This window comes from Variovorax sp. GW821-FHT09B05 (assembly GCF_059418265.1).
Map to the genome: position 1 here is coordinate 493,296 of NZ_JBWKPN010000002.1, position 54,721 is coordinate 548,016.

Below are 54,721 nucleotides of genomic sequence, written 5' to 3' on the forward strand. Positions count from 1 at the left end.
GCGGCCACGGTTTCGGCGGTGAGCAGGCGCGAGGCCGAGTTGCCGCTGAGGATGCTGGAGTCGACGTGAAGCAGCTTCATGATGTTGATCGCTTTCTTTCTTTCGATGTCGGCGCTCAAAGGTGGCCGGCGTGGTCAGAATTCTATTTTTGGTGCGAGTGAGTGATAAGTAGGTAAAAATAAGCCACATCGTTTCAAAAACAGGACAGTAGAGCCATGCAGGACCTCAACGACATGGTGTTCTTCGCCGAAGTGGCCGAGCGCGGCGGCTTCGCGGCCGCAAGCCGGGCGCTGGGCATTCCGAAGTCGCGACTGTCGCGGCGCGTGGCCGAGCTCGAGGAGCAGCTCGGCGTGCAGCTGATGCAGCGCAGCACGCGGCGGCTGTCGCTCACGCCGGCCGGCGAGATCTACCTGCGCCACGCGGCCTCGGTGCGCGACGCGGCGCGCGCCGCCTCCGAGGCCGTGGCGCAGGTGCAGACCGAGCCCAGCGGCCTGGTGCGGCTCAGCTGCCCGGTCACGATCTCGCACAGCGGACTGGCGCAGGTGCTGCCGAGCTTCCTCGAGCGCTATCCGGCGGTGCGCATCGACATGCGGGTGATCAACCGGCCGGTCGACCTGATCGAGGAGGGCATCGACATCGCGCTGCGCGTGCGGCCCCAGATCGAGGACAGCGCGACGCTGGTGGCGCGCACCTTCGGCACCAGCCGCGGCGTGCTGGTGGCCACGCCCGAGCTGGTGCGGCGGCTGGGGCCGATCGAGGGGCCGGAGGATCTCGCGAAGCTGCCGACCGCGGCGATGTCGGTCAACGGGGAAGGCCGCAGCGAATGGCGGCTCGAGGGCCCCAAGGGCCGGATCCACGTGCATGCCCATACGCCGCGCTACGTGGCCGACGACCTCGCCACCCTGCAGTACGCGGTGCTCGGCGGCGTGGGCGCGACCCTGCTGCCCGACTACATGTGCCGCGCCGACCTCAACGAGGGCCGGCTGACCCGGGTGCTGTGCGACTGGGGGCCGACGCCGGTGGTCGCGCACATGGTGTTCCCGGCGCGGCGCGCGCTGGTGCCGGCGGTGCGGCGGCTGATCGACTTCCTGGTCGAGCACCTGGAACACGGCGCGCACCGCATGTTCTGACGGCGATTTCGAGGCGCCGGACCGCCTCGATATGCAAAAAACGTCATAACCAAACAATCAGATATTCGTTTGGCATCCTTGGCGGGGTTCGGACAATCCAGGTCTTCCATTCCATCCAAGGAACGACCATGGCAACCCTCCGTCTCGGCGACAGCGCCCCCGATTTCACCCAGGATTCCAGCGAAGGCCCGATCAAATTCCATGAATGGGCCGGCGATTCGTGGGTCGTGTTCTTCTCGCACCCGGCCGACTTCACGCCCGTGTGCACCACCGAACTCGGCAAGACGGCGGCCCTGTCGGGCGAGTTCCAGAAGCGCGGCGTGAAGCCGATCGCGCTGAGCGTGGACCCGGCCGACAAGCACAAGGAATGGATCGGCGACATCAACGACACGCAGAACACCACGGTCAACTTCCCGATCGTGGCCGACGCCGACCGCAAGGTGTCGGACCTCTACGACCTGATCCACCCGAACGCCACGGCCACGGCCACGGTGCGCAGCGTGTTCATCATCGATCCGAAGAAGGCGATCCGCACCATCATCACCTACCCGGCCTCGACCGGCCGCAACTTCGACGAGATCCTGCGCGTCATCGACTCGCTGCAGCTCACCGACAGCCACAAGGTGGCGACGCCCGTGAACTGGAAGGACGGCGACGACGTGGTCATCATCCCGAGCCTGCAGGACCCGGCCGAGATCGCCCAGCGCTTCCCCAAGGGCTACAAGGCGGTGCGTCCCTACCTGCGCCTGACGCCGCAGCCGAACAAGTAAGCCGGCGGCATCGGCCCAGGCCCACCACCTTCGCATGCAGACCCGCATCGTCATCGTTCCCGGCTGGCGCGACTCCGGCCCTGGCCACTGGCAGAGCCTGTGGCAGGAGCGGATTCCGGGCGCCGCGCGCGTGCAGCAGGACGACTGGGCCTCGCCGCGGCGCGAGGCCTGGGTGTCGACGCTGGCGCGGCTGGTGCTCGAATCGCCGCAGCCGGTGGTGATCGCGGCGCACAGCCTGGGCTGCATCGCCACGGCGCACCTGCCGGCGGAGGCCGCGGCCCGGATCCAGGGCGCGTTGCTGGTGGCGCCGGCCGATCCGGAGCGCCGCGCCGTGCTGTCGGACTTCGCGCCCGTGCCCTACGCGGCGCTGCCGTACCGCAGCATCGTGGTGGCCAGCAGCAACGACCCGTACTGCCCGATCCGCCTGGCCGGCGCATACTCGCGCGCCTGGGGCAGCGAGTTCGTTCGCATGCAGAATGCGGGCCACATCAACGTCGACTCGGGGCACGGGGAATGGCCGCTCGGCCTGGCCCTGCTCCAGTCGCTGACCGACGAGCCCGCCCCCTGGGCGGCGGGCCGTGATTTTTCAGAAACCTTGGCAACCACATGACTTCCAGAATCAAGACCTTCGCCGCCGTGCTCGCGCTGGCGTCCTCCGCACTCGTCGGCAGCAGCGCCCTGGCCCAGGGCACCGGCCTGCTGAACGCCTCGTACGACGTGGCGCGCGAGTTCTACAAGGACTACAACGCGGCCTTCACGGCGCACTACAAGAAGGCCACCGGCAAGGACGTCAAGATCGACCAGTCGCACGGCGGCTCCAGCGCCCAGGCGCGCGCGGTGGCCGACGGCCTCGATGCCGACGTGGTGACCATGAACACCTCGACCGACATCGACTTCCTGGCCAACGCCGGCGTGGTCGCCAAGGACTGGACCAAGAAATTCCCCGAGAACGCATCGCCGACCACCTCGACCATGCTGTTCCTGGTGCGCAACGGCAATCCCAAGGGCATCAAGGACTGGGACGACCTGGTCAAGCCCGGCGTGCAGGTCGTGATCGTCAACCCCAAGACCGGCGGCAATGGCCGCTACGCCTACCTGGCGGCCTGGGGCTACGTCAAGAAGAAGGGCGGCACCGACGCCCAGGCGGCCGAGTTCGTCGGCAAGCTGTTCAAGAACACGCCGGTGCTGGCGCGCGGCGGCCGCGATGCCACCACCGCCTTCCTGCAACGCAACATCGGCGACGCGCTGATCACCTTCGAATCCGAAGTGGTCTCGATCGACCGCGAATTCGGCACCGGCAAGGTCGACTCGGTCTACCCGTCGATCAGCATCGTGGCCGAGAACCCGGTGGCCGTGGTCGAGCGCACCGTCGCCAAGAAGGGCACCGGCGAACTCGCCAAGGCCTACCTCGACTGGCTGTACTCCGAAGAAGCGCAGGAAATCGCCGCCAAGCACGCGCTGCGCCCGCGTTCGCAGACCGTGCTCAAGAAGTACGCCGCGACCTTCAAGCCGCTGCAGCTGTTCACGGTGCAGGAACTGTTCGGCAGCCTCGGCGAAGCGCAGAAGGTGCACTTCAACGACGGCGGCCAGTTCGACAAGCTCTACACGCCCGGCGCCCGGTAAATGAGTGGGGCAACCTCCTCGGCGCTGTCCTCACCGGCAGCGCCGTTTTCGCGTGCGGTCGGCGGCGGTGGGGCCAAGCGCGTGCTGCCTGGCTTCTCGATGACGCTGGGCTTCGCGGTCTTCTATCTCTGCCTGATCGTCCTGATTCCGCTGTCGGCGCTGGTCTTCAAGACCTTCACGCTGAACTGGGACCAGTTCTGGGTCGCCGTGACCGCGCCGCGCGTGCTGGCCTCGTACCGCCTGACCTTCGGCGCCTCGCTGCTCGCGGCGCTGGTGAACCTGGTGTTCGGGCTGCTCGTGGCCTGGGTGCTGGTGCGCTACAAGTTCCCGGGCAAGCGCATCGTCGATGCGCTGGTCGACCTGCCGTTCGCGCTGCCCACGGCCGTGGCCGGCATCTCGCTGACCGCGCTGCTGGCCGGCAACGGCTGGGTCGGGCAGTACCTCGAGCCGCACGGCATCAAGCTCGCGTTCACGCCCGCGGGCGTGGTGATCGCGCTGATCTTCATCGGGCTGCCCTTCGTGGTGCGCACGGTGCAGCCGGTGCTCGAAGACGCCGAGAAGGAACTCGAGGAGGCCGCCACCTCGCTGGGCGCGACGCGGCTGCAGACCTTCACCAAGGTGATCTTCCCCTCGATCGCGCCGGCGCTGCTCACGGGCTTCGCCATGGCCTTCGCGCGCGCGATCGGCGAGTACGGCTCGGTGATCTTCATCGCCGGCAACATGCCGATGATCTCGGAGATCACGCCGCTGATCATCATCGGCAAGCTCGAGCAGTACGACTACGCGGGCGCCACGGCGGTCGCGCTGGTGATGCTGGTGATCTCGTTCCTGCTGCTCTTGGTCATCAACGGCCTGCAGGCATGGCAGCGTCGCCGCGCGGGAGCTTGAGATGAGCGCACCGTCCAAAGTCATCCGCCGCACCCAGGCCGGCACCACCGAAGCCGCCTGGGTCCGCTGGCTGCTGATCGGCCTCGCGCTGGTCTTCATGTTCCTGTTCCTCGTGCTGCCGCTGGCGGCCGTGGCCACCGAGGCACTGCGCAAGGGCCTCAACGCCTACCTCGAGGCGCTGAAGGAACCCGATGCCTGGAGCGCGATCCGCCTGACGCTGATCACGGCCGCCATCGCGGTGCCGCTGAACCTGGTGTTCGGCGTGGCCGCGGCCTGGGCCATCGCCAAGTTCGAGTTCCGCGGCAAGGCCTTCCTCACCACGCTGATCGACCTCCCGTTCGCGGTGTCGCCGGTGGTGGCGGGCCTGATCTACGTGCTGGTGTTCGGCGCCCAGGGCTGGTTCGGCCCGTGGCTGGCCGCGCACGACATCAAGATCATCTTCGCCGTGCCAGGCATCGTGCTGGCCACCGTGTTCGTGACCTTCCCGTTCATCGCGCGCGAGCTGATCCCGCTGATGCAGGCGCAGGGCACCGACGAGGAACAGGCCGCGATCGTGCTCGGCGCGAACGGCTGGCAGACCTTCTGGCGCGTGACCCTGCCCAACATCAAGTGGGGCCTGCTGTACGGGGTGATCCTGTGCAATGCGCGCGCCATGGGCGAGTTCGGCGCGGTGTCGGTGGTCTCGGGCCACATCCGCGGCCAGACCAACACCATGCCGCTGCACGTGGAAGTGCTCTACAACGAATACCAGTCGGTGGCCGCCTTCGCGGTGGCCTCGCTGCTGGCGATCCTGGCGCTGGTGACGCTGGTGATCAAGTCGGTGATCGAATGGCGCCACGAGCGCGAGATGAAGGCGATCGCCGAGCTGCCGCCGGAACGGCCGACGGCGGCCTAGGAAGAAAGAATTTCATGAGCATCGAAATCCGCAACATCAGCAAGCAGTTCGGCACCTTCCGGGCCTTGAACGACGTCAACCTGAACGTCGAATCGGGCGAGCTCGTCGCGCTGCTCGGCCCCTCGGGCTGCGGCAAGACCACGTTGCTGCGCATCATCGCCGGGCTGGAAACGGCCGACGCCGGCAGCATCCTGTTCTCGGGCGAGGACACCACCGACGTGCACGTGCGCGAGCGCCAGGTCGGCTTCGTGTTCCAGCACTACGCGCTGTTCCGCCACATGACCGTGTTCGAGAACGTGGCCTTCGGCCTGCGCGTGAAGCCGCGCAAGGAGCGCCCGAGCGAGGCCCAGATCAAGGCCAAGGTGACCGAGCTGCTCAAGCTCGTGCAGCTCGACTGGCTGGCCGACCGCTATCCGCCGCAGCTCTCGGGCGGCCAGCGCCAGCGCATCGCGCTGGCCCGCGCGCTCGCGGTCGAGCCCAAGGTGCTGCTGCTCGACGAGCCCTTCGGCGCGCTCGACGCCAAGGTGCGCAAGGAACTGCGCCGCTGGCTGCGCCGGCTGCACGACGAACTGCATGTCACCTCGATCTTCGTCACCCACGACCAGGAAGAGGCGCTCGAGGTGGCCGACCGCGTGGTGGTCATCAACAAGGGCCACATCGAGCAGGTCGGCTCGCCGCAGGAGGTCTGGGACCAGCCCGCGAGCCCCTTCGTCTACGGCTTCCTCGGCGACGTCAACCTGTTCCACGGCCGCGCCGACAACGGCTCGGTGCAACTGGGCGACGTGCGCCTCGATTCGCCCGAGCACAGCGGCGCGCGCGACGCCAAGGCGCTGGCCTACGTCCGTCCGCATGACCTGGAGGTGACAGCCCACGTGCCGGGCGCGACGAGCGGCATCGTCGCCACGCTGGCGCGCGCGATCGTCGTCGGTCCGATCGCGCGGCTGGAACTTGAACCCGTCGACACGAATCCAGACAATCCGGGCTCCGGAACCATCATCGAGGCGCAACTCCCTGCGCAACAGTTCCGTGACCTGGGCTTGAAGGAGGGCGACACCGTCGTCGCCACGCCACGCAAGGCCAGGGTGTTCGTAGAAGAGGATTGGGTGTCTCCTTGATCGATTGGTACTTCGGCGCGCCGCGCCGCGCTTACGGCCTGATCTGCCTGGCCTGTGTGCTCATGCTGGCCTTCGGGCTCTACCTGCAGCACGTGGTGGGGCTCGAGCCCTGTCCGATGTGCATCGTCCAGCGCTATGCGCTGGTGCTGGTGGCGGTGTTCACGGGGCTGGCCGGGGCTTTCCGCGGCCGCGCGCTGCAGGTCGGCGGCGGCCTGCTGGCCCTGCTGTCGGCCCTCGGCGGCGCCTACACGGCGGCCTCGCAGAGCTGGCTGCAGTGGTATCCGCCCGAGGTGGTGTCGTGCGGCCGCGACCTCTACGGCATGATCGAGACCTTCCCGCTCAAGCGGGCGCTGCCGATGATCTTCCGCGGCGGCGGCGACTGCTCCAAGATCGACTGGACGCTGTTCGGCCTGACGCTGGCGAACTGGTCCTTCATCGCCTTCGCGGTGCTGACAGTCCTGCTGCTGGTGCTGCTGTTCCGCCGGCGTCCGGCGCGCTGAGCGCGGCGTTCGCCGCATCGGCTTTCCAAGGCGGACCGCGGGTCCGCCTTTCGTCTTTGTGGCGCCCGTCACGGTGATGTGGGCGATGAGGGCGATGAGGGCGGAGTAACCCCGCCGCGGAACTCCGTCTTTAGGAACGCTTCAGACAGCGGGACTAGGATGCCCCCATCCCCCTTGCATGGCGACCCGGCCGCAGAGCCCGGCGAATGCATCCCCCGCCCGTTCCACTTCCTTCCCGCTGCATGCCCCAGACTCCCCCCCGGCGTTCGCGCAAGCTCCTCTACGGCATCCTGGCCCTCGTCGTGCTCGGCATCGCGGCCGCGATCGTGCTCACGCCGGCCAAGAAACCCGAATACCTGACGGCGACGGTGCAGCGCGCCGACCTCGAGAACGCGGTGCTGGCCACCGGCGTGCTGCAGGCGCTGCGGCAGGTGGAGGTGGGCGCGCAGGTCACGGGCCAGCTCAAGTCGCTCAAGGTGTCGCTGGGCCAGACCGTGAAGAAGGGCGACTGGCTGGCCGAGATCGATCCCGCGATCTCGCAGAACACGCTGGCGCAGGAACAGGCCCGGCTCGACAACCTGCAGGCCCAGAAGGTGGCGAAGGAAGTGCGCGTCAGGCAGGCCGAGCTGGCCTGGGCGCGCCAGCGCGAGATGCTGGCGCAGGACGCCTCGGCGCGGCAGGACATGGAGAGCGCCGACGCCGAGTTGCGCGCGCTGCGCGCCGACGCGGTGTCGCTCGACGCGCAGATCCGCCAGCAGCGCCTGGCCGTGTCCTCGGCCCAGACCAATCTCTCGTACACCCGGATCATCGCGCCCATCGACGGCGACGTGATCTCGATCAAGACGCTCGAGGGCCAGACCGTGGTCGCGTCGTTCCAGGTGCCCACGCTGATGACCCTGGCCGACCTGTCGACGATGACGATCAAGGCCCAGGTCTCCGAAGCCGACGTGGTGCGCGTGCGCGCCGGCCTGCCGGTCTACTTCACCATCCTCGGCGACCCCGACAAGCGCTACCACGGCACCCTGCGCGCGGTGCAGCCCTCGCCCGAGAAGATCAACAACGCGGTGTTCTTCAACGCGCTGTTCGACGTGCCGAACCCCGACCGCACCTTGCGCGTGGACATGACGGCCCAGGTCGCGATCATGCTCGGCGAGGCGAAGCAGGCGCTGACCGTGCCGCTGACCGCGCTCGGCAACCGCGACAAGGAGGGCCGCTACGAGGTGCGCGTGCTCAAGGCCGACCACACGCCCGAGACGCGCAAGGTGCGCACCGGCATCACCAACAACTTCCAGGCCCAGGTGCTCGAGGGGCTGAAGGAAGGCGACCAGGTCATCACCGGCGACGCCTCGGCCGTGGAGCCGCGCGATGGAGAGGCCAACGGCGGCGAGCGCCGCGGCAAGGGCCCATGACGCAGCCGCCACGGCAGGCCCTGCTGTCGCTGCGCGGCATCGGGCGCAGCTTCCCTTCGGGCGAGACGCGGGTGCAGGTGCTCGAGGACGTGAACCTCGACATCGGCCACGGCGAGATGCTCGCGATCGTCGGCGCCTCGGGCTCGGGCAAGTCGACGCTGATGAACATCCTGGGCTGCCTCGACCGGCCCAGCAGCGGCAGCTACACGGTCTCGGGTCACGACGTGGGCACGCTCGACAGCGACGCGCTGGCCGAGCTGCGGCGCGAGCACTTCGGCTTCATCTTCCAGCGTTACCACCTGATGCAGCACCTGACGGCCACCGGCAACGTCGAGGTGCCGGCGGTGTACGCGGGCACCGACGGCGCGACGCGCGAGGCGCGCGCGCGGCAGTTGCTCGCGCGCCTGGGCCTGGACGACCGCGGCGACCACCGGCCGAGCCAGCTCTCGGGCGGCCAGCAGCAGCGCGTGAGCATCGCGCGCGCGCTGATGAACGGCGGCCAGGTGATCCTGGCCGACGAGCCCACGGGCGCGCTCGACAGCCGCAGCGGCCAGGAAGTGATCGCGATCCTGCGCGAGCTGCATGCGCAGGGCCACACGATCATCATCGTGACCCACGACATGCAGGTGGCGAGCTGCACCGAACGCATCATCGAGATCGCCGACGGCCGCATCGTGGGCGACCGGCCCAACGTGCCGACCGTGCCCGCGCCCGAAGCCACCGGCGCCGGCGAGGCACCGCAGCCGGTGACCCGGCCCGCCACGGGCGGCCGGCTGAGCACCGGCTGGTCGCGCTTCGCCGAGGCCTTCCGCATGGCCTGGCGCTCGATGATGTCGCACCGCATGCGCACCGCGCTCACCATGCTGGGCATCGTGATCGGCATCACCTCGGTGGTCTCGATCGTGGCGATCGGGGAGGGTGCCAAGCGCTTCGTGCTGTCCGACATCCGCGCCATCGGCACCAACACGCTCGACATCTACCCGGGCCGCGACTTCGGCGACGACAAGGCGCAGAGCATCCGCACGCTGGTGCCGGCCGACCTGCAGGCGATCGCGGCGCAGCCCTTCGTGCACAGCGTGACGCCGGCCACCATGCGCAGCCTGCGGCTGCGCTACCGCAGCATCGACATCAACGGCAACGTCAACGGCGTCAGCGACAACTACTTCGCGGTGCGCGACGTGCAGATGGCCAGCGGCATCGCCTTCAACGCCAACGACGTGCGGCACCAGTCGCAGGTGGTGGTGATCGACCAGAACACGCGCCGCAAGCTGTTCCCCGAGGGCGTGGATCCGCTCGGCAAGATCATCCTGGTCGGCAGCCTGCCGTGCACCGTGATCGGCGTGGCGCAGGAGAAGAAGAGCATGTTCGGCGAGAACAAGCAGCTCAACATCTGGCTGCCCTACAGCACGGCGGCGAGCCGGCTGTTCGGCCAGCAGCATTTCGACGGCATCACGGTGCGCATCCGCGACGAGCAGCCGACCAAGGCGGCCGAGGACGGCATCGTGAAGCTGCTGACCCTGCGCCACGGCGGCAAGGACTTCTTCACCTTCAACATGGACAGCATCGTGAAGACGGCCGAGCGCACCAGCCAGTCGCTGACCCTGCTGCTGTCGCTGATCGCGGTGATCTCGCTGGTGGTGGGCGGCATCGGCGTGATGAACATCATGCTGGTGTCGGTGACCGAGCGCACACGCGAGATCGGCATCCGCATGGCGGTGGGTGCGCGCCAGAGCGACGTGTTGCAGCAGTTCCTGACCGAGGCCGTGCTGGTGTGCCTGGTCGGCGGGCTGATCGGCGTGCTGCTGTCCTATGGCATCAGCTTCCTGTTCTCCCTGTTCGTGAAGCAATGGCAGATGATCTTCTCGCTCGGTGCCGTGCTGTCGGCCTTCTTCTGCGCCTCGCTGATCGGCGTGCTGTTCGGCTACCTGCCGGCGCGCAACGCGGCGCGGCTCGACCCCATCGAGGCACTGGCCCGTGAGTAAGGCGCGCCTGCTCCCCCTGGCGCTGGCGGCCGCGCTGCTCGCGGCCGGCTGCACCGCGTTCCAGCCCGAGCGCCGGCCCGAGAAGCCGCTCGAGCTGCCCTCGGCCTGGCAGCAGCCGCAGCCGGGCACGGCCAGCGCGGCGGCGGTGTTCCCGGCGAAGTGGTGGTCGTCCTTTGGCGATCCGCGGCTCGATGCGCTGGTCGACCAGGCGCTGCAGGTCAACAACGACCTCGCGGCCGCCGGCATCCGGGTGCAGCGCGCGCAGCTGCAGGCCGGCCTGGCCGACACCAACCTCACGCCCGGCGTGGTCGGCCAGGCTGCCACCAGCCGCGGCTACGACCTCAAGCGCGGCGGCGTCGCGGGCTCGAGTTCGAGTTCGCTCGTGACGCTGAGCTACGAGCTCGACCTCTGGGGCCGGCTCGCGGCGGTGCGCAGCGCGGCCGACTGGGAACTGAAGGCGACCCAGTCCGACCGGCAGGCGACGGCGCTGGCGCTGGTCGCCACCACCGCCAATCTCTACTGGCAGACCGGCTACCTGAACCAGCGCATCGCGCTGAGCGAGGCCGGCATGGAGGACGCGCGGCGCATCGTGGCGCTGGTGCGTGCGCGCTACGAGGCCGGCGCGGTCTCGGGCCTCGACGTGGCGCAGGCCGGCCAGAACCTCGCGAGCCAGGAGGCGGCGCACACGCAGCTGCTGCAGCAGCGCGTGGAAACGCGCAATGCGCTCGCGATCCTGTTCGACCGTCCGCCCGAGGTGGCGGCCGAGGAGCCCGCGAGCCTGCCCGATGCGGCGCCGCCCGCCATCGACGCGGGCCTGCCCGCCAGCCTGCTGGGCCGGCGTCCCGACCTGCGCGCGGCCGAGCAGCGGCTGCGCGGCGCGCTCGCCAATGTCGACGCGACGCGCACCGGCTTCTATCCGGCGCTGAGCCTCACGGGCTCGCTCGGCACCTCGAGCACGGCGCTGGGTCAACTGCTGCGCAACCCGGTCGCGACGCTGGGTGCGGGGCTGGCGCTGCCCTTCCTGCAATGGAACACGGCGCGCCTGACGGTGGCGGTGTCGCAGAGCCAGTACGAGGAAGCGGTGGCGGGCTTCCGGCAATCGCTGTACACGGCGCTGTCGGAAGTGGAGAACGCGCTCTCGTCGCGCACCCAGTTGCGCGACGAGAGCGCGAAGCTGGTGGTGGCGCTGGAGCTGGCGCAGCGCGCCGAGCGGCTGTCGGAGGTGCGCTACCGCGCGGGGGCGACCGCGCTGCAGCCGGTGCTCGACGCGAAGGACCGGCGGCGCGCGGCCGAGGTGTCGCTGGCGCAGAACCGGGTCAACCAGCTCAACGCGACGATGACGCTCTACAAGGCACTCGGCGGCGGAGCCGTCGAATAGCGGGCACGGTGGATCAGGCCTGGAACGGCGGCGCGCCGCGCAGCTTGCGCCAGAGCAGGCCCGGCAGCCGCAGCACGAACTCCACCATCAGCCGCGTGTGCATCCAGGTCAGCAGCACGTTGTCTCGCCCGTAGCGGAAGTGCGAGACCCCGCCTTCCTCGGCCGTCAGGTACTTGACCGGCGCGTCGATGTTCACCGGCTTCACGCCGCGCCAGGCCAGCCGCACCACGGCCTCGGTGTCGAAGTCGAAGCGGCGCATCCAGGGCTGGCGCTGCATCACCGCGATCAGGTCCTGCACCGGGTAGACGCGAAAGCCGTAGAGCGAATCGCCGACGCCGGCGAACAGCGTCTCGAGCTGGGTCCAGCCGTTGGAGACGCGGCGCCCGCGCACGCGCAGCAGCGGCGCGCTGGCATCGAACACCGGGCGGCCCAGCACCATGGTCTCGGGCCGCGCCAGCGAGGCCTGCATGAAGGCCGGGATCAGCGGCGCCGGATGCTGGCCGTCGGAGTCCATGGTGAGCGCATGCGTGAAACCGGCGTCGCGCGCCGCGCGCAGCCCGTGCAGCACCGCCGCGCCCTTGCCCTGGTTCTCGGGCAGCAGCCACACGCGCAGGCCGGGGCGGTCGGCGGCCATCTGCTGCAGCCGCTCGCCGGTGCCGTCGTCGCTGCCGTCGACCACCACCCACACCGGGCTCCATTGCGCGAGCGCCGCCTCGACGGTGGAGAACAGGCGCTCGCCCGTGTTGTAGCTCGGGATCAGGACAAGGTGGGTGCGCGAGGCGTCTGGCATTCGGGAGAGTCGGCGTCGGCGGCGCGCCGTTCCAGGTGGTGGCGGAAATATTGTTCGAGCTCGGATTGCAGCACGTCGCTGTCCTGCGTCGGCGCGAAGCGCTGGCCCAGGCGCAGCGTGAAGACGATCGGCAGCGGCGGCACGCGCCAGATCGGCCAGCCCTTGCCGAGGTAGGGCGAGTCGGTGTCGATGAACACGGTCTGGATCGGCGCCTGCGCGAGCTTGGCGATCAGCGTGACGCCGGGGCGGAACGGATTGAGCGGCGGCGTGACGGTGCGCGTGCCCTCGGGAAAGATCACCAGCTGGCCGCCTTCACGCAGGTCGGCCACCGCCAGCCGCACCATGGTGCGCGCCGATTCGTTGCTGATGTAGCGCGCCAGCCGCGCGCCCGCGCCCAGGAAGATGTTGTGCAGCAGCTCGGCCTTCATGATGCAGGCGCTGCGCGGCAGCCGCGCCACCAGCAGCAGCGCGTCGAGCATGGTCGGGTGGTTGGCCACGAAGATCACGCCGGGCTCGTCGCGCAGCGCGTCGAGGCAGCTCGCGTCGATGCGCATCATGCCGGTGACCGAGGCCAGGCCCCAGAAGGTGCGGTAGGCGAAGGCGATGGTGGCGCGGCCCAGCGCGCGCGCCGGCTTCACCGGCATCACCGGATGGATCAGCATCGCGAAGGCGTTCCAGACCAGCGAGATCACGCCGAGGAACAGCAGCAGCGCATAGAGCATCAGCGCCAGGGGAACGGCCGTGAGAATGCGCAGCACGCGGAGGATCATCGGGAAAGGTGGGGCTGCCGTTCGAGCGTCAGTCCCGCCGCCGCCCGGGGGCGGTGGCATGGGCTTCGATCTCGACCAGCAGGTCGCCGCGGCAGATGTCGGCCTCGAGATATACCGCGCCGCGCACCATCGGCGCGTCGGACCCGAGCGCGTCTTCGAGCACGCCGCGCACGGCTTCGAGATCGGCCGGGTGGCGCACGTAGACCACGCCGTCGAGCGCCGCGACCGAGAAGCGCGCCGATCCCTGCGCGTTGGCGGCATGCACCACGGCCTCGAGGTTACGCAGCGTCTCGCGGGTCTGCTCGCGCACGTCGCCGCGGTGCACGGTCTCGTGGCCGACGATGCTCGCGGTGCCCGAGATGAACAGCGCGCAGCGTTCGTCGCCGATGTCGGCCAGCGCCGCGCGCGAGAAGGTCGGGGCGCGCGGCCCGTAGGTCGAGGGATAGCGGTAGGCCGAGACCTGGCGCGGGTTCTCGATCGGCAGCGGGGCGCGGCGCCCGGCCAGGAAGCGCACCGACAGCGCGCCGCGGTGGATGCCCAGCGCGCAGGCGGCCGGCGCGCCTTCGAAGGCGGCGCGGCCGGCTTCGAGGAAGGCGTCCTGGCGGCCCAGGTTGAACTGGCGGTAGCGCTCGAGCCCGCCGCCGTCGCCGTTGATCTGCGGCAGGTAGTTCCAGATCCGCAGCGGATGGGAGATGCCGCTCTGGTCGAGCGTGGCGAACAGGTCGCGGTAGGCGCGGTGCGCCAGCTCGGCCAGGCCCTGCTTCTCGACGCTCTCGTCGAGGTCGATCGCGCCCAGCAGCCAGTGGTCGTCGGCGCGCCAGCGCACGAGGCCGGTGCGGCCGGTCTGGACCGAAGAGCCGGCAGCATGCCAGACGTCGGCCACCGCGCCGCGCTCCGACAGCACGCTGGCGTCGACCGGCGGCATCCAGTCGAGCCGCTCGGGCGTGCCGTAGCCGATGGCGGCGAAGGGCGCCGGTCCGTCGGCGGCCAGCGCCAGGCTGTCCGCGAGGGAAAGGCGCTCCACGCGCAACGAGGAAGAGGAGGGTGTTTCGCCCTGGAAGCGCACGATCAGGAAGCCTTTGCGAGGGGATCGGGGCCTGCCTGCGGGGTGTCCGCCCGGCTCGCACGGCGTGCGTGGCGGGTGGGCGGCAGCGTCGGATGTCCCGACCCGGCGAAAGGCAATGGCGTCATCGAGGGATTATCACCAAAAGGTTTGACCGGCCCGCCCGCCCGCGCCGCCGGTCCGTTGTGCGCGCCGGACAGTAAACTCGCAGCCTGCTTCGAAAACACAGGACAGCGAGAGAAAAGCCATGGCCGGACACAGCAAATGGGCAAATATTCAGCACCGGAAGGGCCGGCAGGACGAAAAACGAGGAAAGCTCTGGACCCGCGCCATCCGTGAAATCATGGTGGCGGCCCGGGCCGGCGGCGGCGACCTGAGCGCCAACCCCCGCCTGCGCTTGGCGGTCGAAAAGGCCAAGGCGGTCAATCTGCCGGCCGACACCGTCAAGCGAAACATCGACAAGGCCACGGGCAACCTCGAAGGCGTCAATTACGAAGAAATTCGTTACGAAGGGTACGGCATCGGCGGCGCGGCGATCATCGTCGACACCATGACCGACAACCGCGTGCGCACCGTGGCCGAAGTGCGCCACGCCTTCGCCAAGCACGGCGGCAACATGGGCACCGAGGGCTCGGTGGCCTTCCAGTTCAAGCATTGCGGACAGTTCGTCTTCGCCCCGGGCACGGATGAAGACAAGGTGATGGAAGTGGCGCTCGAGGCCGGCGCGGAAGACGTCGTGACCGACGACGACGGCGCCATCGAGGTGATCACCGCGCCCGGCGATTTCGAGGCGGTGAAGAACGCGCTCGAGGCGGCGGGCCTGAAGCCCGAGGTGGCCGAGGTCACGATGCGGGCCGAGAACACCATCGACGTCGTGGGCGAGGACGCCGCGAAGATGCAGCGGCTGCTCGACGTGCTCGAGGACCTGGACGACGTGCAGGAGGTCTATCACAACGCCTCGCTGTCCGAATGAGGGCCGGCACCCGGCAGCAGCAATGATGGAAAGAACACAGCGTATGAAGGCCCGAGAATGAAGGTACTGGTGATTGGGGGAGGGGGCCGCGAACATGCCCTGGCATGGCGGCTGGCGCAGGCCACCCGGGTCAGCCGCATCTACGTGGCGCCCGGCAATGGCGGAACGGTCACCGACCCGCGCTACGACAGCATCGACATCACCGAGCCCGCCGCGCTGCGCGAGTGGGCGCTCAAGGAAAAGATCGCGCTGACGGTGGTCGGCCCCGAGGCCCCGCTGGCCGCGGGCGTGGTCGACGAATTCCGCGCGCACGGCCTGCGCATCTTCGGCCCGACCAAGGCCGCCGCCCAGCTCGAGAGCTCGAAGGCCTTCTCCAAGGCCTTCATGAAGCGCCACAAGATCCCGACGGCCGAGTACGAGGCCTTCACCGACGCCGCCGCCGCCCATGCGTACATCGACGCCAAGGGCGCGCCGATCGTGGTCAAGGCCGACGGCCTGGCCGCCGGCAAGGGCGTGGTGGTGGCCATGACCGCGCAGGAAGCGCACGACGCGGTCGACTTCATGCTGGTCGACAACAAGTTCGGCGTCTCGCACAACGAAGGCGGCGCGCGTGTCGTGATCGAGGAGTTCCTGCAGGGCGAGGAAGCCAGCTTCATCGTGCTGTGCGACGGCAAGAACGTGACCGCGCTGGCCACCAGCCAGGACCACAAGCGCCTGCTCGACAACGACGAGGGCCCCAACACCGGCGGCATGGGTGCCTACTCGCCCGCGCCCGTGGTCACGGCCGAGGTGCATGCGCGCGCCATGCGCGAGATCATCCTGCCGACCATCCGCGGCATGGAAAAGGACGGCATCCCCTACACCGGCTTCCTCTATGCCGGCCTGATGATCGACGCGCAGGGCCATCCCAAGACGCTCGAGTTCAACTGCCGCATGGGCGACCCCGAGACCCAGCCGATCATGATGCGGCTGAAGTCCGACCTGTTCGAGGTGTTCTGGCACGCCACCGACGGCACGCTCGACCAGGTCGAGCTGCAGTGGGACCGCCGCGTCGCGCTCGGCGTGGTGATGGCCGCGCACGGCTATCCGCTCTCGCCGCGCAAGGGCGACCGCATCGACGGCATTCCCGCCGAGGCGCCCGATGCCGTGGTGTTCCACGCCGGCACCACCGTCAAGGACGGCGAACTCCAGACCAGCGGTGGCCGCGTGCTCTGCGTGACCGTGCTGGCCGACAGCGTGAAGCTCGCGCAGCAGCGCGCCTACGAAGTGGCGGCGCGGGTGCGCTTCGACGGCGCCCAGTACCGCCGCGACATCGGCTTCCGCGCCGTGCAGGCGCGCAGCCACGGCACCAACGGTTGATGCAGCGGCAACCCTCCGATCCCCAGGCGGTCGGCGACTATCTGCGCGGGCTGCAGCAGTCCATCGTCGCCGCGATCGAGGCGGCCGATGGCGGCACCGCGGTGCGCGATGCCTGGCACAAGGCGCCCGACGAGCCGCTGCAGGGCAGCGGACTCACCTGCATCCTCGAAGGCAGCGAGCTGTTCGAGCGCGCGGGCTGCGGCTTCTCGCAGGTGCGCGGCCCGAAGCTGCCGCCCTCGGCCACGCAGAACCGGCCCGAGCTGGCCGGCGCGCCCTTCGAGGCGATGGGCGTGTCGCTGGTGTTCCATCCGCGCAACCCCTACGTGCCGATCGTCCACATGAACGTGCGCATGCTGGCCGCGCTGCCGGCCGGCGGCGAGCCGGTCTGCTGGTTCGGCGGCGGCATGGACCTCACGCCCTGCTACGGCTTCGAAGACGACGCGGTGCATTTCCACACCGTCTGCCGCGATGCGCTCGCGCCCTTCGGCGAGGACAAGTACCCGCGCTTCAAGACCTGGTGCGACGAGTATTTCTTCCTCAAGCACCGCAACGAGCAGCGCGGCATCGGCGGCATCTTCTTCGACGACTTCGCCGAGGGTGGCGTCGACAACGGCTTCGCGCTGATCCGCTCGGTCGGCGATGCCTTCCTGCCGGCCTACCTGCCGCTGGTGGAACGCCGCCGCGGCATGGCCTGGGGCGAGCGCGAGCGCGCGTTCCAGCTCTACCGGCGCGGGCGCTACGTCGAGTTCAACCTCGTGTGGGACCGCGGCACGCACTTCGGGCTGCAGTCGGGCGGGCGCACCGAATCGATCCTGCTGTCGATGCCGCCGCAGGCGAGCTGGGCCTACCGCCGCGAGCCCGAGCCGGGGTCGCCCGAGGCGGCGCTCTACAGCGACTTCATCGTGCGCCGCGCGTGGCTGCCGTGAACGCTTCGAAGAACGCGCCGCGCATCGGCGTGTTCGGCGGCGCCTTCGATCCGCCGCACAACGCCCACGTGGCGCTGGCGCGGGCCGCGCTCGAGCAGCTGGGCCTCACGGCGCTCTATGTCTTTCCGACCGGGCATGCCTGGCACAAGGTGCGCGAACTCACGCCGGCCAAGGACCGCCTCGCGATGGCGCAGCTGGCGTTCGGCGACATCCCGGGCGTGGTGGTCGATTCGCGCGAGATGCTGCGCGACGGCCCCACCTACACCATCGACACCCTGCACGAACTGCAGCAGGCGCAGCCCGACGCCGAGCTGGTGCTGGTCATGGGCGCCGACCAGGCACGGGCCCTGCCGAGCTGGCACGGCTGGCAGGATATACTCGCGGTCGCTACTATTTCTGTAGCGTATCGCGCACTATCGACGGCCGACACCGCCCGTTTTGATCCGAATACGCTGCCCGGCCTCCCGGCCGGCGCGCGTTTCGAGGCGCTCGAACTGCCTGCCATGGACATCAGCGCCACCGACATCCGGCGGCGTGCGTCGCTGGGCGAGGAGATTTCCTCACTGGTTCCGTCCACGGTTGCACGCTATATTGACCAACACTTCCTCTATCGCTCTGCCTGATGACCACTGAAGCCGCCGCCAAGAAAGACACCCAGAAACTCCAGCGAGCCATCATCGATGGGCTCGAAGACGTCAAGGCGCAGGACATCCAGGTATTCGACACCGAGCATCTCTCGCCGCTGTTCGAGCGCGTGATCGTGGCCTCGGGCACCTCGAACCGCCAGACCAAGGCGCTGGCCGCGAGCGTGCGCGACGCGGTGCGCGATGCCGGCTTCGGCAAGCCGCGCGTGGAGGGCGAGGAAAACGGCGAGTGGATCATCGTGGACTGCGGACAGGCCGTCGCGCACATCATGCAGCCGGCGATCCGCCAGTACTACCACCTCGAGGAGATCTGGGGCGACAAGCCCGTGCGCCTGAAGCTCGGCGCCAGCAAGCCGGCGCGTGCGTCCGAGGACAAGGAAGCCAAGCCCGCGGCCGCCAAGGCGCCGACCTCGCTGCGCCGCGCGAGCGCCGCCAAGACCGCGATCCGTGCCGCCGAGCGCGAGGCCAAGGAAGCCAAGGCCGCGCCGAAGAAGGCGGCGGGCAAGACCGGCGCGAAGACCGCCGCGAAAAAGGCACCGGCCAAGAAGGCCCCGGTGGTGGTGGTCGGCAAGCCGGTGGCCAAGAAGGCCGCCGCCAAGACGGGCGCGAAGCCGGCGGCCAAGCCCGCGGCGAAGAAGGCACCCGCGCGCAAGACCGCTTCGCGCAGCGCATGAAGCTGCTGGTGGTCGCAGTCGGGCAGCGCATGCCCGACTGGGCACAGACTGCCTGGGACGACTACGCCAAGCGCTTCCCGCCCGAACTCAAGCTCGAACTGCGCGCGGTCAAGACCGAGCCACGCGGTTCCAAGTCGCTCGAGACCCTCTACGCCGCCGAACGCGAACGCATCGAAGCCGCCATCGCGCGCGGCATGCGCATCGTGGTGCTCGACGAGCGCGGCACCGCGCTGACCACCAAGGCGCTGGCCGCGCGGCTGCAGAGCTGGCAGGGCGAGGGCGACGATGTCGCGCTGGTGATCGGCGGCCCCGACGGGCTCGACCCGGCCTTCAAGGCCGCGGCCCACGAGCGCATCCGCCTGTCCGATCTGACCCTGCCGCATGCGATGGCGCGCGTGCTGCTGGTGGAGCAGCTCTACCGCGCATGGTCGGTCAACGCGGGCCATCCCTACCACCGCGAATGAGCGGCCCGTCGAGCCGCCGCGCGACGAGGACCTCGCCGCGTTCCTCCATCGACCCCGTCTTTTCTTCCGCTTCACAGAGACGACCGCCGTGCCGACCATCCCGACCTTCCTCTACCTCGCCTCGCAGAGCCCGCGCCGCGCCCAATTGCTCGGCCAGCTCGGCGTGCGCCATGAACTGCTGCTGGCCGCCGACGACGAGGACGCGGAGGCGCTCGAGACCGTGCTGCCCGGCGAATCGCCCACTGCCTACGTGCAGCGCGTGACGGCGCTCAAGCTCGATGCCGCCGTGGCGCGCCTGCGTCGCCGCGGCCTGGCCGATGCGCCCGTGCTGTGCGCCGACACCACCGTGGCGCTGGGCCGCACCATCCTCGGCAAGCCCGAGGACGCGCGCGATGCCGAGCGCATGCTCGCGCTGCTGTCGGGCGCCACGCACCGCGTGCTGACCGCCGTGGCGCTGCAGCAGGGCCGTCGCCGGCAGGCCGCGCTGAGCGTGTCGCGCGTGCGCTTCGCGCCCATGAGCCGCGCGCAGATCCGCCGCTACGTCGAAGGCGGCGAGCCGCTGGGCAAGGCCGGCGCCTATGGCATCCAGGGCGCGGCGGCTGCCTTCGTCGAGCACATCAGCGGCTCCTATTCGGGCATCATGGGCCTCCCCATGTTCGAGACCGCGCAACTGCTGCGGCGCGCCGGTTTCCCCACTTGAGACAACCGAGAACTCCATGCAAGACATCCTGATCAACTGGTCCCCGCAGGAGACCCGCGTGGCGGTGGTCGAGCACGGCGCGGTGCAGGAGCTGCACGTCGAGCGCACGCTCGAGCGCGGACTGGTCGGCAACATCTACCTGGGCAAGGTCTCGCGCGTGCTGCCGGGCATGCAGTCGGCCTTCATCGACATCGGCCTCGAACGCACCGCCTTCCTGCATGTCGCCGACATCGTCGCGCCGTTCACGCCGGGCTCGCGGCCCAGCGCCGCGCCGGCCGAACGCGACCACCGCAACGGCGGCACCATGGTGCCGATCGAGAAGCAGGTGTTCGAGGGCCAGTCGCTGCTGGTGCAGGTCATCAAGGACCCGATCGGCACCAAGGGCGCGCGGCTGTCGACGCAGATCAGCATCGCGGGACGGCTGCTCGTGTTCCTGCCGCAGGACAACCACATCGGCGTGTCGCAGAAGATCCCGGCCGACCTGCGCGATGCGCTGCGCTCGCGCATGCTCGCGCTGATCGAGGCCGCCGCGGCCGCCGACAGCGGCGGCGTGGTGCCCGAGAACACCGGCGGCTTCATCCTGCGCACCAACGGCGAGGACTCGACCGACGCCGAGCTCGCCGACGACATCGCCTACCTGCGCAAGACCTGGTCTCGCATCCGCGAGGCCTCGACGCGGCTGCCGCCGATGTCGCTGCTGCACCAGGACCTGAGCCTGCTGCAGCGCGTGCTGCGCGACCTCACCACCGAGGACACGCAGACCATCCGCATCGATTCGCGCGAGCAGTTCGAGCTGCTGCTGAAGTTCGGCCTGGAGTTCATGCCCAAGGCGTCCGGCAAGCTGCAGCACTACCGCGGCGAGCGGCCGATCTTCGACCTCTATTCGGTCGACGAGGAGATCGCGCGCGCGCTCGGGCGCCGGGTCGATCTCAAGTCGGGTGGCTACCTCGTGGTCGACCAGACCGAGGCGCTGACCACCATCGACGTGAACACCGGCGGCTTCGTCGGTGCGCGCAACTTCGACGACACCATCTTCAAGACCAACCTCGAGGCGGCGCAGGCCATCGCGCGCCAGCTGCGGCTGCGCAACCTGGGCGGGATCATCATCGTCGACTTCATCGACATGGCGCGCGACGACCACCGCGAGCAGGTGCTCGGCGAGTTCCGCAAGCAGCTCGCGCGCGACCGCGTGAAGACCACGGCCGGCGGCTTCTCGCAGCTCGGCCTGGTCGAGATGACGCGCAAGCGCACGCGCGAATCGCTGGCCCACATGCTGTGCGAGCCCTGCGTGGCCTGCGGCGGCCAGGGCATCGTGAAGACCGCGCGCAGCGTGGCCTACGACGTGATGCGCGAGATCCTGCGCGAGGCGCGGCAGTTCACGCCGCGCGAGTTCCGCATCGTCTCGTCGCCGCAGGTGATCGAGCTGTTCCTCGACGAGGAGAGCCAGCACCTGGCCGGGCTCAGCGACTTCATCGGCAAGCCGATCTCGCTGCAGTCCGAGCCGGCGATCGGGCAGGGGCAGTACGACATCGTCTTGCTCTGAGCCTTCGGGCTCTTAGCGCCGCGATTCGCGGCCCTGGCGCATGCCGATGCTGGCGAGCGCCGCCAGCACCAGCAGCACGGCCATCGCGAGCAGGCCGTTCGTCGTGCTGCCCGTGCTCTGCTCGATCCATCCCATCACCGACGGCCCGATGAAGCCGCCCAGCAGGCCGCAGGTGTTGACCAGCGCCAGCCCGCCCGCGAGCGCCACGCCGGCCAGGCGCGAGGAAGCGAACAGGAAGATCACCGACTGCACCACGAAGAACATCGAGCCCGTGAGGCAGAAGCCCGCGAGCGCGACGGCCGGGCTCGCGAAGGCCGCGATGCCCAGCCCCACGGCCATGGCGACCAGCCCGATCAGCAGCAGCAGCCGGCCGCGCTGCGGCGTGACCGCGAGCCGCGGCAGCGCGATCGCGCCGACCGCGGCGGCGACCCAGGGCAGCGAGTTGAGCGCGCCGATCTGCAGCGGCGTGAGCTTGCCGTAGGTGCCGATGATGCTCGGCAGGAAGAAGATCACCGTGTAGATGCTGATCTGGTGGCAGAAGTAGACGAAGATCGCGAGCCAGATCTGCTTGTCGACCAGGCAGGCACGGAACGATTCGCCGACCTGGCCATGGGCCGCGTCCTCGGCGCGTTCGGCGGCGAGGCCTTGCTCGATGGCGCGCGCCTGCGCCGGCGTGAGCCAGCTCGCATCGGCCGGGCCGTCGGGCAGCTTGCGCCAGACCACGAAGGCCAGCGCCACGGCCGGCAGGCCCTCGATCACGAACATCCATTGCCAGCCGTGCCAGCCCAGCAGGCCGTCCATCTGCAGCAGCGCGCCGCCGACCGGGCCGCTGAGGATGTTGGCGATGCACACGCCGAGCAGGAAGTAGCCCGTGGCGCGCGCCCGGTCCTTGCGGCCGAACCAGTAGTTCAGGTAGAGCATCACGCCCGGGAACAGGCCGGCCTCGGCCGCGCCAAGCAGCACGCGCATCACGTAGAACGAGGTCTCGCCCGTGACGAAGGCCATGCCGGCCGACAGCAGGCCCCAGGTGATCATGATGCGCGCGATCCACCAGCGTGCGCCCACGCGGTGCATCACCAGGTTGCTCGGCACCTCGAGCAGCGCGTAGCTCAGGAAGAACAGGCCTGCGCCCAGGCCGTAGGCCGCGGCCGAGATGCCGATGTCGACCGCCATGTGGCTCTTGGCGAGCGCGATGTTGGTGCGGTCGATGAAGCTGATCACGTAGGCCAGCACCAGCAGCGGCATCAGCTTGCGGAAGATCAGCGCATTGAGCGAGGCCTGCTCGTCGGTGGTGGCCGTGTCGGCCGCGGGCCCGAGACGGGCGCCGGGGATGGAGGTGTGTGCCATCGGTGTCTCTCTCTGAAGTCTTGTTCTGGTGAAGGAATGCAGCGGCGCGCCGTGCGATGCGGCGGCGCTGCGGACGATGGGAATGCGAGGGCTAGAAGTCGACCTTGGCCGCGCCCTTGAGGCCGAGGATCTCGCGCGCCTCGTCGGGTGTCGCGATGTCGATGTTCAGCGCCTCGAGCACGGCGCGGATGCGCAGCACCTGCTCGGCGCTCGAGGCGGCGAGCCGGCCCGGGCCGATCCACAGCGAGTCCTCGAGGCCGACGCGCACGTGCGAGCCCATGGCCGCGCCGATGGTGGCCAGCGGCAACTGGTTGCGGCCGGTGCCGAGGATCGACCACTGGAAGCGGTCGCCGAACAGGCGCGCCGCCGTGCGGTGCATGTGCATCAGGTCCTCGGGATCGGCACCGATGCCGCCGAGGATGCCGAACACCGTCTGCACGAACACCGGCGCGCGCACCAGGCTGCAGTCCATGAAGTGGCGCAGGTTGTTGAGGTGGCTGACGTCGTAGCACTCGAACTCGAAGCGCGTGCCGTTGGCCTCGCCCAGGCGCAGGATGTTCTCGATGTCGGCGAAGGTGTTCTTGAAGATCAGGTTGCGGCTGTTCTCGAGGTGCTCGCGCTCCCAGTCGTGCTCGAAGGACTTGAAGCGCTCGAGCATCGGGAACAGGCCGAAGTTCATCGAGCCCATGTTGAGCGAGGCCAGCTCGGGCTTGAAGGTGGTGGCCGGGCGCATGCGTTCCTCGACGCTCATGTGCGGGCTGCCGCCGGTGGTGATGTTGATCACGGCGTCGGTGGCGGCCTTGATCTTCGAGAGGAAGGGGCGGAACAGGTCCGGGTCCTGCGAGGGGCGGCCGTCCTTCGGATCGCGCGCATGCAGGTGCAGGATCGCGGCGCCGGCGCGGGCGGCCTCGATCGAGGCAGCGGCGATCTCGTCGGCCGTCACCGGCAGGTGCGGCGACATGCTCGGCGTGTGGATCGCGCCGGTGGGGGCGCAGGTGATGATGGCTTTGGTGCGGGTGGCCATGGATGGGGTTCGGGTGAGGTCGGGAAGAGAAGAAGAGGGCGGGTCAGCTCAGCGCCTGGGTGTGGCCGTCGACCACGAGCTCCTGGCCGGTGACGCTGGCGGCCAGGTCGCTGGCGGCGAACAGCACCATGTTCGCGATGTCGGTGGCCGTCACCATGCGGTTGAGCGCGGACTGCGAGGTGTAGATGCGCGTGACTTCCTCGATGGGCTTGCCGAGCGCCTGGGCCTTGGCGGCGATCACGGCGCGGATGCGCGGCCCGTCGACCGCGCCCGGCAGGATCGCGTTGACGCGGATGCCGTCGGGGCCGAGTTCGAGCGCGAGCGTCTTGGTGAAGCCGATCACGGCCCATTTCGAGGCCGAGTAGGGCGAGCGGCCCGGCATGCCCAGGTGGCCGGCCGCCGAGGACAGGTTGACGATCGAGGGATTGCGGCCCTGGCGCAGCCGTGGCACCGCGAGCCGGGCGCAGAGGAACTGGCCCGTGATGTTGACGGCCAGCGTGCGGTTCCAGTCGTCGAGCGAGAGGGTCTCGATGCCACCGGTCGGGCCGGCCACGCCGGCGTTGTTGACCAGCACGTCGAGGCCGCCGAACTCGCGGTCCGTGGCTTCGAACAGCCGGGCGACCTGTTCCTCGCTCGAGACGTCGGCGAGGCAGCTGCCGACCTCGGGCAGCTCGGCCGACAGCCGGTCCAGGCCCTCGGCCTGCACGTCGCAGGCGAAGACACGGGCGCCGGCCGCGGCGAAGGCACGCACGATCTCGAGGCCGATGCCGCTGGCGCCCGCGGTGACGAGCACGCGTCGGCCGGCGAGGGAATTTCCGTTCCACATTCTGAATAGCTCCTTGGGGTGTGACAGTGAACGGTCGGCATCGTAGATCTGTGATCACAGATATCGCATAGGGTATACCCCGAACCGTATACTCCGCGGCATGGAGCTCTCCGACCTCGTCACCCCGCTCAAGCGCCAGACGCTCAGCGCCAACGTCTATGACCAGTTGCGCGACCTCGTGATGAGCGGGCAGATGATGCCGGGCGAGCAGATCTCGCTGCGCAGCGCCGCCGCGGCGCTGGGCGTGAGCGTGATGCCGGTGCGCGAGGCGATGCAGCGGCTGGTGGCCGAGCAGGCGCTCGAGCTGACGCCCAGCCGCACCCTGCGCGTGCCGCGCATGACGGCCGCGCAGTTCAAGGAAATCACGGTGATCCGCACCAACCTCGAGGGGCTGGCGACCGAGGCCGCGGCCGCGGCGGTCGGCACCGTGGCGCTGCGCGAGATCGCCGAGCGCCACGATGCCTTCGTCGCCGAGATGAAGGCCGCGAGTCCCGATGGCTCGAGGCTGGTCACCTTCAACAAGGAATTCCACTTCGCGGTCTACGCCGCGGCCGACATGCCGATGCTGCTGCAGATGATCGAGGCGCTGTGGCTGCGCATCGGGCCGATCCTCAACTACGACCTGCGCGCCGGCTCGCGCCGCGTGGGCGAGAAGACGGGGGTTGTGCACCATGCGGCGCTGCTCGCGGCGCTCAAGCGGCGCGACGGTGCCAAGGCCCGGGCCGCGCTCGAGGGCGACATCCGCAGCGCGGCCGAGTTCATCCTCTCGGCCGGCGTGCTGGTAGCGGAGGGTGTCTCAAGGCCGGCGCCGCCCGGCGGCCGGGATCAGAGCGTCGGATCCTGACCCGCGGCGGCGCTGCGCACCGCGTTCGTCTGCAGCCGCGCATAGAGGCCGTCGAGCGCCATCAGCTGCGCGTGCGAACCCTGCTCGGCCACGCGGCCCTGTTCCATCACGATGATGCGGTCGGCATGCTGGATGGTCGACAGGCGGTGCGCCACGATCAGCGTGGTGCGGTTCTGCATCAGGCGCTGCAGCGCGTCCTGCACCAGGCGCTCGGATTCGGTGTCGAGGGCCGAGGTGGCCTCGTCGAGCAGCAGCACCGGCGCATCCTTGTAGAGAGCGCGCGCGATCGCGAGGCGCTGGCGCTGGCCGCCCGAGAGCTGGGTGGCGTTGTGGCCCAGCACGGTGTCGATGCCCTGGGGCAGGCCTTCGACGTGGGTGCTGAGGTTGGCGGCCGCGATGCAGGCCAGCACGCGGTCGCGGTCGATCTCGGCGTCGGCGCCCAGCGCCACGTTGGCCGCCAGGGTGTCGTTGAGCATCACCACGTCCTGGCTCACCATGGCGAACTGCGAGCGCAGGCTCTTGAGCTCCCATTCCGAGATGTCGTGGCCGTCGAGCAGCACCTGGCCGCCGCTGGGCAGCACGAAGCGCGGCAGCAGGTTCATCAGCGTGGTCTTGCCCGAGCCCGAGGGACCGACGAAGGCCACGCTCTGGCCCGGCTCGATCACGAGGCTCACGCCGTCGAGGGCGGGGCGCTCGTCGTCGCCGCGGTAGTTCACGCGCGTGTCGCGGAACTCGATGCGGCCCTGCGCATGCGTCATGCCGAAGCTGCCCTGCGGCTCGGTCGGCACCTCGTCGACCAGCGCCAGGCCGCGCTCGAGGGCGGCCAGGCCGCGGGTGATCGGGCCGGCCACTTCGGCCAGCCGCCGGATCGGCGCGATCAGCATCAGCATCGCCGTGATGTAGGCGACGAAACCGCCGACCGTGAAGCCCTGCTTGCCGCTCTGCCAGAGCGCGATCATCACCACCACCGACAGCGCCAGCGAGGCCATCATCTGCGTGAGCGGGGTGGTCGCGGCCTGGGCGATGGTGGACTTCACGGCCAGCCGGTTGAGTTTCTGGCTCAGCTGCTCGAAGCGTTGGGCCTGGGCCGTTTCGGCGCCATGCAGGCGCACCATGCGGTGGGCCAGCACGTTCTCTTCCACCACGTAGGCCAGCTCGTCGGTGGCCTGCTGGCCCTGCTGCGTCAGCTTGTAGAGGCGCTTGGAGAACACCTTCATGATCCAGGAGATGCTCGGCACCAGGAAGGCCACGATCAGCGTGAGCTTCCAGTTCAGGTAGACCAGGTAGCCCAGCAGCGCCACCAGCGTGAAGCCGTCGCGCGACAGTCCCAGCAGCGCCTGCACCAGCAGCATCGCGCCGGTCTGCACTTCATAGACCACGGTGTTCGACAGCGTGCTGGCCGACTGGCGCGCGAACAGCGCGAGTTCAGCGCCCAGCAGCCGGTCGAACAGCACCTTGCGCAGCCGCTGCATGCCTTCGTTGGCGATGCGCGAGAGCGCGTACTGCGAGATGAACTGGGCGATGCCGCGCACCGCGAACAGCAGCAGCACGGCGGCCGGCACGAACCACAGCGGCATTTCGCCGCGCGTGAAGCCGCGGTCGAGCAGCGGCTTGAGGAGGGCCGCCATCAGCGGCTCGGTGATGGCGGCCAGCATCGCGCCGCTCAGTCCCAGCGCCCACCACTGGCGCGAACCGCCGAACCAGGTCATGAGCCGCGCCAGCCGGCGCATCAGGGGAGGGCGTGCGGCTTCGCTGCCGGGGGGTGTCTGCATGGCGGCGGATTCTACGGGGCGGGTCGGAACACCCTTTCAGCGGCCCTGGCCGGTGCTTCGGACCGCTTTCCTGAAGCATTTTGAATGTAGGACCCGGCCCCGCATGGAACGTTTTGCCATGGCGCCATCAAAGCAATGTGTACCATGTGGCCCCGTTACAAGGGGAGAAACTTTTTCAACCCGAGATCTCTCCGAAACCGCATGAACAAGCCGTTGCAAGCCCTCTCTCCAACTCCTTCTTCATCGCTTTTGGGTCGCCGCACGGTCATTGCGGCCCTGGCTGCCTCCCCCGTCCTGCCCGCACTCGCCCAGTTCAAGGTCGAGGTGTCGGGCGTGGGGCTGACCCAGTTGCCCATCGCGCTCGTGCCGTTCCGCGGCCAGGATTCCTCGCCGCAGAAGATCTCCGAGATCGTCCAGGCCGACCTCGAGCGCAGCGGCCAGTTCCGCGGCGTCGATGCCTCGGGCCAGGCGCTCGACGAGGGCTCGCGTCCTGATTTCTCCGTCTGGCGCCAGCGCACCGCCGACTCGCTCGTGGTCGGCAGCGTCACGCGCCTGGCCGACGGCCGCTACGACGTGCGCTTCCGTCTCTGGGACGTGGTGCGCGGACCGAACGGCGGCGATCTCGGCGGCCAGAGCTACATCGTTCCCCAGGGCGACCTGCGGCTCGCCTCGCACCGCATCGCCGACTACGTCTACGAGAAGCTCACGGGCGACAAGGGCATCTTCTCGACCCGCATCGCCTACGTGACCAAGGGCGGCAGCCGCTATTCGCTGTGGGTGGCCGATGCCGACGGCGAGAACGCGCAGGCCGCGCTGGCCAGCCCCGAGCCGATCATCTCGCCGGTCTGGTCGTCCAACGGCCAGCAGCTGGCCTACGTGTCCTTCGAGTCGCGCAAGCCCGTGGTCTACGTGCACAACGTGGCCAGCGGCCAGCGCCGGCTGGTCGCCAACTTCCGCGGCTCCAACAGCGCGCCGGCCTGGGCGCCCGACGGCAGCACGCTCGCCGTCACGCTGAGCCGCGATGGCGGCTCGCAGCTCTACACCATCCCGGCCAGCGGCGGCGAGCCGCGCCGGTTGACCCAGAGCGCGAGCATCGACACCGAACCGGTCTACTCGGCCGACGGCAGCACCATCTACTTCGTGAGCGACCGCGGCGGCGCGCCGCAGATCTACAAGATGGGTGCCAACGGCGGCAACCCGACCCGGGTCACCTTCAGCGGTACCTACAACATTTCTCCTTCCGTCAGCGCCGACGGCCGGTGGTTGGCCTACATCTCCCGCGTGGGAGGGGCCTTCAAACTCCATGTGATGGAGTTGGCCAGCGGCAATGTCACCGCCATCACCGACACCTCGGCGGACGAGAGTCCGAGTTTTGCCCCCAATAGCAAGCTGATCGTCTACGCCACGCAACTGCAAGGTCGCGAAGCCCTCATGACGACCACGCTGGACGGAAAAATAAAGGCACGGCTGGCGGGTCAGGCAGGAGACATCAGGGAACCGGACTGGGGTCCGTTTCAAAAGCAATGATTAGGTTTATCTGAGGAGTTCGAAATGTTGAAACGTACGATTTATTCGCTGGCCATCGTGGCGCTGATCGCAGGCTGCTCGTCGGGCACCAAGCTCAACGAAACGCCCGTGACCGACCGCACCGGCACCACCGGTGGCGCCGGCAACCAGGGCGCGACCACTTCCGTGGCGCCCGTCACGATCGATCCCAACGCCGGCACCGCGCAAGGCCCGGTGGGCGTCGAGCGCATCGTGTTTTTCGACTACGACAGCTACACGGTCAAGCCCGAGTTCCAGTCGCTGATCGACGGCCATGCCCGTTTCCTCAAGGCCAACGCACAGCGCCGCATTTCGATCGAAGGCCACACCGACGAGCGCGGCGGCCGCGAGTACAACCTCGCGCTGGGCCAGAAGCGTTCGGAAGCCGTGCGCCGTGCGCTCACGCTGCTGGGCGTGAACGACAGCCAGATCGAAGCCGTGAGCTTCGGCAAGGAAAAGCCCGCCGTGACCGGCGCGGGTGAAGAAGTCTGGGCGCAGAACCGTCGCGCCGAAATCCGCTACACCCGGTGATGCGACCCGCCCAACGCGCTCTGTGGCGTGGCGCGGCCCTGGCGGCCGCCCTGTTGTGCGCCTCGGCCGGATCGCAGGCCGCGCTGTTCGAGGATGACGAGGCCCGCAAGGCCATCCTCGACCTGCGCCAGCGCGTGGAGGCCGTGCGCCAGCAGACCGATCAGCGCCTGAGCGACGAGAACGGCCAGTTGCGGCGCAGCCTGCTCGACCTGCAGACGCAGATCGAGCAGATGCGCGGCGACCTGGCGCGCATGACCGGCCAGAACGAACAGCTCACGCGCGCCGTGAGCGACCTGCAGTCCAAGCAGACCACCATCGACGACCGGCTCAAGCAGAACGAGCCCTCGAAGGTCACGGTCGATGGCCGCGAGTTCAATGCCGATCCGCGCGAGAAGGCCGACTTCGAAGCCGCGCTCGGCGTGTTCCGCGCCGGCCAGTTCGCCCAGGCCCAGACCGCCTTCGCCGAGTTCGTCAAGCGCTACCCGCAAAGCGGCTACAACGCGTCGGCCCTGTTCTGGCTCGGCAATGCCCAGTACGCCACGCGCAACTACAACGAGGCCATCGCCAACTTCCGTTCGATGCTCTCGCTCGCGCCCGACCATGCCAAGGCCCCCGAGGCCGTGCTGTCGATCGCGAACTGCCAGATCGAGCTCAAGGACACGCGCGCCGCGCGCCGCACGCTGGAAGACCTGACCAAGGCCTACCCGCAGTCGGAAGCCGCGCAGGCCGGCCGCGAGCGTCTCTCGCGCCTGCGCTAGTGCCGGCGGAGCCCTCCGCTTGAGCGCCGTTCACGAGCCCGTCTCCACGACCGAACCGGCGACTGCCCCCGAGGCAGCCGCCGGTTTTGTCGCGTCTGGCGACGACGCGATGGCGCCCGATTTCGCGCGCCGCTTCGGCGGCCTCGAGCGCCTGTATGGCGTAAGCGGCGCCGCGCGCATCCGCAACGCGCACGTGCTCGTCGTGGGCATCGGCGGCGTCGGATCGTGGGCCGTCGAGGCGCTGGCGCGCAGCGGGGTGGGGCGCCTCACGCTGATCGATCTCGACCACGTGTCCGAGTCCAACATCAATCGCCAGATCCACGCGCTCGACAGCACCGTGGGCCAGGCCAAGGTCGAGGCCATGCGCGAGCGCATCGCGCAGATCAACGCCGAGTGCCGCGTGCTGCCGATCGACGAGTTCGTCGAGCCCGACAACTGGCCCGCGCTGCTCGAAGCCGCGCAGGCCGCCAACGGCCCCGTGCATGCCGTCATCGATGCCTGCGACCAGGTGAAGGCCAAGCTCGCGATGGCCGCCTGGGCGCGAGGTGTCGCACGCGGCACCGACTTCATCACCGTCGGCGCGGCGGGCGGCAAGCGGCTCGCCCACAAGGTCGACATCGACGACCTCTCGCAGGTAACGCACGACCCGCTGCTCGCGCAACTGCGGCAACGCCTGCGCAAATCGCACGGCGCGCCGCGCGAGGGTCGCAAGATCGGCGTGACCTGTGTCTTCAGCCGCGAGAGCGTGGCCCCGCCCGATGCTTCGTGCGCCATCGAGAGCGGCGACGGTTCGCTCAACTGCCATGGCTACGGATCGGTGGTGAGCGTGACCGCGACCTTCGGCCAGTGCGCGGCGGGGTGGGTTCTCGATCGGGTGGCTGCAAATACCACGCTATAATCTCGGGCTTTGCCGCGTTTGACACAGCGGCGAAGCACCAAGAAGAACAAGAACGAGGAACTCCCTTCCCAGGGAAACCGAATTCGGGACGTTAGCTCAGTTGGTAGAGCAGCGGACTTTTAATCCGTTGGTCACTGGTTCGAATCCAGTACGTCCTACCACTTCTCATTCGCAACGAATGAGAAGTCTGAAACGCGTTGCCGACTGCGGCGGCTCCACTGATGGAAAGACACTGCTTGGTGTCCTCACCATCCGCTTCTTTCCTACCTCCACACGGATCGTCCATTCCGCAGGCCCGCGCCATGGCGCTTGACTCGACGCGTCGACGTGCAAGCCGTCCTCGCATCTTTCAGGCCGATCTCTCTTGCGGCAGGATTGACGTCGCCATCGCCACCTTGCGCATGTGATGAGCAATTCGCATGAAGTAGATGATGGTGTAGGCAAGCGACGCGACGAACACGAGCAGGCGATAAACGAAAGCCGGATCCCGAAACGTGTCGTTCGTCAGCACATGCGGCAGTCCGAAGTGCATGAGGGTCGCCACCAGAAGATTGAGGGCCAGGACCTTGAATCCGATGGGAACCGCAATGACGCAATAGCGACGAACGAAGTCGCGCCCGGAAGCCGCACCGTTCGCGACAAATGCTTCGTGCGTGCCCACGAAGCTGATGGCGAGGGTGAGGGCGGCCTCGAACAGCAAGGTCCAGTTTCGGTAGCCACCGAACCAGAGCGCCGAATAGTTCAGGATCACATAGAGCAGCGCCGCTGCCAGCATGTACTTCAGGCCATCGGTTTCATCGAGCCTGTCATGGACCAGATCGTCTCTGAGTTTTCGCGTGTTCCAGATGTGCATGCTCATGGGGATTTCGATGGCTGGGTTGAATCCAGATGTACACCCATAAGCATGCCGGATCCACCTTTGTCCGCCGGATCCAGATGGTCAACAAGCGGATGAAGTCCGGGTGCTCCCGGAACCACCGGGTCGATTCACGTCGCGGGCCGACTCTTCCGCGGCCAAAGCAACTCCTTCCCCGCCGGCGTCAACTGATAAGCAAACCGCCGCGCCGGCCTCGCATGTATCTGCAGCGAGGGCGTCTCCACCGCCGCAATCAACCCCGCCGTCTGCAGCACCTCGAGGTGATGTCCCTCGACCTCGGGCCACGCCCCAGCGCTGACCCGCGCAAGGCAGGCGGTGACGAGCGTCTTGTTCTCGAGCATCAATGACTCCTTCTGGCTGGCCGCGATTCTGTGCCTGCCATGGAGTTCGATCCCTCCTCCGTTGGGAGGAGGAGGAAGGGCGCACGCGGAGCGAGGTCCGAAGCGCGTGCAGCTAGTCGATGAACCGCGCCGCGATGTCTCCGAGCGAAGGGATATCCATCTGCGTGTGCCCGCCCGCATACCCCTTCAGGCTCAGCTTCAGGTCCTTGTAATTGCGGCTGGCGATGGTGTCGTGCATCGCGGTGATCGTGGGGCCGCCGCTGTTGTTGAGGGCATAGGCCAGCAGCAGCGTCACGGGAACATCGCGGGTGCCGGCGTTGGCGTACATCTGCTTCTCGAGCTGATCCATCGGCGCGGCCAGCGGGCCGTTGAAGGGGCCTTCGGAAGAGAAGAAGTACTGGAAGGTGAATTGGCCCGCACCCTCCATGAAGAAGGCGCTCGCGACGAAGATGCCGCCGTTCGACAGGCCCGAGAGCATGCGCTTGGCCGGGTTGGCGCGGTAGTTCGATTCGACGTAAGGCACGAGTTCGCGCGTGACGAAGTCGTGATACGCCGTGGAGCCGGGCGGCAGGTAGTCGGTGTTGCGGTGGGCGGTGCCGCCGATGCCGACGACGATGGCCTTCTTGCCCTGCTGCTCGAGGATGTCGACGAAGTTCTGGAAGCGCGACGTGCCGAAATTGAATTTCGCATCGCCGTCCGTCAGGTACATCGCGGGATAGGTCGATGTCCCGCCATCGTAGGCGGCGGGCAGGTAGATCTGGATCGGATAGGTGTCGCCGTTCGCATTCGACTTCAGCGTGGCATTGATCACCCGGCTCGTGCTGGACGGCGGCGGCGCGGGCGGCGGTTCACCGGCCACCGGCGGAAGCAGCGGCAGCCCACCACCGCCTCCGCCGCCACCCCCGCCACAGGCGGCGAGGCCGAGCACGAATGCGGCGGCCAGGGCCAACGTGAATCGGCGGAACATCCGATGAACCTGCATGCTGAATCTCCTCGTGCTGCGGATGCGCGGGGCATCCTGCTTGTGCTCGCCGATGCGGGATGGCATCGCGCGGCCAATGGCTTGCGCATTGGTGGAGAGCGATTGGGTCAGAAGATGTCGTCGAATGGAAGTTACGAAGATCGTTGTAGTCGGCAGGGGCGCGAGCGACGCGGGCGCACGAAGATCGGGGGTATGGCCGCGCGCTACAGTGGTCCACCTCCGGAACCACAGACCAGGGACGATCCATGACCATCCGAAGAAGCTGCCCGGCCTGCCTGCTGCTGGCACTGGCGGCCTCCTGCACGGCCGCATCGGCCGCCACCATCGTCTGCACGCCGGGGCCGGCCGCGGGCAATGCGCCGTTCAACGCGGTGCGCAGGATCGCGATCGACGAGTTCTCGCGCACGGTCAATCTCGACGTGGTGCGATCGAAGACGCGCGAGACCGAGACGCTGGGCAAGATGCGCGCGGACCTGGTCGGCATGGACGAATCGTCCGGCGATCCGGTCTACGTGTTCAATTCGATCCCGACCTCCGAGGTGGAGACCACCACGCTGTTCAAGCTGTTCAAGGCCGGCGAATGGCGGCTGACCAGCGCCACGCTGAGCTTCGTGGGCAAGGTGCCCATGCTGCGCGCGGCGGACAGCGGCACGGTGTTCAACTGCAAGCGCTCGAGCCTCGGTTGAGGAGACCGCGCGCGAACGAGGGGAACGGGCTCAGGGCTGGGTGCGTGCCTTGATGAACTGGCCACCGCGCAGCCGCACGCGTTCGACGGCCGCTTCCAGCGAAGGTTGGCGCATCACGACGAGGTCGCCCTTGGGGATGCCGTGCCAGGTGATCCGGGCTACGCCCGAATAGCTGCCGCGCACCGTCTCCCTGCAGAAGAACGAACCATTCCAGCCATCCTGGAGGTCGACGGAGATGTGGGCTGAGTGCATGGGTGGCGAGCGTAGGCGCGAGAGGCCTGCGAAGCCAGGAAATAGTACCTTGGTTCTCAACTTATTGCTACCGATCGCCGTGGGCGATCCGGCATCGGCAGCGGCCGGCCTTCAGGGCTCGTCTCGTCAGTTGAAGTCGGTCATGAAATACCAGATCGGCTCGAGCTTCGCGCCGGGCGCGGGCCGGTGCAGGTAGATGTCGTAGACGATGGTCCGGGGCTGCGGCCCCCGCTTGTACGCGATGCGCACCACGCCTTCGTCGACGCTGGCCGGGTCGGTGCGCCTGAGCCGCACCAGCTTGCCGTCGCCGCGGATCTCGAGCGCGTGGTGCTCGAGCGGCACGACGGTTCCGGTGCCCTTGGCGATGAAGCTCACCCATTCGGCATCCCGCTCGCGCGCCTCCCTGGCCGACAGGTAGATGGTGGGGTAGAGCAGCCGCTGGGCCTTGGCCAGCGCGCCGATGAAGGCCTCGCCCTTCCTGTTCCCGATGTCGTCGATCAGCCGGCGGTAGGCCTCGACCACCTCGGCCTCGAGCTTGGGATCGTTGGCATCGAGCGGCACGCTGCGTTCCCAGCCGGCCAGCCTGTAGGGCACCTGGGCCTCGAACTGCACGGTCTGGCTGAAGCCCTGCGGGTCGGTGAACTGCGCCTGCCTGCCGTCGCGCAGCGGGGGAAGTTCATAGAGCGTGGTGTTGCGCGGCGGCGCGGTCTTGCTGCGCACGACCAGCTCCACCTTGAGGTCGTCCGTGTCGGGCAGCCGGTCCTGCCCGGCCGCGGGCAGCAGGCGGATCGTGAGCTTCTGCGGGCCGCTGCGCAGGATCGCGGGGTTGAGCGGCATGCTCATCGAGCCGATCCGCCGGGTCGGGAAGGCCTGGATCAGCAGGTCGTTGACGTACACCCGGAACGCCAGCTTCTCGGTCGAGATCCGCAGGTCATAGGAAGGCTGCTGCTCCTGCTGTTTGGGCGCGGCCGGGTCGGCCGGGGCCTGGGCCGCCACCGGCACGGTGGCCTGCAGCAGCGCGGCGAGCACCACGATGGCGGTCGATTTCCTCATTCGACGATCTCCGGAGGGCACGCTGGACGGCCGTGCATTGTGTGGGAAGGGGGCAGGGAGGCGCCCGTCATCGGACCAGGCCACCCTGGCCCTTGAGCCGGGCCGTGCGCTGGGCATGCAGCGCATCCTGCACGCGGTCGAGCTCGGTGCCGAGCGTGTCGATGCGTTCGAGCAGGCCGATGAAGGCGCGGCGCATGTCGTCGTCGGCAGCGCGGGCCCGGGCCCAGTGGTCCTCGAGGAAGCCCTTGGACGCGTAATAGGCGTCGAGCGGCGTCCAGACGTCGACCAGCCTGTCGCCGGCCGCCAGCACGCCGTCCACGGCGGCGTCGAGTGCCGCGTCGCCCGAGCCGTCGATGCGCGCGGCCTCGAGGTCCGAGAGGATGGGATGCAGCTCGGAGGGACTGCCATGGAAGGCGCTCGCGTTCGGCGCCGTGCCGGGCACGTTCATGCGCAGGTAGCTGCGGTACTTCGCGGCCACGCTGCGGTTGTCGGCGACGAGCCGGTAGTAGGCCGTGCCGTAGGCGCCGCGGGTGGTGGCCTGCAGCCTGTCGAGTGTGGGGCGGGCCAGGGCCGGGGGAGCCGCGTTCGAAGGCGCCGTCGCAGTGCGGTCGCTCGGACCGCAGGCCGCGAGCAGGGCGCAGCACAGGCCCGGCAGCAGCAGGCGCGCATGCGCCACCCTCCCTCTTTCTCGTTCGCTCATGGGCGTCTTTTCTCTCCCGAAGGGCGCGGATGATAGCCACGCCCTCGGCCAGAACGGCCGCGCGACATGCAAGCAATCGCAACGTCCGCTGCTTTGCGCTTCAGGCCTCGCGGGCAGGTTTCTTGCTGCGCGAATACCTCCGTGTGCATCGCCTCAGGGCAACCGCCATGGCGGCCCGCGGCGTTTGCACGTAGATTCGCCGCCGCACAAGACGCAACAAGCGTTCGGTTCCCCACCTTGAAATCGCAGGAGTGTCCGTGGAAGCATGGTCGAGCCAGCAACTCTCGCCGCTGTACGGGCGCGAGGTCTTCCGTTCCCGCGCGGCGGACGAAACCCATGCGCGCATCGCCTGCGAGCTGAAGCCGCACCGCAGCGTCTGGCATCGCGGCGACGTCGATGCGATCTTCTGCCGCGCCGAGCTCAGCGCACTCTCGCTGTGCATCCTGCGCTATGGCTGCGACGTGGACATCGAGCCCGATGCGCTCGGCAACTTCGTGCTGGTGCAGATGCCGTTGCGCGGCCACGCCGACATCCATCACGCGGGCGGCAGCCTGCAGATCCATCCGGGGCAGGGCGCGGTGATCTCGGCCCACAAGCCGGTGCGGCTGCGCTGGCATGCCGACTGCGAACAGCTGATGCTCAAGATCGAGCTGAGCCGGCTGCAGGAGGTGGCGCGCCATGCCTTCCCGCTGCGCGGCGCCGATGCGGTGGGCGAGATCGACTTCGAGATGCCGTTCCGGCTCGACGACACGGCGGGCACGCAATGGCGCCGCATGGTGGCCAGCCTCGCCTCGCTGCTGCCCGCGGCAGGCGATGCCGGCTACGACGCGCGCTGGCTCTCGCACTGCGAGGACAACCTGATGCTCTACCTGCTGTGCCACCGGCCGAACTCGGTGCGCGAGCGGCACGACGAGGCGCGGCATGGCTCGGAGGCCGCGAGCCTGCGCCAGCTGCGGCGCGCCGAGGAGTTCATGCAGGAGCGGCTCGACACGCCGCTGTCGCTCGAGGACGTGGCACGCGCCGCCGGCCTCACGCGGCGCGGGCTGGCGCTGCTGTTCCGGCGCTACCGCGAGCTCTCGCCCGGCGAGGTGCTGCGCAACATGCGGCTCGATGCCGCCCACGCGCAGCTCGCGCGCCACGACGGCGCCAGCGTGACCGAGGTGGCGCTCAACTGCGGCTTCTCGCACCTGAGCCGCTTCGCGGCCTGCTACCGCGAGCGCTTCGGCCACCTGCCGCGCGAGACCGCGCGGCATTGAGGCACGGGATCAGGACGACTTCATCGCGCACTGCGCCGCGGTCGTGTCCTGGTAGTTCGTCAGCACGGTGCCGATCACCTTGTTGGCGATGCGGCCGCTGCCGTCCTTGGCGATCACGCGCAGGTAGTAGTTCTGCACCGGGAAGTTGTTGGCGCCATAGCGGAAGTCGCCGCGCACCGACTTGTAGTTGGCGGCCTTGATCGCCTTCAGCAGCGCGGGCTTGTCGGCCACCTTGCCGCCGACGTCGCGCACCGCCGCGTCCATCGCCATCAGCACGTCGTAGGCCTGGCCCGCGTAGAACGAGGGATTGCGGCCGTTGTTCTGCTGCCGGAACGCGGCCACGAAGCGCTGGTTGGCCGGGTTGTCGAGGTCGAAGGACCAGTGCGCGGTGTTGAACAGCCCGAGCATCGGCTCGCCGACCGCGGGGATCATGTCCTCGTCGGCCGAGAAGGCGGTGGAGATCAGCGCCACGTCCTTCGACAGGCCCGCGCCCACGAACTGCTTGATGAAGGCCACGCCCATCGCGCCTGGCAGGAAGAAGTAGAGCGCGTCGGGCTTCGAGGCGCGGATCTGCGCGAGCTCGGCCGAGTAGTCGAGCTGGCCCAGCTTGGTGTAGAGCTCGTCGCCCGTGCCGCCCTTGTAGGTGCGCTTGAAGCCGGTGATGGCGTCCTTGCCGCCCGGGTAGCTGGGCGCGATCAGCGCCACCTTCTTGAAGCCCTTGTCGCCCGCGAACTTGCCGGCCGCCTCGTGGTACGCATCGTTGGGATACGAGGCGCCGAAGAAGTAGGGATTGCAGCGCGCGCCCGAGAGGTCGCTCGGCCCGGTGTTGCTCGACAGGTAGGGCACCTTGGCCGCGAACAGCGGCGGCGCCACCGCCAGCGCCACCGAGGAGCCGACCGGCCCGGTGAACAGGTCGATCTTGTCGCGCATCAGCATGCGCTCGACCACCTGGCGCGCGGTCTCGGGGTTGCCCGCGGTGTCGGCCTCGACGAACTCGACCGGCACGCCGCCGAGCTTGCCGCCCAGCTGCTTGATCGCGACCGCGAAGCCGGCCTTCGACTCGGCGCCGCCGACGGCGAAGGGGCCCGACAGGTCCATCGCGAGGCCGACCTTGACGGTCTGCGCGCGCACCTGCGGCGACACGGCGAGCACCGCGGCGAAGGCGGCGAGGGCGATGACCGAGGGCACGGCGGCGGTGGTCGTGCGCTGGCGTCTGTACGGCATGAAGGAACTCCTCTGGCGGTGGTCCGCCGAACATGGGTGGCAAGGCTGGATGGAAAAAGCGTCAGGGAAATGTACGCAAGCCGGAGTCTGGGCAGCGCCCCTCGGCGCGGCTATCCATTTCCTGCAGCGCCGCCGGCTGCCGGAAATGGACAGACAGCCCGCGCGGGCGCTCGCCAGAATCGCCGCCACGACGATCCACCCCTTCGAAAGAGACACCCCCGATGAGCCACTACATCGACATCCCGGCCGGCGACGGCGCGCAGAGCTTCCGCGGCTACCTGGCCCTGCCGGCCTCGGGCCGCGGCCCCGGCATCGTGCTGTGCCAGGAGATCTTCGGCATCAACGACTACGTGCGCGAGGTGGCCGACCTGTATGCCGAGGAAGGCTACGTGGTGCTCGCGCCCGACCTGTTCTGGCGCATGGAGCCCGGCGTCGAGCTCGGCTACTCGCCCGAGGACTGGCAGCGCGCCTTCGGCTTCTTCCAGCAGTTCGACATCGAGGCCGGCATCGCCGACGTGACCGCCAGCGTGCAGGCGCTGCGCGCGCACCCGGCCTGCACCGGCAAGGTCGGCGCGCTGGGCTTCTGCCTCGGCGGCAAGCTGGCCTACCTCGCGGCCGCGCATTCGGGCGTGGACGCGGCGGTCGGCTACTACGGCGTCGGCATCGAGGGCGCGCTCGAACTGGTGCCGAAGATCGCGTGCCCGATCGCGCTGCACTTCGCCGAGCTCGACAAGTTCTGCCCGCCCGAGGCGCGCGCCCAGGTGCTCGAGGCCTTCGCGGGCCGGCCCGGCGCGCAGATGTACGTCTACCCCGGCGTCGACCATGCCTTCGCGCGCACCGGCGGCGACCACTTCGACAAGCCCTCGACGCTGATGGCGCACCAGCGTTCCATGGCGCTGTTCAAGGAGGCGATCGGCCCGGTCTACGACCTGTCGGCGCTGTGGGACAAGCACTGCGAGTACGAGTTCGCCACGCGCGACGTGGTCGCCACCATGGGCACCATGGTCGCCGAGCCCTACGTCAACCACATCCCCACCATGACCGGCGGCGTGGGCGCGAAGGAGCTGTCGCGCTTCTACAAGCACCACTTCATTCCCACCACGCCGCCCGATACGCGGCTCACGCCGATCTCGCGCACCGTGGGCGCCACGCAGATCGTCGACGAGATGCTGTTCTGCTTCACCCACACGGTCGAGATCGACTGGATGCTGCCGGGCATCGCGCCCACGGGCCGGCCGGTGGAGATCCCGCTGGTGGCCATCGTCAAGTTCCGCGGCGACAAGCTCTACCACGAGCACATCTACTGGGACCAGGCCAGCGTGCTCGCGCAGATCGGCCTGCTCGACCCGAAGGGCCTGCCGGTGGCCGGCGTGGAGACCGCGCGCAAGCTGGTCGACGAGACGCTGGCGTCGAACACGCTGATGCCGCGCTGGGCCAAGTCCACCGCGCTGACCATCGCCGACCCCGCGCTGCCGCTCGGATGAGCACCGCGCCTTCCATGCTCGAGCTGGTGGTGGCCTCGGTCAGCGCGCTCACGCCGGCCATCAAGGCCTTCGTGCTGCGCAGCGCGAACGGCGAGGCGCTGCCGCCGTTCGAACCCGGCGCGCACCTGGGCGTGCAGGTGATGCAACCCAACGGGCAGGCCGGCCAGCGCGCCTATTCGCTCGCGCGGCCACATGACGATTCGGACCGCTACGAGATCGCCGTGCTGCACGAGCCCGACGGCGCGGGCGGCTCGGCCTGGATGCATGGCCTGTCCGAGGGCGCGCGGGTGCTCGCGCAGGCCCCGCGCAACGACTTCGCGCTGCGCCAGGGCGAGGCCGCGCCGCTGCTGATCGCGGGCGGCATCGGCATCACGCCGCTGCTGTGCATGGCGCGCGCGCTCGCGGCCCAGGGCCACGCCTTCGAGTTCCACTACGCCACGCGCAGCCCCGAGGCCACGGCCTACCTCGACGAGGTGCGCGCGCTCGGCGGCCGCATGGCGCACGACGGCGGCGATCCCGCGCGCGGCCTCGACCTGCGCGCGCTGCTGGCCGTGCCGGTGCCCGGGCGTCATCTGCATGTGTGCGGCCCGCGCGGCCTGGTGCAGGCCGTGGTCGACACCGCGCGTGCCCAGGGCTGGGCCGACGACCACGTGCACTTCGAGCTGTTCGCGGGCGCGCTCGCGCAGGCTGGCGACGCGGCCTTCGAGGTGCGCACGCTGCGCTCGGGCCATGTGCTGACGGTGCCGCCGGGCCAGAGCCTGCTCGACGTGCTGATCGCCGCGGGGCTCGACCCGCTCTACGATTGCCGCCAGGGCGACTGCGGCGTGTGCGCCGTCGACGTGGTCGAGGGCGTGCCCGACCACCGCGACCACAACCTGAGCCCGCGCGAGAAAGCCGACGGGCGCACCATCTGCACCTGCGTGTCGCGCGCCAGGACGCCGCAGCTGGTGCTCGACATCTGATCCCACGATTCCAGGAGACCCATCCATGACCATCGACCTGCAATCCCTCGTGCAGCCCGACCGCGTCCACAAGCGCGTCTACACCGACCCCGCGATCTTCGAGCTCGAGATGGACCGCGTGTTCGGCCAGGCCTGGCTCTACGTCGGCCACGAGAGCCAGGTGCCCAAGCCCGGCGACTACTTCACCACCCGGCTCGGCCGCGAGCCCGTGGTGATGGTGCGCCACACCGACGGCCAGATCCACGTGATGTTCAACCGCTGCCCGCACAAGGGCGCCAAGATCGTGCCCGACGGCAGCGGCAGCGCCGGCAAGTTCCTGCGCTGCCTCTACCACGGCTGGACCTTCAAGTGCGACGGCAGCCTGCTGTCGGTGCCGCTGCGCAGCGGCTACGAGGACACGGGGCTCGACCTCAAGGACCCGCAGTACGGCGTGCGCAACGTGGCGCGCGTCGCCACGCACCGCGGCTTCGTGTTCGCGAGCCTGTCGAAGGAAGGCCCCGAGCTCAAGGAGTTCCTCGGCGGCGTCGCCACCTCGCTCGACAACTTCTGCGACCGCGCGCCCGAGGGCGAGGTCGAGGTGGCCGGCGGCGTGCAGCGCGTGATCCAGCGCAACAACTGGAAGATCTTCTTCGAGAACCTGCACGACACCATCCATGCGGTGGCCACGCACGAGTCGTCGTGGCGCGCGGCCAAGGAGGAGTTCGAGGCCATGCCCGCCGGCACGCAAAAACCCTTCGAGGTGGTGATCGTCGACGGCAACGGCGAGCCGCTCGAGTTCTGGGAGAAGCTCGAGCTCAAGGGCTACGACAACGGCCACGGCTTCATGGAAGGCATCTTCGTGCCGCCGACCGACCCGGTGAGCCTGGCCTACGTGGCCGCGCTCGAGGCGGCGCAGGGCGCCGAGCGCGCCGACCAGATCCTGCGCGTGAACCGCCACAACACCATCGTCTACCCGAGCTGCTCGCCCCACACCTCGTTCCAGCAGATCCGCGTGATCCGGCCGCTGTCGGTCGACCGCACGCTGGTCGAGATCTTCAGCTTCCGGCTCAAGGGCGCGCCCGAGGCCACCTTCCAGCGCACGCTCAAGTACACCAACATCGTCAACTCGCCCTCGTCGAACGTGATGCCCGACGACCTCGAGGCCTACAACCGGGTGCAGGAGGGCCTGGGTTCGGACGGCGGCGACTGGGTCAGCATGCATCGCGCCGTGGGACGCGACCAGCCGCTGCCGGGCGGGCGCGCCTCCAACGGCAACAGCGAGATGCCGGCGCGCAACATGTTCGGCGCCTGGGCCAAGTACATGGGCGTGGACACCGGGAGCGCCGCATGAACTTCCTCGACTGGAACGAACAGCAGGAGATCACGCAGTTCCTGCACCACGAGGCGCGACTGCTCGACGAGCACCGCTGGGACGAATGGCAGCGCCTGTTCACGCCCGACGGCCTGTACTGGGTGCCGCTGGTGCACGGCCAGGCCGACCATCTCAACCATGCCTCCCTGTTCTGCGAGGACGCGCTGCTGCGCTCGATGCGCGCACGCCGGCTCGAGCAGGCGCGCGCCTATTCGCAGCAGCCGCCCACGCGCACGGTGCACGTGGTGGGCAACATCGGCATCGAGGTGCGCGAGGAGGGTGAGAACGGCGGCTGCACCGTGCGCTCCACCTTCGTGCTGCTCGAATGGCGCAAGACCGAGCAGCGCATGTTCGGCGGCAGCGTGCTGCACACGCTGCGCCGGCACGAGGGCGAGCTGCGCATCCACCTCAAGCGCGTCGAGCTGGTCAACTGCGACGCCGCGCACGAAGCGCTGCAGGTGTTCGTGTGAAGGCCGCGCTGCTCGCGATGCACTACCAGAACGACGTGCTGCACGCCGACGGCAAGGTGCGCGTGGGCGTCGCGGCCGACGATCCGGCGCGCCCGCGCCTGATCGCCTCGGCCGGCCGGCTGATCGCGGGGGCGCGCGCCGCGGGCGTGCCGGTGATCTTCGTGCGCATCGCCTTCGCGCCCGGCTACGTCGACTGCCTCGACAACTGCACGTTGTTCCGGCGTGTGGCGCAGAGCGGCGCGGTGCAGGAGGGCAGCTGGGGCGCGGAGTTCTACGACGAGCTCGCACCGCTGCCGGGCGAGGCCGTGGTCACGCACAAGCGCAACAACCCCTTCTGGGCCAGCGGGCTCGAGCGAGCGGTGCGCGCCACCGGCGCCGACCGGCTCTACGTGGCGGGCATCGCGACCAACCACGTGGTCGAGCACGGCGCGCGCCATGCGAGCGACCTGGGCTACGACGTGGCCGTGGTGGCCGACGCCTGCAACACGGCGCAGCCGCACCTGCATGCCGCGAGCCTGGAGAATCTCTCGATGCTCGCGCAGGTGATCGGCGTCGAGGACGCACTCGCCCAGATGGGCCCCTGAACCGATGAAGGACATCTCATGAACATGCAAGGCAAGGTCGCGATCGTCACCGGCGCGGCCGCGATGCTGGGCAGCGCCATCGTGCGCACGCTGGCGCAGGCTGGCGCGCGGGTGGTCGCGGTCGACATCGACGCGGCGCGCGGCCAGGCGCTGGCGGCCGAACTCGGCGCGGCCTGCCGCTTCGCCGCCTGCGACATCGCGAACGACGAGGCGCTCGACGCGCTGGTGGCCGATGCGCTGCGCATCGAGGGCCGCATCGACTGCCTGATCAACAACGCCGTGGTCTACAACGATGGCGGCATGGGTGCGAAGCGCGCCGAGTGGTTGAGCGCGCTCGACGTCAACCTGGTGTCGGGCGCGCTGCTCGTGCACAAGGCGACCGAGGCGCTGGCCGCGCAGGGCGGCGCCATCGTCAACATGGGCAGCGTGGGCGGCAAGTTCGGCACGGCCGACCGCGCGCTCTATCCCGCGGCCAAGGCGGCGATCCTGCAGCTCACGCGCAACCAGGCCGCGACCCTGGCGCCGCGGCGCATCCGCGTGAATTCGGTGTCGCCGGGCTGGACCTGGTCGGACGCGCTCTCTCGCATGGCCGGCGGCGACCGCGCCAAGGCCGACCGCGTGGCCGCGCCGCTGCATCCGCTGGGCCGCGCGGGCGACGGCGACGACGTGGCGCAGGTGGTGCTGTTCCTGTGCTCGGACGCGGCGCGTTTCGTGACCGGCGCCGACATCCCGGTCGATGGCGGCTTCTCGATGCTGGGCCCCGACCAGGGCCGCTCGGCGCGCGACTGGTTCGCGAGCTAGTCGAAGCGCTGCTCCCACTCCCAGTTCACCGCCGGCAGCGTCTCGACCACCGGCCGCGCGAACAGGTAGCCCTGGAACAGCCGGATGCCGAGCTCGCGCAGCGCCACCACCTCTTCCATGATCTCCACGCCCTCGGCCACCACGTGAATGCCGAGTTCGCCGCAGGTCGACACGAAGCCCTTGACCACGGCGCGGCGCACGCCGTCGGTGTGGATGTTGCGGATCAGCTCCATGTCGAGCTTGACGATGTGCGGCCTGAGCGCGACGAACAGCTCGAAGCCCGCGAAGCCGGCGCCGAAGTCGTCGATGGCCGAGGAGAAGCCGTGCTGCTGGTGCATCTCGAAAGCCTTCACCAGGTGCGGCAGGTCCTCGACGCGCTCCGACTCGGTCACCTCGAAGATCAGCCGCTCCTTCGGAAAGCCGAAGCGCTCGGCGGTCTCGACCGCGCTCTGGAAGCATTCGCCCTGGCGCCCGGTGTCGTTGGGCATCACGTTGAGGCTCAGCCGCGAGGCCATGCGCAGCCCGGCCGCGAGCTCGATCGCCTTGGCGCGGCAGGCGCGGTCGAACTCGACGCGGTGGCGCGCATGCACCAGCCCGAGGATGTGGCCGGCGCCTTCGCCGTGGATGCCGCGCACCAGCGCCTCGTGCGCGTAGACCTCGCCCTTGTCGACGTCGACGATGGGCTGGAAGGCCATGGTGAAGGCCGGGCAGCTGGCGGCGAAGTCGAGCACCGCCGAGGCATCGTTGCTGGCCTGGGTGGCCGGCTGCTGGAGGCGGTTGATGGTCAGCGCGCGCGCGGCGCTGCAGTAGCCCGGCGGGCGGGCGTTGAGATCGAGGGCCAACGACGATGCCGAACTGGACACGGATGGCCTTCAGGCCCGGGGGCCGTGGATGAAAAGTCGGTGCGGGATGCTCGACATGCTGTTCTCCGGTTCCTGGGCGCGGCCACGTGGGGCCGCATGTCCGCTTTTTCGGCGCGGCGGCGGCAGACTTGAGGAAAAAAGCGGGTCGGCGGGCAAAAAAAGAGTGGACTCCTCCCAATGGAGGAGGGCTCGCCTAGAAGCCGCCCGCGGCGATCATCCGCAGCAGCGCGCGGTTGACTTCCTCGGCATCGACCGCATGGGTGCGGCGCAGGTTGCGCAGCGCGGTCGGGTTGCTCGATTCGAGCGCGGTCGCGAGCTGCAGCGCCGGCGCATAGGGGCCGTTCTGCGCGATGGTCGCGGCCACGATGCGGTCGGTCAGCGGGATGCGGCCGAAGCTGGTGCGCAGCGGCTCGCCCATCACCAGGTCGAGCTGCGAGAACAGGCCGCACAGGTAGACCTCGCGCTTGAGGTCGTCCTCGATGCCGGCGTCCATCAGCTGCGCGACCAGGTGGCCGCGCATCGCCATCGAGGTGTTGAGCGGGCGCAGGTTGGCGTCCTCGCTGGCGGTCGGCAGCTGCTGCGACAGCCAGGTGCTCAGGCGCTGGAAGCCGATCATCATGAAGCCGTGGCGCAGCGAGGCCACGCGGTTCGGCAGGCCCAGGCCGGGCGAGTTCAGGTAGAGCATCAGCGCATAGACCAGCGCCGCCTCGCGGCTCACGAGCTGGTCGATGCGCTCGAGCGATTCCTCGGCGTCGATCGCATTCATCACGCGCACGATGGCGCGCCGCGTCGGCGGCAGCGGCTGGCCGCCGTAGCCGTGCAGCACGTCCTCGCTGGGCCAGCCGGCCACGGCCCAGGCGTTCTGCTGATCGAGCGCATGCTCGGCCAGCGCGCGGCTGGCCACGCCGTCGATCAGCGCGTCGGGGCGCACCGGGCTGCTCTCGCCGGGGTGCGTCATGCCGCGGTCGAACACCGTGGTGTCGCGTTCCACCTGCGCCAGGCGCAGCGCGTCCATCGCGTCTTCCGGTGCCAGCCGCAGCAGCCGGCGCTCGAACCAGGGCGCGGCCTCGGCATCGGGGATCTGGGTCGGCACGCCGCTCGCGACCATGCGCACGCCGCGGCGGGCGGCGGCGCGCACCGCGGGGCGCAGGCCGGCGTCCTGCATCCAGCCGAGCGGAATCTCGAGCATCGGCCCGGCTGCCTCGGCATTGCTCGCGATGTCGCGCAGGAACTCGGGCGTCTGGATCGACAGCAGCAAGGTCGGCGAATCGGCGTTCCAGGTCTCGGCCAGCGTGCGCAGCAGGTGGCGCCCGTCGATGCGTTGGCGGTCCTCGTGGACGAACAGCTGGACTCCCGCGAGCGCGCGCGGCCGGTTCCAGAACGGGCGGTAGCCGAAGGTCAGGCTGCCGAGTACCGATTGAGACATGAAGACGAGAAGGAGAGAAAGAACGAAAGGGCGGTCACGCCACCTCAGCCGATGAAGTTGAACAGCGAGAGTTTCTGGATTTCGGCATAGGAGCCGAGGGCCGCGGAGTAGGCGGTCTGCTGGGTCTTGAAGTCGGACAGCGCCTGGATCGTGTCGAGGTCCTCGGCGCGCGAGCGGTCGGCCTCGAGCTGCAGGCTGCGCGAGGACTGGCGGTCGGAGATGCTGTCGACCTGGTTCAGCAGGTCGCCCGCGCGGCCGCGCGAGGCCGACAGCCGCGCGCTCGCGGCGTCGATCTGCACCAGCGACTGCGCCACGTTCTGCGCCAGCTGGCCGCTGCTGTTGCTGCCGTCCTTCACGCCCGCGATCGCCTGGTCGAGCACGCCGAACAGGCTGGTCTTGCCGCTGGGCGCGACGGTCAAAGCGTTGCCGTCGGCCGGCACGCCGCTGGCCGTGAGCGAGATCCCGGCGAACTCGATCGCCTGGCCCGCGGTGTAGGGCTGGCCCGACTTGAGCGTGGCCTGCGTGGTGGTGTCGATCACGTCGTAGGTGGTCACGCCGTTGGCGACGCTGAACGCGACGCGGTAGCCGTGGCCGGTCAGCGCCGAGGGATCGACCACCTTGCCGGCGTCGCTGTAGACGTTGCGCGTGCCGGCTGCCTGGCTCACGGTGAACACGCCGTTGCCGGTGGGCACGTCCATCCAGGTGCCGTAGCCGTCGAGCATCGAGGGGATGGCGGTGTCGCTGGCGGCGCCGGCCTGGCCCGCGATGCCGTCGAAGCGCACGCCGCTGCCGTTGTCGACGAAGGGCGCGGCGGTGCTGCCCAGGCCGCCGAACAGCGACTGGCCGTTGCTGTCCTGCGCATTGGCATAGCCGAGCAGCTGACCGCGCAGCGTGGTCAGGCGCTGCGCGATGGTGGCGCGGTCGGCCGCCGACAGCGTGGCATTGCCGGCGTTCACCACCAGCGTGCGGAACTCGGCCATGGCCGCGGTCGCGCTGCCCAGGGTCGACTCGGCGGTCGAGACCGCGTTGCGCTGCAGTTCCAGCGCGCGCTGGTCGGTGCTGACGCGCGCCATGCGCGTGATGGCGCGCTCGGCCTGCGCCGCGCCGGTCGGGTCGTCGCTCGGGCGCAGCACCTTCTTGCTGGCGCTGAGCTGTTCCTGCAGTTTCGAGAGCTGGGACTGGCGCGTGGTGAGCTGGCGCACCGCGTTGTCGTAGGTGGTGGCACTGGCGAGGCGGGTGGCTGTCATGGTTCTTCCTGTCTCCCGGGTCAGTTCATGTTCTGCAGCAGCGAATCGAAGATGCTCTGCGCGATCTGGATCATCTTGGACGAGGCCTGGTAGGCCTGCTGGTACTGCAGCAGCTTGGCGGCTTCCTCGTCGAGGTTCACGCCGGCCTGGCTGGTGCGGTCGGTCTCGAGCGAGGTGGCGATCGAGCCCGAGATCTCGGCCGCGTACTGCGCGCTCTGCGAACGCACGCCGACCTGCGCCATCAGCGCGGCATAGCCGTCGGTCATGGGGGCGCCGTCGAACACCGTCTTGTCGCGCAGTGCCAGCAGCGCCTGCGCATTGCCCGCGTTGCTGCCGCCGTAGGCGGTGGTGGCGGCCTGCACGGTGATCGTGTCGCCGGCCTTGGGCGTGCCCGACAGCACGATGGTCCAGCCGTTGTAGCTGATCGGCTGGCCCGCCACGTAGGGCACGCTGGTCGGGTTGCCGGTGCCGTTGCCCGAGACGTCGAAGCCGCCCGCGCCGTTGAAGGTCAGCGTGACCGGCTGGTTGAGGTTGGCATTGGCCGAGGTCGCTGCCAGGCTGCCGACCGCCATGCCGCCGGTGTTGCCGGTGCCCACGCGCGCCTCGACCGGGCTGCCCGCGGCCAGCCCGCGCGCCGAGCGCAGCACGGTGGCCATGTCGCCGGCGGCCGAGGCATAGGGCTTGAGCACGAAGCTGTCGCCCTCGGCCGCGCTGCCCGACTTCAGGTCGAGCTTGAGGCCGTCGATCTCGATCGGCATCGGGCCCGCGAAGCTGGTGGTCTTGCCGTCCGACAGCCGCTGCACCTCGATGCTGCCGCCCGCGCCGAACTTGACCTGGTAGCTCGAGGCCGCGAGCGCCGAGGTGTTGGACACCGTGGCGCCGATCACCGCGTTGCCGGTGTTGCTCGCGGCGCCCATGGCATCGGGGATCGCGATCGGCTTGAAGAAATCGCCGCCGGCCTTGCCGTCGAGGTCCACGCCGAGCCGGTGCTGGGCATTGATCTCGGTCGTCAGGGTGAGCGCCATGCGGCCCAGGCCGTCGCGTGCCTCGGCCAGGTCGCTGTTCTGGAAGCGCAGCAGGCCCGCGACCGCGCCGCCGCCGAGCGTGGCCTCGTCGATGGTGGTCGAGAGGCCGCTGCGCATCAGCGTCAGCTTGCTCTGGTTGGCGTCGTCGGTGCTCATCGCGACCTGCGCCGCCTTGTTGCCCAGCACCAGCGCCTGGCTGCCCACGAACACGCTGAGCGAGCCGTCGTCGGCCTGCACGGTGGTGGTCTGCACCTGCTGGTTGAGCTCGCGCAGCAGCTGGTCGCGCTGGTCGAGCAGGTCGTTCGGGCTCTGGCCGCCGCCGCTGGCGCGCGCGATCTGTTCGTTGAGCGTGGCCAGCCGCGCGGCCAGGCCGTTGATGCTGCGCACTGCGTCGCCGAGCTGCGAGTTCACGCCCTTCTGCAGGTCGTCGAGCCGGGTCTGGGCATCGCGCATGCGCGCGGCCATCTCGTCGGCGCGCGTGAGCACTACGTTGCGCGCCGTCACGTCGGTCGGTGCGCTCGCGATGTCGGAGAAGGCGTTGAGCAGGTCCGACACGGCCGCGCCCAGGCCGGTCTTGCCGCCCTTGAAGATGTCCTCGAGCGAGGACAGGCGCGCCGCGCGCGTGGCGTCCATGGCCTGCACCGACTGCGCGGCCGCAGCCTGGCGCGTGAGGAACTCGTTGTGGGCGCGCTCGATGGTCGTGACCTCGACGCCCTTGCCGATGTAGCCGCTGCCGGTGTACTGGCCCGCGACCTGGCCCATCACGGCGGTCTGGCGCGAGTAGCCGACGGTGCTGGCGTTGGCGATGTTGTGGCCGGTGGTCGACAGCGCGACCTGGTTCGCGAGCAGGGCGCGGGCGCCGACGTTGAGCAGACTCATGGCGGGATCTTTCTCGGCGCTTCAGGTGCGCTGGATCTTCAGCGTGGTGTGGATCGCGCGGCTGAGCTTGGCCGCGTAGGCCGGGTCGGTGGCATAGCCGGCGCGGTGCAGTTCGCTCGCGTAGGCGCTGACCGAGCTCACGCTGGCGCGCGCCTTCTCGTAGCGCGGCGAGTTGCCGATCAGGCGCGCGTAGTCGCGGAACGACTCCTCGTAGGAGTCGTAGGCGCGAAAGCGCGCCGTCACCTTGCGCGGCTCGCCGCCGATGTATTCGGTGGTGGTCACGGCCACGGTGGGGCCGGTCCAGCTGCCGCCGGCCTTGATGCCGAACAGGTTGTGCGAGGGGCTGCCGTCGCGATGGCGGATTTCGCTGCGGCCCCAGCCGGTCTCGTGGCCGGCCTGGCCGATCATGAAGCTGGCGGGAATGCCGGTCTCGCGCGACACGCGCTCGGCCGCATCGTCGTGCTGCTCGACGAAGCTGCGCTGGTTGGCGGCCGGCTTGATGCGCGCGGCCTCGGCGCCCAGCGCGATGGTCGGGGCCTTGGCGGTGCCGCTCATCTGCTGCGTGAGCTGGCGCGTGATCGCGTCGGTGAGGCCGCCGGGCAGGCCCGAGAGCTGCACCGCGAACTGCTGGTCGAGCAGGTCGGTGCCGAGCTTCTCGCCGTCGCTGTCGAGCAGGCCCGACTTCATGGTCGCCTCGCGCATGCTCTTGATCAGCTCGCGCATGAACAGCGACTCGAACTGCTTGGCCGCCTCGCGCACCGCCTTCGGGTCGTTGCCGTTGGCCGCGAGCTTGAGCGCGTCGAGCGAGCGCGCATCGGCCGCCAGCCCCTGGCCGGTGGACGGCGACATGGACATCGCGGACAGCGAGGTCTGCATCGACATCAGATCACCTCGAGTTCCGCGTTGAGGGCGCCCGAGGCCTTGATGGCCTGCAGGATCGCGAGCAGGTCCTGCGGCGTGGCGCCCAGCGAGTTGAGGGCGCGCACCACGTCCGACAGCAGCGGCGCGGCCGGCACCTGGATCATGGTGCCGGGTTCCTGCTTGATCTGGATCGAGGCCTGCTCGGCGACCACCGTGCGTCCGCCCGACAGCGGCGCGGGCTGGCTGATCACCGGCGCCGAGCTGATCGTGACCGACAGATTGCCGTGCGCGATGGCGCAGGGGCCGAGCGTCACGGCCTGGTTCAGCACGATCGAGCCGGTGCGCGCGTTGATCACCACCTTGGCCGCGGGCGTGCTGGCCTCGAGCGTGAGCTCCTCGAGCTCGGCGATGAAGTTCACGCGCGCATTGGCGTCGGTGGGCGCGCGGACCTGCACCGTGCGGCCGTCCATGGCGCGCGCGGTGCCGGTGCCGAGCCGGCGGTCGATGGCCTGGGCCACGCGGCGCGCGGTCTGGAAGTCGACCGCGTTGAGGTCGAGGTTCACGCTGTCGCCGTCGAGCAGCGGCGAGGGCACGCTGCGTTCCACCTGCGCGCCGTTGGGCACGCGGCCCGCGCTCAGGTGGTTGATCTGCACCTTGCTGCCGGCGGCCGAGGCGCCGGCGCCGCCCACCACCATGTTGCCCTGCGCGAGCGCATAGATCTCGCCGTCGGCGCCGCGCAGCGGCGTGGCGACCAGCGTGCCGCCCTTGAGCGACTTGGCATTGCCCATCGAGGAGACGTTGACGTCGAGCTGCTGGCCCGGCTGCGCGAAGGCCGGCAGCTGCGCGGTGACGATCACCGCCGCCACGTTCTTCAGCTGCAGCTGCGAGGCGCGGTTGTCGGGCAGCGTGATGCCGAGCTGCTGCAGGTAGTTCGCCACGCTCTGCGTGGTGTAGGGCATCTGCGTGGTCTGGTCGCCGGTGCCGTCGAGCCCGACCACCAGGCCGTAGCCCGTGAGTTGGTTGCTGCGCACGCCCTGCACGGCGGCGACTTCCTTGATGCGCAGCGCATGCGCCTTTTGCGCGGGGCCGAGCGCGAGCAGCAGCATGCCGGCCACGCCGAACGAGAAGGCGGCGAGCCGGCGGCGCAGGCGGTGCTTCGGTGAACGGGCCATGGCGTCGTGCATCCTCAGAACGGCAACACGCTCATGAAGAAGCGGCCCAGCCAGGGCATGACCTGCGATTCCTGCTGCGCGCCGCGGCCGCGCGACTCGATGCGCACGTTCGCCACCTGCGTCGACAGCACGTTGCTGCCGGCCTGGATCGAGCGCGGATCGATGGTGCCCGAGAAGCGCAGCACGTCCACGTTCTGGTTCACGCCGATCTGCTTCTCGCCGGTCACCACCAGGTGGCCGTTGGGCTGCACGTCGATCACCGTCGCCGTGATCGAGCCCTGGAAGGTGTTGGCGCTCTCGGTGCCGCCCTTGCCCGCGAAGTTGTGGGCCGACTCGGCATTGGCGCTGGCGCGGCCGAAGGAGTTGGCGGCGAAGAAGGGCAGGGCCGCGATGCCGGTGTCGATGCTGCTGGTCTTGCCGATGGTCGAGGTCGACTTCTGGCTCGCGCTCACGTTCTCGACGATCGAGATCGTCACCGTGTCGCCGATCATGCGCGCGCGCCGGTCCTCGAACAGCGGCCGGTAGCTCGCGGTGCGGAACAGGCTGCCCGTGGCCTGGCGCGGCACGGCCGCCATCGGCGAGGCGCTCACGGGCGGCGGCGCGGTCGAGGGCATCTCGACCTGCGGCGTGTTGGCCAGCGTGGTGCAGCCGCCGGCCACGACGAGGGCGAGGGCGGCGAAGGCCGCGCGGAACAGTGGAAGTCTCACAGCTGCCCCAGCTTCTGCAGCATCTGGTCGCTGGTCTGGATGGCTTTCGAGTTCATCTCGTAGGCGCGCTGCGTCTGGATCATCGAGACCAGCTCCTGCACCACGTTCACGTTCGAGGTCTCGAGGAAGCCCTGCATCACCGTGCCCAGGCCGTTGGTGCCCGCGGTGCCGCCGTTGGGCTGGCCCGAGGCGGCGGTCTCGGCGTAGAGGTTCTCGCCCAGCGGCTCGAGGCCGGCCGGATTGATGAAATTGACGATCGCGAGCGAGCCGATGTTCTGCGGCGTGGCATTGCCCGACAGCGTGGCCGAGACCGTGCCGTCGCTCGAGATGCTGACGCTGGTCGCGGTGGCGGGCACCGTGATGCCGTTGGCCACCGGCAGGCCCGAGGAGGTGACCAGCCGGCCCTGCGCGTCGACCTGGAACGAGCCGTCGCGCGTGTAGCCGATGGTGCCGTCGGGCTGCGTGACCTGGAAGAAGCCGTTGCCCTTGATCGCGAGGTCGAACTGGTTGTTGGTCTGCTGCATGCTGCCCTGCGAGAACGAGCGGCTGGTGGCGACCGTGCGCACGCCCAGGCCCAGCTGCAGGCCGGTGGGCAGCTGCGACTGCTCGGTGCTGTTGGCGCCGACCTGGCGCAGGTTCTGGTACATCAGGTCCTCGAACACCGCGTTGGCGCGCTTGTAGCCCGTGGTCGAGACGTTGGCGAGGTTGTGCGAAATCACGTCCAGCTGCGTTTGCTGGGCTTCCATGCCGGTCTTGGAGATCCAGAGCGAATTGATCATGGCGAGGGTCTTTCTCTTGCGATGGGCATCAGCCCTGGACGTTGAGCAGCTGCGCGGCCGACTTGTCGGAGTCCTGCGCGGACTGCAGCAGGCGCAGCTGGCTGTCGAACTGGCGCGCGGCGGCGATCATCCCGACCATGGTCTCGATCGGGTTCACGTTCGAGCCCTCGAGCGCGCCGGTCTCCACGCGCGCGGTGGCGTCCGATGGCAGCGGCTCCTGCGAGGCGGTGCGGAACAGGCCGTCCTCGCCGCGGCGCAGCGGGTCGTCGGCCGTTGGCGTGGCGAGCTTGAGGCGGCCCAGGGTGGAGGAGGGCTGGTCGCCGGTCTTGGCGCTGACCGTGCCGTCGCTGCCCACCGACAGCGTCGAGCCCGGCGGCACGTCGATCGGCGCGCCGCCGTCGGACAGCAGCGGCAGGCCCGAGCTGGTCATCAGCGTGCCTTCGGGCGAGACCTGGAAGGCGCCGGCGCGGGTGTAGGCCTCGGTGCCGTCGAGGCCCTGCACCGCGAACCAGCTGCGGCCCTGCGCCACCATGTCGAGCGCGCGGCCGGTGCGCTGGATCGCGCCGGGCTTGTCGTCGTGGCCCGAGGTGGCTTCCATCGCGAACACGCGCGTGCTGGCGCCGTCGCCGCGCAGCGGCACCGCGCGGAAGGTGGAGAGCTCGGCGCGAAAGCCCTGGGTCGAGGCATTCGCCAGGTTGTTGGCGAGCACGCTCTGGCGCTGCGCTGCGGCGCTCGCGCCGCTCATGGCGGTGTAGATCAGGCGGTCCATCGCGCGTCGCTTCCGGTGCGTTCGATCAGCGCAGGTTGATCAGCGTGGACATGACCTGGTCCTGCGTCTTGATGGTCTGCGCATTGGCCTGGTAGGCGCGCTGCGTGCTCATCATGTTGACCAGCTCGGCCGTGAGGTCGACGTTCGATTCCTCCAGCGCGCCCGAGCGCAGCTGGCCGAAGGTGCCCTCGCCGGGCGCGCCGCGCACCGGCTGGCCCGAGGATGCGGTCTCGACCCAGTAGCCCGAGCCGCTGGGCGCCAGGCCCTGGGCGTTGCGGAAGCTCACCAGCGCGACCTGGCCCGCGGCCTGGGTCTGGCCGTTCGAGTAGGTGGCGGTGATGACGCCGGTGTCCTCGATCTTGATGCCGGTGAGCTGGCCGGCGGTGTAGCCGTCCTGCGTCAGGTCCGACACCGCGAAGCGCGCGTTGACCTGGGTCATGTTGCTCAGGTCGAGCGAGGCCGTGAAGGTGCGCGTCGGGTCGTTGGGCGAGGACAGCGTGATCGCCGGCACCGTCGAGGTGGTGGTGTTGAGGCTGCCGTCGGCGTTGAAGTTGAGCTGGAACGGCGTGGAGGCCGCGGGGTCGCTGCCGTTCACGCTGGTGTAGACGTTCCAGCTGTTGTTGGCGGTCTTCTGGAAGTACAGGCCGACCGGCACCTCGAGGCCCTGGGCGTCGTAGGCGGTCAGCGAGGTGCCGTAGGTGCGGATCGGCGTCGGCGGCGTGGCGGTGGAGGCCACCACGGCGCTGGCGTCGAGCGTGATCTCGGCCGCCATCTTGGTGGTCTGCTTGGCCGGAATGGGCGCGCCGGTGGGCAGCTTCAGCGGGATCGC

At 69.4% G+C, this 54,721-nt stretch carries 57 protein-coding genes and 1 tRNA gene (2 of these 58 only partly in view); 33 read left to right on the forward strand and 25 right to left on the reverse strand.

Annotation, left to right across the window (positions count from 1 at the left end):
- Window positions 1-80 carry the beginning of an FMN-dependent NADH-azoreductase gene (locus AC07RM_RS07190; protein WP_093342420.1) on the reverse strand. The gene continues 568 nt to the left of window position 1, outside the view, so 80 of the gene's 648 nt are visible here — the first part of the coding sequence; the start codon lies at window positions 78-80; the stop codon falls past the left edge of the window.
- A 135-nt stretch (window positions 81-215) separates the two neighbouring features.
- On the opposite strand from AC07RM_RS07190, the gene AC07RM_RS07195 reads away from it, so the two are divergent.
- From AC07RM_RS07195 to AC07RM_RS07245, 11 genes are all read left to right on the forward strand, one after another.
- Window positions 216-1,130: a LysR family transcriptional regulator gene (locus AC07RM_RS07195; RefSeq protein WP_296787690.1), complete on the forward strand. Its 915-nt coding sequence runs from the start codon at window positions 216-218 to the stop codon at window positions 1,128-1,130.
- Between the two features lie 128 nt (window positions 1,131-1,258).
- Entirely contained in the window at window positions 1,259-1,900 is a 642-nt protein-coding gene (locus AC07RM_RS07200; protein ID WP_495334025.1) for a peroxiredoxin, read from the forward strand.
- Between the two features lie 34 nt (window positions 1,901-1,934).
- Window positions 1,935-2,510, forward strand: a complete 576-nt coding sequence (locus AC07RM_RS07205; protein WP_093341564.1) for an RBBP9/YdeN family alpha/beta hydrolase — start codon at window positions 1,935-1,937, stop codon at window positions 2,508-2,510.
- A complete protein-coding gene (locus tag AC07RM_RS07210) occupies window positions 2,507-3,523 on the forward strand; it encodes a sulfate ABC transporter substrate-binding protein (RefSeq protein WP_093341565.1) in 1,017 nt (338 codons plus the stop codon). Before AC07RM_RS07205 ends, AC07RM_RS07210 begins: the two co-directional genes overlap by 4 nt.
- On the forward strand, window positions 3,524-4,411 hold the full coding sequence (gene cysT / locus AC07RM_RS07215) for a sulfate ABC transporter permease subunit CysT (RefSeq protein ID WP_413763647.1): 888 nt from the start codon (window positions 3,524-3,526) through the stop codon (window positions 4,409-4,411).
- 1 nt (window position 4,412) lies between these two features.
- Window positions 4,413-5,306: a sulfate ABC transporter permease subunit CysW gene (gene cysW, locus AC07RM_RS07220; RefSeq protein ID WP_093341569.1), complete on the forward strand. Its 894-nt coding sequence runs from the start codon at window positions 4,413-4,415 to the stop codon at window positions 5,304-5,306.
- A 14-nt stretch (window positions 5,307-5,320) separates the two neighbouring features.
- Window positions 5,321-6,421: a sulfate/molybdate ABC transporter ATP-binding protein gene (locus tag AC07RM_RS07225; RefSeq protein WP_093341571.1), complete on the forward strand. Its 1,101-nt coding sequence runs from the start codon at window positions 5,321-5,323 to the stop codon at window positions 6,419-6,421.
- Window positions 6,418-6,921 carry a disulfide bond formation protein B gene (locus AC07RM_RS07230; RefSeq protein WP_093341573.1) on the forward strand — a complete coding sequence of 168 codons (504 nt, stop codon included), beginning with the start codon at window positions 6,418-6,420 and terminating at the stop codon, window positions 6,919-6,921. Before AC07RM_RS07225 ends, AC07RM_RS07230 begins: the two co-directional genes overlap by 4 nt.
- 242 nt (window positions 6,922-7,163) lie before the next feature.
- Window positions 7,164-8,330 (forward strand): macrolide transporter subunit MacA, encoded by a 1,167-nt coding sequence (macA, locus tag AC07RM_RS07235; RefSeq protein ID WP_495334028.1) that lies wholly within the window; start codon window positions 7,164-7,166, stop codon window positions 8,328-8,330.
- A complete protein-coding gene (gene macB / locus AC07RM_RS07240) occupies window positions 8,327-10,312 on the forward strand; it encodes a macrolide ABC transporter ATP-binding protein/permease MacB (RefSeq protein ID WP_431512696.1) in 1,986 nt (661 codons plus the stop codon). Before macA ends, macB begins: the two co-directional genes overlap by 4 nt.
- Complete coding sequence (locus tag AC07RM_RS07245; RefSeq protein ID WP_495334030.1) at window positions 10,305-11,690, forward strand: efflux transporter outer membrane subunit; 1,386 nt, start codon at window positions 10,305-10,307, stop codon at window positions 11,688-11,690. Before macB ends, AC07RM_RS07245 begins: the two co-directional genes overlap by 8 nt.
- Before the next feature lie 13 nt (window positions 11,691-11,703).
- On the opposite strand, the gene AC07RM_RS07250 is transcribed toward AC07RM_RS07245, so the two are convergent.
- The 3 genes from AC07RM_RS07250 to AC07RM_RS07260 are packed head-to-tail and all read right to left on the reverse strand — an operon-like array spanning window position 11,704 to window position 14,274.
- Window positions 11,704-12,480, reverse strand: coding sequence for a glycosyltransferase family 2 protein (locus AC07RM_RS07250; protein WP_093341579.1), 777 nt, complete (start codon window positions 12,478-12,480; stop codon window positions 11,704-11,706).
- Complete coding sequence (locus AC07RM_RS07255; RefSeq protein ID WP_281077396.1) at window positions 12,447-13,250, reverse strand: lysophospholipid acyltransferase family protein; 804 nt, start codon at window positions 13,248-13,250, stop codon at window positions 12,447-12,449. The genes AC07RM_RS07250 and AC07RM_RS07255 overlap by 34 nt, the downstream gene beginning before the upstream one ends.
- Window positions 13,251-13,278: 28 nt before the next feature.
- On the reverse strand, window positions 13,279-14,274 hold the full coding sequence (locus AC07RM_RS07260; protein WP_495334032.1) for a chorismate transformation FkbO/Hyg5 family protein: 996 nt from the start codon (window positions 14,272-14,274) through the stop codon (window positions 13,279-13,281).
- A gap of 286 nt (window positions 14,275-14,560) precedes the next feature.
- Between AC07RM_RS07260 and AC07RM_RS07265 the strand changes: the two genes are divergently transcribed.
- The 8 genes from AC07RM_RS07265 to rng all read left to right on the forward strand — a co-directional run bounded on the left by AC07RM_RS07265 (window position 14,561) and on the right by rng (window position 21,596).
- Window positions 14,561-15,286 carry a YebC/PmpR family DNA-binding transcriptional regulator gene (locus AC07RM_RS07265; RefSeq protein ID WP_093341582.1) on the forward strand — a complete coding sequence of 242 codons (726 nt, stop codon included), beginning with the start codon at window positions 14,561-14,563 and terminating at the stop codon, window positions 15,284-15,286.
- Between the two features lie 57 nt (window positions 15,287-15,343).
- Window positions 15,344-16,645 (forward strand): phosphoribosylamine--glycine ligase, encoded by a 1,302-nt coding sequence (gene purD, locus AC07RM_RS07270; RefSeq protein ID WP_093341583.1) that lies wholly within the window; start codon window positions 15,344-15,346, stop codon window positions 16,643-16,645.
- Window positions 16,645-17,571, forward strand: a complete 927-nt coding sequence (hemF, locus tag AC07RM_RS07275) for an oxygen-dependent coproporphyrinogen oxidase (RefSeq protein ID WP_495334034.1) — start codon at window positions 16,645-16,647, stop codon at window positions 17,569-17,571. Before purD ends, hemF begins: the two co-directional genes overlap by 1 nt.
- Entirely contained in the window at window positions 17,568-18,194 is a 627-nt protein-coding gene (nadD, locus tag AC07RM_RS07280) for a nicotinate (nicotinamide) nucleotide adenylyltransferase (RefSeq protein WP_495334036.1), read from the forward strand. The genes hemF and nadD overlap by 4 nt, the downstream gene beginning before the upstream one ends.
- A complete protein-coding gene (rsfS, locus tag AC07RM_RS07285) occupies window positions 18,194-18,889 on the forward strand; it encodes a ribosome silencing factor (protein WP_495321580.1) in 696 nt (231 codons plus the stop codon). Before nadD ends, rsfS begins: the two co-directional genes overlap by 1 nt.
- Complete coding sequence (rlmH, locus tag AC07RM_RS07290; RefSeq protein ID WP_057593347.1) at window positions 18,886-19,353, forward strand: 23S rRNA (pseudouridine(1915)-N(3))-methyltransferase RlmH; 468 nt, start codon at window positions 18,886-18,888, stop codon at window positions 19,351-19,353. The genes rsfS and rlmH overlap by 4 nt, the downstream gene beginning before the upstream one ends.
- A 97-nt stretch (window positions 19,354-19,450) precedes the next feature.
- Entirely contained in the window at window positions 19,451-20,053 is a 603-nt protein-coding gene (locus AC07RM_RS07295; RefSeq protein ID WP_296799679.1) for a Maf family protein, read from the forward strand.
- A 16-nt stretch (window positions 20,054-20,069) separates the two neighbouring features.
- Window positions 20,070-21,596, forward strand: a complete 1,527-nt coding sequence (gene rng, locus AC07RM_RS07300; RefSeq protein WP_093341590.1) for a ribonuclease G — start codon at window positions 20,070-20,072, stop codon at window positions 21,594-21,596.
- Window positions 21,597-21,608: 12 nt separating this feature from the next.
- Here rng and AC07RM_RS07305 read toward each other — a convergent pair whose 3' ends face one another.
- From AC07RM_RS07305 to AC07RM_RS07315, 3 genes are all read right to left on the reverse strand, one after another.
- The gene (locus AC07RM_RS07305; RefSeq protein WP_495334039.1) at window positions 21,609-22,943 is read right to left on the reverse strand and encodes an MFS transporter; all 1,335 of its coding nucleotides are present in this window, start codon (window positions 22,941-22,943) and stop codon (window positions 21,609-21,611) included.
- Window positions 22,944-23,034: 91 nt separating this feature from the next.
- Window positions 23,035-23,967, reverse strand: coding sequence for a 3,5-dioxohexanoate:acetyl-CoA acetone transferase (kce, locus tag AC07RM_RS07310; RefSeq protein WP_495334041.1), 933 nt, complete (start codon window positions 23,965-23,967; stop codon window positions 23,035-23,037).
- Between the two features lie 43 nt (window positions 23,968-24,010).
- Window positions 24,011-24,793, reverse strand: a complete 783-nt coding sequence (locus tag AC07RM_RS07315) for an SDR family oxidoreductase (protein WP_495334043.1) — start codon at window positions 24,791-24,793, stop codon at window positions 24,011-24,013.
- A 100-nt stretch (window positions 24,794-24,893) separates the two neighbouring features.
- Between AC07RM_RS07315 and AC07RM_RS07320 the strand changes: the two genes are divergently transcribed.
- Window positions 24,894-25,637: a GntR family transcriptional regulator gene (locus AC07RM_RS07320; protein ID WP_296787722.1), complete on the forward strand. Its 744-nt coding sequence runs from the start codon at window positions 24,894-24,896 to the stop codon at window positions 25,635-25,637.
- On the opposite strand, the gene msbA is transcribed toward AC07RM_RS07320, so the two are convergent.
- Complete coding sequence (msbA, locus tag AC07RM_RS07325) at window positions 25,619-27,409, reverse strand: lipid A export permease/ATP-binding protein MsbA (RefSeq protein ID WP_495334045.1); 1,791 nt, start codon at window positions 27,407-27,409, stop codon at window positions 25,619-25,621. The two genes, AC07RM_RS07320 and msbA, sit on opposite strands and share 19 nt — an antisense overlap.
- A gap of 201 nt (window positions 27,410-27,610) precedes the next feature.
- On the opposite strand from msbA, the gene tolB reads away from it, so the two are divergent.
- The 5 genes from tolB to AC07RM_RS07350 all read left to right on the forward strand — a co-directional run bounded on the left by tolB (window position 27,611) and on the right by AC07RM_RS07350 (window position 31,302).
- The gene (gene tolB / locus AC07RM_RS07330; RefSeq protein WP_172705446.1) at window positions 27,611-28,936 is read left to right on the forward strand and encodes a Tol-Pal system beta propeller repeat protein TolB; all 1,326 of its coding nucleotides are present in this window, start codon (window positions 27,611-27,613) and stop codon (window positions 28,934-28,936) included.
- A gap of 24 nt (window positions 28,937-28,960) precedes the next feature.
- Window positions 28,961-29,485: a peptidoglycan-associated lipoprotein Pal gene (gene pal / locus AC07RM_RS07335; protein WP_093341601.1), complete on the forward strand. Its 525-nt coding sequence runs from the start codon at window positions 28,961-28,963 to the stop codon at window positions 29,483-29,485.
- Entirely contained in the window at window positions 29,485-30,243 is a 759-nt protein-coding gene (gene ybgF / locus AC07RM_RS07340; protein WP_093341603.1) for a tol-pal system protein YbgF, read from the forward strand. The genes pal and ybgF overlap by 1 nt, the downstream gene beginning before the upstream one ends.
- A gap of 109 nt (window positions 30,244-30,352) precedes the next feature.
- The gene (locus AC07RM_RS07345) at window positions 30,353-31,141 is read left to right on the forward strand and encodes a tRNA threonylcarbamoyladenosine dehydratase (RefSeq protein WP_203205877.1); all 789 of its coding nucleotides are present in this window, start codon (window positions 30,353-30,355) and stop codon (window positions 31,139-31,141) included.
- An 85-nt stretch (window positions 31,142-31,226) separates the two neighbouring features.
- Window positions 31,227-31,302, forward strand: a tRNA-Lys gene (locus AC07RM_RS07350).
- A 188-nt stretch (window positions 31,303-31,490) separates the two neighbouring features.
- Here AC07RM_RS07350 and AC07RM_RS07355 read toward each other — a convergent pair.
- The 3 genes from AC07RM_RS07355 to AC07RM_RS07365 all read right to left on the reverse strand — a co-directional run bounded on the left by AC07RM_RS07355 (window position 31,491) and on the right by AC07RM_RS07365 (window position 33,629).
- Window positions 31,491-32,000: a hypothetical protein gene (locus tag AC07RM_RS07355; protein WP_495334048.1), complete on the reverse strand. Its 510-nt coding sequence runs from the start codon at window positions 31,998-32,000 to the stop codon at window positions 31,491-31,493.
- 128 nt (window positions 32,001-32,128) lie between these two features.
- Window positions 32,129-32,359 carry a hypothetical protein gene (locus tag AC07RM_RS07360; RefSeq protein ID WP_495334050.1) on the reverse strand — a complete coding sequence of 77 codons (231 nt, stop codon included), beginning with the start codon at window positions 32,357-32,359 and terminating at the stop codon, window positions 32,129-32,131.
- A gap of 112 nt (window positions 32,360-32,471) precedes the next feature.
- On the reverse strand, window positions 32,472-33,629 hold the full coding sequence (locus tag AC07RM_RS07365; RefSeq protein WP_495334052.1) for an alpha/beta hydrolase: 1,158 nt from the start codon (window positions 33,627-33,629) through the stop codon (window positions 32,472-32,474).
- Here AC07RM_RS07365 and AC07RM_RS07370 point away from each other — a divergent pair.
- Entirely contained in the window at window positions 33,587-34,027 is a 441-nt protein-coding gene (locus AC07RM_RS07370; RefSeq protein WP_495334053.1) for a hypothetical protein, read from the forward strand. The two genes, AC07RM_RS07365 and AC07RM_RS07370, sit on opposite strands and share 43 nt — an antisense overlap.
- 30 nt (window positions 34,028-34,057) lie before the next feature.
- Here the strand turns inward: AC07RM_RS07370 and AC07RM_RS07375 are convergent, their stop codons facing one another.
- From AC07RM_RS07375 to AC07RM_RS07385, 3 genes are all read right to left on the reverse strand, one after another.
- Window positions 34,058-34,279: a hypothetical protein gene (locus AC07RM_RS07375; protein WP_093341623.1), complete on the reverse strand. Its 222-nt coding sequence runs from the start codon at window positions 34,277-34,279 to the stop codon at window positions 34,058-34,060.
- A gap of 126 nt (window positions 34,280-34,405) precedes the next feature.
- Window positions 34,406-35,332, reverse strand: a complete 927-nt coding sequence (locus AC07RM_RS07380) for a hypothetical protein (RefSeq protein WP_495334054.1) — start codon at window positions 35,330-35,332, stop codon at window positions 34,406-34,408.
- A 67-nt stretch (window positions 35,333-35,399) separates the two neighbouring features.
- Window positions 35,400-36,032 (reverse strand): YiiG family protein, encoded by a 633-nt coding sequence (locus AC07RM_RS07385; protein WP_495334055.1) that lies wholly within the window; start codon window positions 36,030-36,032, stop codon window positions 35,400-35,402.
- A gap of 257 nt (window positions 36,033-36,289) precedes the next feature.
- On the opposite strand from AC07RM_RS07385, the gene AC07RM_RS07390 reads away from it, so the two are divergent.
- Entirely contained in the window at window positions 36,290-37,288 is a 999-nt protein-coding gene (locus AC07RM_RS07390; RefSeq protein ID WP_495334056.1) for an AraC family transcriptional regulator, read from the forward strand.
- A gap of 9 nt (window positions 37,289-37,297) precedes the next feature.
- Here the strand turns inward: AC07RM_RS07390 and AC07RM_RS07395 are convergent, their stop codons facing one another.
- Window positions 37,298-38,512, reverse strand: a complete 1,215-nt coding sequence (locus AC07RM_RS07395) for an ABC transporter substrate-binding protein (RefSeq protein WP_256222403.1) — start codon at window positions 38,510-38,512, stop codon at window positions 37,298-37,300.
- A gap of 221 nt (window positions 38,513-38,733) precedes the next feature.
- Between AC07RM_RS07395 and AC07RM_RS07400 the strand changes: the two genes are divergently transcribed.
- Genes AC07RM_RS07400 through AC07RM_RS07425 form a run of 6 tightly spaced genes read left to right on the forward strand, consistent with a single transcriptional unit; the run spans window position 38,734 to window position 44,164 of the window.
- Window positions 38,734-39,996, forward strand: a complete 1,263-nt coding sequence (locus tag AC07RM_RS07400; protein ID WP_495334057.1) for a dienelactone hydrolase family protein — start codon at window positions 38,734-38,736, stop codon at window positions 39,994-39,996.
- Window positions 39,993-40,958, forward strand: coding sequence for a PDR/VanB family oxidoreductase (locus AC07RM_RS07405; protein ID WP_495334058.1), 966 nt, complete (start codon window positions 39,993-39,995; stop codon window positions 40,956-40,958). Before AC07RM_RS07400 ends, AC07RM_RS07405 begins: the two co-directional genes overlap by 4 nt.
- 25 nt (window positions 40,959-40,983) lie before the next feature.
- Complete coding sequence (locus AC07RM_RS07410) at window positions 40,984-42,288, forward strand: aromatic ring-hydroxylating dioxygenase subunit alpha (protein ID WP_093341630.1); 1,305 nt, start codon at window positions 40,984-40,986, stop codon at window positions 42,286-42,288.
- Window positions 42,285-42,779: an aromatic-ring-hydroxylating dioxygenase subunit beta gene (locus tag AC07RM_RS07415; RefSeq protein WP_495334059.1), complete on the forward strand. Its 495-nt coding sequence runs from the start codon at window positions 42,285-42,287 to the stop codon at window positions 42,777-42,779. The genes AC07RM_RS07410 and AC07RM_RS07415 overlap by 4 nt, the downstream gene beginning before the upstream one ends.
- The gene (locus tag AC07RM_RS07420) at window positions 42,776-43,363 is read left to right on the forward strand and encodes a cysteine hydrolase family protein (protein ID WP_296787749.1); all 588 of its coding nucleotides are present in this window, start codon (window positions 42,776-42,778) and stop codon (window positions 43,361-43,363) included. Before AC07RM_RS07415 ends, AC07RM_RS07420 begins: the two co-directional genes overlap by 4 nt.
- An 18-nt stretch (window positions 43,364-43,381) precedes the next feature.
- Window positions 43,382-44,164, forward strand: coding sequence for an SDR family oxidoreductase (locus AC07RM_RS07425; RefSeq protein ID WP_495334060.1), 783 nt, complete (start codon window positions 43,382-43,384; stop codon window positions 44,162-44,164).
- Here AC07RM_RS07425 and AC07RM_RS07430 read toward each other — a convergent pair.
- From AC07RM_RS07430 to flgE, 10 genes are all read right to left on the reverse strand, one after another.
- Window positions 44,161-45,027, reverse strand: coding sequence for an EAL domain-containing protein (locus AC07RM_RS07430; protein ID WP_256222405.1), 867 nt, complete (start codon window positions 45,025-45,027; stop codon window positions 44,161-44,163). The two genes, AC07RM_RS07425 and AC07RM_RS07430, sit on opposite strands and share 4 nt — an antisense overlap.
- Window positions 45,028-45,220: 193 nt before the next feature.
- The gene (locus AC07RM_RS07435; RefSeq protein WP_296787752.1) at window positions 45,221-46,453 is read right to left on the reverse strand and encodes an HDOD domain-containing protein; all 1,233 of its coding nucleotides are present in this window, start codon (window positions 46,451-46,453) and stop codon (window positions 45,221-45,223) included.
- A 44-nt stretch (window positions 46,454-46,497) separates the two neighbouring features.
- Window positions 46,498-47,700 carry a flagellar hook-associated protein FlgL gene (gene flgL / locus AC07RM_RS07440; RefSeq protein ID WP_093341638.1) on the reverse strand — a complete coding sequence of 401 codons (1,203 nt, stop codon included), beginning with the start codon at window positions 47,698-47,700 and terminating at the stop codon, window positions 46,498-46,500.
- 20 nt (window positions 47,701-47,720) lie between these two features.
- Complete coding sequence (gene flgK / locus AC07RM_RS07445; protein WP_093341639.1) at window positions 47,721-49,604, reverse strand: flagellar hook-associated protein FlgK; 1,884 nt, start codon at window positions 49,602-49,604, stop codon at window positions 47,721-47,723.
- A gap of 21 nt (window positions 49,605-49,625) precedes the next feature.
- A complete protein-coding gene (flgJ, locus tag AC07RM_RS07450) occupies window positions 49,626-50,480 on the reverse strand; it encodes a flagellar assembly peptidoglycan hydrolase FlgJ (protein ID WP_093342427.1) in 855 nt (284 codons plus the stop codon).
- A gap of 5 nt (window positions 50,481-50,485) precedes the next feature.
- Window positions 50,486-51,637 (reverse strand): flagellar basal body P-ring protein FlgI, encoded by a 1,152-nt coding sequence (locus tag AC07RM_RS07455; protein WP_495334061.1) that lies wholly within the window; start codon window positions 51,635-51,637, stop codon window positions 50,486-50,488.
- Between the two features lie 14 nt (window positions 51,638-51,651).
- Window positions 51,652-52,344, reverse strand: a complete 693-nt coding sequence (locus tag AC07RM_RS07460) for a flagellar basal body L-ring protein FlgH (RefSeq protein ID WP_495334062.1) — start codon at window positions 52,342-52,344, stop codon at window positions 51,652-51,654.
- The gene (flgG, locus tag AC07RM_RS07465) at window positions 52,341-53,123 is read right to left on the reverse strand and encodes a flagellar basal-body rod protein FlgG (protein WP_057595348.1); all 783 of its coding nucleotides are present in this window, start codon (window positions 53,121-53,123) and stop codon (window positions 52,341-52,343) included. The genes AC07RM_RS07460 and flgG overlap by 4 nt, the downstream gene beginning before the upstream one ends.
- A 28-nt stretch (window positions 53,124-53,151) precedes the next feature.
- Entirely contained in the window at window positions 53,152-53,892 is a 741-nt protein-coding gene (flgF, locus tag AC07RM_RS07470) for a flagellar basal-body rod protein FlgF (RefSeq protein ID WP_203205894.1), read from the reverse strand.
- A 25-nt stretch (window positions 53,893-53,917) separates the two neighbouring features.
- A protein-coding gene (gene flgE, locus AC07RM_RS07475) for a flagellar hook protein FlgE (RefSeq protein ID WP_493208372.1) crosses the window boundary here: on the reverse strand, window positions 53,918-54,721 show its 3' portion. Its footprint extends 414 nt past the window's final position; only the last 804 of its 1,218 coding nucleotides appear in the window; its start codon lies off the right edge, out of view — the gene reads right to left on this strand; its stop codon occupies window positions 53,918-53,920.

Coding starts and splice junctions, on each gene's coding strand:
- AC07RM_RS07195 (WP_296787690.1), top strand. CDS start 216: ATGCAGGACCTCAACGACATGGTGTTCTTCGCCGAAGTGGCCGAGCGC.
- AC07RM_RS07200 (WP_495334025.1), top strand. CDS start 1,259: ATGGCAACCCTCCGTCTCGGCGACAGCGCCCCCGATTTCACCCAGGAT.
- AC07RM_RS07205 (WP_093341564.1), top strand. CDS start 1,935: ATGCAGACCCGCATCGTCATCGTTCCCGGCTGGCGCGACTCCGGCCCT.
- AC07RM_RS07210 (WP_093341565.1), top strand. CDS start 2,507: ATGACTTCCAGAATCAAGACCTTCGCCGCCGTGCTCGCGCTGGCGTCC.
- cysT (WP_413763647.1), top strand. CDS start 3,524: ATGAGTGGGGCAACCTCCTCGGCGCTGTCCTCACCGGCAGCGCCGTTT.
- cysW (WP_093341569.1), top strand. CDS start 4,413: ATGAGCGCACCGTCCAAAGTCATCCGCCGCACCCAGGCCGGCACCACC.
- AC07RM_RS07225 (WP_093341571.1), top strand. CDS start 5,321: ATGAGCATCGAAATCCGCAACATCAGCAAGCAGTTCGGCACCTTCCGG.
- macA (WP_495334028.1), top strand. CDS start 7,164: ATGCCCCAGACTCCCCCCCGGCGTTCGCGCAAGCTCCTCTACGGCATC.
- macB (WP_431512696.1), top strand. CDS start 8,327: ATGACGCAGCCGCCACGGCAGGCCCTGCTGTCGCTGCGCGGCATCGGG.
- AC07RM_RS07250 (WP_093341579.1), bottom strand. CDS start 12,480: ATGCCAGACGCCTCGCGCACCCACCTTGTCCTGATCCCGAGCTACAAC.
- AC07RM_RS07255 (WP_281077396.1), bottom strand. CDS start 13,250: ATGATCCTCCGCGTGCTGCGCATTCTCACGGCCGTTCCCCTGGCGCTG.
- AC07RM_RS07265 (WP_093341582.1), top strand. CDS start 14,561: ATGGCCGGACACAGCAAATGGGCAAATATTCAGCACCGGAAGGGCCGG.
- purD (WP_093341583.1), top strand. CDS start 15,344: ATGAAGGTACTGGTGATTGGGGGAGGGGGCCGCGAACATGCCCTGGCA.
- hemF (WP_495334034.1), top strand. CDS start 16,645: ATGCAGCGGCAACCCTCCGATCCCCAGGCGGTCGGCGACTATCTGCGC.
- rsfS (WP_495321580.1), top strand. CDS start 18,194: ATGACCACTGAAGCCGCCGCCAAGAAAGACACCCAGAAACTCCAGCGA.
- rlmH (WP_057593347.1), top strand. CDS start 18,886: ATGAAGCTGCTGGTGGTCGCAGTCGGGCAGCGCATGCCCGACTGGGCA.
- rng (WP_093341590.1), top strand. CDS start 20,070: ATGCAAGACATCCTGATCAACTGGTCCCCGCAGGAGACCCGCGTGGCG.
- AC07RM_RS07305 (WP_495334039.1), bottom strand. CDS start 22,943: ATGGCACACACCTCCATCCCCGGCGCCCGTCTCGGGCCCGCGGCCGAC.
- kce (WP_495334041.1), bottom strand. CDS start 23,967: ATGGCCACCCGCACCAAAGCCATCATCACCTGCGCCCCCACCGGCGCG.
- AC07RM_RS07315 (WP_495334043.1), bottom strand. CDS start 24,793: ATGTGGAACGGAAATTCCCTCGCCGGCCGACGCGTGCTCGTCACCGCG.
- AC07RM_RS07320 (WP_296787722.1), top strand. CDS start 24,894: ATGGAGCTCTCCGACCTCGTCACCCCGCTCAAGCGCCAGACGCTCAGC.
- msbA (WP_495334045.1), bottom strand. CDS start 27,409: ATGCAGACACCCCCCGGCAGCGAAGCCGCACGCCCTCCCCTGATGCGC.
- tolB (WP_172705446.1), top strand. CDS start 27,611: ATGAACAAGCCGTTGCAAGCCCTCTCTCCAACTCCTTCTTCATCGCTT.
- pal (WP_093341601.1), top strand. CDS start 28,961: ATGTTGAAACGTACGATTTATTCGCTGGCCATCGTGGCGCTGATCGCA.
- ybgF (WP_093341603.1), top strand. CDS start 29,485: ATGCGACCCGCCCAACGCGCTCTGTGGCGTGGCGCGGCCCTGGCGGCC.
- AC07RM_RS07345 (WP_203205877.1), top strand. CDS start 30,353: ATGGCGCCCGATTTCGCGCGCCGCTTCGGCGGCCTCGAGCGCCTGTAT.
- AC07RM_RS07355 (WP_495334048.1), bottom strand. CDS start 32,000: ATGAGCATGCACATCTGGAACACGCGAAAACTCAGAGACGATCTGGTC.
- AC07RM_RS07360 (WP_495334050.1), bottom strand. CDS start 32,359: ATGCTCGAGAACAAGACGCTCGTCACCGCCTGCCTTGCGCGGGTCAGC.
- AC07RM_RS07370 (WP_495334053.1), top strand. CDS start 33,587: ATGACCATCCGAAGAAGCTGCCCGGCCTGCCTGCTGCTGGCACTGGCG.
- AC07RM_RS07375 (WP_093341623.1), bottom strand. CDS start 34,279: ATGCACTCAGCCCACATCTCCGTCGACCTCCAGGATGGCTGGAATGGT.
- AC07RM_RS07380 (WP_495334054.1), bottom strand. CDS start 35,332: ATGAGGAAATCGACCGCCATCGTGGTGCTCGCCGCGCTGCTGCAGGCC.
- AC07RM_RS07385 (WP_495334055.1), bottom strand. CDS start 36,032: ATGAGCGAACGAGAAAGAGGGAGGGTGGCGCATGCGCGCCTGCTGCTG.
- AC07RM_RS07395 (WP_256222403.1), bottom strand. CDS start 38,512: ATGCCGTACAGACGCCAGCGCACGACCACCGCCGCCGTGCCCTCGGTC.
- AC07RM_RS07400 (WP_495334057.1), top strand. CDS start 38,734: ATGAGCCACTACATCGACATCCCGGCCGGCGACGGCGCGCAGAGCTTC.
- AC07RM_RS07405 (WP_495334058.1), top strand. CDS start 39,993: ATGAGCACCGCGCCTTCCATGCTCGAGCTGGTGGTGGCCTCGGTCAGC.
- AC07RM_RS07410 (WP_093341630.1), top strand. CDS start 40,984: ATGACCATCGACCTGCAATCCCTCGTGCAGCCCGACCGCGTCCACAAG.
- AC07RM_RS07415 (WP_495334059.1), top strand. CDS start 42,285: ATGAACTTCCTCGACTGGAACGAACAGCAGGAGATCACGCAGTTCCTG.
- AC07RM_RS07425 (WP_495334060.1), top strand. CDS start 43,382: ATGAACATGCAAGGCAAGGTCGCGATCGTCACCGGCGCGGCCGCGATG.
- AC07RM_RS07435 (WP_296787752.1), bottom strand. CDS start 46,453: ATGTCTCAATCGGTACTCGGCAGCCTGACCTTCGGCTACCGCCCGTTC.
- flgL (WP_093341638.1), bottom strand. CDS start 47,700: ATGACAGCCACCCGCCTCGCCAGTGCCACCACCTACGACAACGCGGTG.
- flgK (WP_093341639.1), bottom strand. CDS start 49,604: ATGAGTCTGCTCAACGTCGGCGCCCGCGCCCTGCTCGCGAACCAGGTC.
- flgJ (WP_093342427.1), bottom strand. CDS start 50,480: ATGCAGACCTCGCTGTCCGCGATGTCCATGTCGCCGTCCACCGGCCAG.
- AC07RM_RS07455 (WP_495334061.1), bottom strand. CDS start 51,637: ATGGCCCGTTCACCGAAGCACCGCCTGCGCCGCCGGCTCGCCGCCTTC.
- flgG (WP_057595348.1), bottom strand. CDS start 53,123: ATGATCAATTCGCTCTGGATCTCCAAGACCGGCATGGAAGCCCAGCAA.
- flgF (WP_203205894.1), bottom strand. CDS start 53,892: ATGGACCGCCTGATCTACACCGCCATGAGCGGCGCGAGCGCCGCAGCG.